Annotated in this window: 39 protein-coding genes, 1 rRNA gene, 1 pseudogene and 1 riboswitch (1 of these 42 cut by a window edge); of the genes and pseudogenes, 34 read left to right on the top strand and 7 right to left on the bottom strand. The window is 46.5% G+C overall.

All coding sequences use genetic code 11. The features are described 5' to 3' along the window. From rrf to rluF, 6 genes and pseudogenes are all read left to right on the top strand, one after another. A 5S ribosomal RNA gene (gene rrf / locus M2387_RS22340) occupies positions 1-88 on the top strand; the annotation flags it as partial. A gap of 975 nt (positions 89-1,063) precedes the next feature. Beyond that, positions 1,064-1,651, top strand: a pseudogene (locus tag M2387_RS25960) (lytic polysaccharide monooxygenase); the annotation flags it as partial. A gap of 825 nt (positions 1,652-2,476) precedes the next feature. Continuing rightward, a complete protein-coding gene (gene metA / locus M2387_RS22330) occupies positions 2,477-3,406 on the top strand; it encodes a homoserine O-acetyltransferase MetA (protein WP_259052750.1) in 930 nt (309 codons plus the stop codon). A 172-nt stretch (positions 3,407-3,578) separates the two neighbouring features. Beyond that, complete coding sequence (gene metH / locus M2387_RS22325; protein ID WP_259052749.1) at positions 3,579-7,262, top strand: methionine synthase; 3,684 nt, start codon at positions 3,579-3,581, stop codon at positions 7,260-7,262. A 230-nt stretch (positions 7,263-7,492) separates the two neighbouring features. Then, positions 7,493-9,124, top strand: a complete 1,632-nt coding sequence (locus M2387_RS22320) for a Na/Pi cotransporter family protein (RefSeq protein WP_259052748.1) — start codon at positions 7,493-7,495, stop codon at positions 9,122-9,124. Between the two features lie 72 nt (positions 9,125-9,196). Further along, entirely contained in the window at positions 9,197-10,087 is an 891-nt protein-coding gene (rluF, locus tag M2387_RS22315; protein WP_259052747.1) for a 23S rRNA pseudouridine(2604) synthase RluF, read from the top strand. 43 nt (positions 10,088-10,130) lie between these two features. On the opposite strand, the gene M2387_RS22310 is transcribed toward rluF, so the two are convergent. Continuing rightward, complete coding sequence (locus M2387_RS22310; RefSeq protein ID WP_259052746.1) at positions 10,131-10,403, bottom strand: YjbD family protein; 273 nt, start codon at positions 10,401-10,403, stop codon at positions 10,131-10,133. A 130-nt stretch (positions 10,404-10,533) separates the two neighbouring features. Then, positions 10,534-11,883 carry a lysine-sensitive aspartokinase 3 gene (lysC, locus tag M2387_RS22305; RefSeq protein WP_259052745.1) on the bottom strand — a complete coding sequence of 450 codons (1,350 nt, stop codon included), beginning with the start codon at positions 11,881-11,883 and terminating at the stop codon, positions 10,534-10,536. A gap of 98 nt (positions 11,884-11,981) precedes the next feature. Beyond that, positions 11,982-12,243, bottom strand: a riboswitch (Lysine riboswitch). Between the two features lie 236 nt (positions 12,244-12,479). Between lysC and pgi the strand changes: the two genes are divergently transcribed. The 4 genes from pgi (at position 12,480) to ubiA (ending at position 16,633) form a co-directional block, all read left to right on the top strand. Then, positions 12,480-14,129, top strand: a complete 1,650-nt coding sequence (gene pgi / locus M2387_RS22300) for a glucose-6-phosphate isomerase (protein ID WP_259052744.1) — start codon at positions 12,480-12,482, stop codon at positions 14,127-14,129. A 564-nt stretch (positions 14,130-14,693) separates the two neighbouring features. Then, positions 14,694-15,101: a phosphate-starvation-inducible protein PsiE gene (psiE, locus tag M2387_RS22295; protein ID WP_259052743.1), complete on the top strand. Its 408-nt coding sequence runs from the start codon at positions 14,694-14,696 to the stop codon at positions 15,099-15,101. A 146-nt stretch (positions 15,102-15,247) separates the two neighbouring features. Then, complete coding sequence (gene ubiC, locus M2387_RS22290; RefSeq protein WP_259052742.1) at positions 15,248-15,757, top strand: chorismate lyase; 510 nt, start codon at positions 15,248-15,250, stop codon at positions 15,755-15,757. A 3-nt stretch (positions 15,758-15,760) separates the two neighbouring features. Beyond that, positions 15,761-16,633, top strand: coding sequence for a 4-hydroxybenzoate octaprenyltransferase (gene ubiA, locus M2387_RS22285; RefSeq protein ID WP_259052741.1), 873 nt, complete (start codon positions 15,761-15,763; stop codon positions 16,631-16,633). A 45-nt stretch (positions 16,634-16,678) separates the two neighbouring features. Here ubiA and M2387_RS22280 read toward each other — a convergent pair whose 3' ends face one another. Beyond that, complete coding sequence (locus tag M2387_RS22280) at positions 16,679-17,875, bottom strand: MFS transporter (RefSeq protein ID WP_259052740.1); 1,197 nt, start codon at positions 17,873-17,875, stop codon at positions 16,679-16,681. Positions 17,876-17,977: 102 nt separating this feature from the next. On the opposite strand from M2387_RS22280, the gene M2387_RS22275 reads away from it, so the two are divergent. Beyond that, positions 17,978-18,421 carry a winged helix-turn-helix transcriptional regulator gene (locus tag M2387_RS22275; RefSeq protein WP_259052739.1) on the top strand — a complete coding sequence of 148 codons (444 nt, stop codon included), beginning with the start codon at positions 17,978-17,980 and terminating at the stop codon, positions 18,419-18,421. Positions 18,422-18,486: 65 nt separating this feature from the next. Here M2387_RS22275 and plsB read toward each other — a convergent pair whose 3' ends face one another. Continuing rightward, positions 18,487-20,934: a glycerol-3-phosphate 1-O-acyltransferase PlsB gene (plsB, locus tag M2387_RS22270; protein ID WP_259052738.1), complete on the bottom strand. Its 2,448-nt coding sequence runs from the start codon at positions 20,932-20,934 to the stop codon at positions 18,487-18,489. 277 nt (positions 20,935-21,211) lie between these two features. Between plsB and M2387_RS22265 the strand changes: the two genes are divergently transcribed. The 3 genes from M2387_RS22265 to dinF all read left to right on the top strand — a co-directional run bounded on the left by M2387_RS22265 (position 21,212) and on the right by dinF (position 23,738). Next, entirely contained in the window at positions 21,212-21,580 is a 369-nt protein-coding gene (locus M2387_RS22265; RefSeq protein ID WP_259052737.1) for a diacylglycerol kinase, read from the top strand. A 108-nt stretch (positions 21,581-21,688) separates the two neighbouring features. Continuing rightward, positions 21,689-22,297, top strand: a complete 609-nt coding sequence (gene lexA / locus M2387_RS22260) for a transcriptional repressor LexA (protein ID WP_259052736.1) — start codon at positions 21,689-21,691, stop codon at positions 22,295-22,297. 106 nt (positions 22,298-22,403) lie between these two features. Beyond that, on the top strand, positions 22,404-23,738 hold the full coding sequence (dinF, locus tag M2387_RS22255; RefSeq protein ID WP_259052735.1) for an MATE family efflux transporter DinF: 1,335 nt from the start codon (positions 22,404-22,406) through the stop codon (positions 23,736-23,738). Positions 23,739-23,806: 68 nt separating this feature from the next. On the opposite strand, the gene zur is transcribed toward dinF, so the two are convergent. After that, positions 23,807-24,319 (bottom strand): zinc uptake transcriptional repressor Zur, encoded by a 513-nt coding sequence (gene zur / locus M2387_RS22250; RefSeq protein ID WP_259052734.1) that lies wholly within the window; start codon positions 24,317-24,319, stop codon positions 23,807-23,809. Positions 24,320-24,896: 577 nt separating this feature from the next. On the opposite strand from zur, the gene M2387_RS22245 reads away from it, so the two are divergent. Both M2387_RS22245 and dusA read left to right on the top strand, forming a co-directional pair. Beyond that, the gene (locus M2387_RS22245; protein ID WP_259052733.1) at positions 24,897-26,288 is read left to right on the top strand and encodes a phosphatidylinositol-specific phospholipase C; all 1,392 of its coding nucleotides are present in this window, start codon (positions 24,897-24,899) and stop codon (positions 26,286-26,288) included. 377 nt (positions 26,289-26,665) lie between these two features. Next, on the top strand, positions 26,666-27,643 hold the full coding sequence (gene dusA, locus M2387_RS22240; protein WP_409040251.1) for a tRNA dihydrouridine(20/20a) synthase DusA: 978 nt from the start codon (positions 26,666-26,668) through the stop codon (positions 27,641-27,643). A gap of 214 nt (positions 27,644-27,857) precedes the next feature. Here dusA and M2387_RS22235 read toward each other — a convergent pair whose 3' ends face one another. Further along, positions 27,858-28,841 (bottom strand): quinone oxidoreductase, encoded by a 984-nt coding sequence (locus M2387_RS22235; protein WP_259052731.1) that lies wholly within the window; start codon positions 28,839-28,841, stop codon positions 27,858-27,860. An 80-nt stretch (positions 28,842-28,921) separates the two neighbouring features. Here M2387_RS22235 and dnaB point away from each other — a divergent pair, with 80 nt between their 5' ends. From dnaB to M2387_RS22210, 5 genes are all read left to right on the top strand, one after another. After that, a complete protein-coding gene (gene dnaB, locus M2387_RS22230; RefSeq protein WP_259052730.1) occupies positions 28,922-30,328 on the top strand; it encodes a replicative DNA helicase in 1,407 nt (468 codons plus the stop codon). A 77-nt stretch (positions 30,329-30,405) separates the two neighbouring features. Then, positions 30,406-31,485 carry an alanine racemase gene (gene alr, locus M2387_RS22225; protein WP_259052729.1) on the top strand — a complete coding sequence of 360 codons (1,080 nt, stop codon included), beginning with the start codon at positions 30,406-30,408 and terminating at the stop codon, positions 31,483-31,485. Positions 31,486-31,544: 59 nt separating this feature from the next. After that, on the top strand, positions 31,545-32,738 hold the full coding sequence (locus tag M2387_RS22220; protein WP_259052728.1) for an amino acid aminotransferase: 1,194 nt from the start codon (positions 31,545-31,547) through the stop codon (positions 32,736-32,738). Between the two features lie 292 nt (positions 32,739-33,030). After that, a complete protein-coding gene (locus tag M2387_RS22215; RefSeq protein WP_259052727.1) occupies positions 33,031-34,629 on the top strand; it encodes a PTS sugar transporter in 1,599 nt (532 codons plus the stop codon). 182 nt (positions 34,630-34,811) lie between these two features. Then, complete coding sequence (locus M2387_RS22210; protein ID WP_259052726.1) at positions 34,812-35,627, top strand: Cof-type HAD-IIB family hydrolase; 816 nt, start codon at positions 34,812-34,814, stop codon at positions 35,625-35,627. Positions 35,628-35,680: 53 nt separating this feature from the next. Here the strand turns inward: M2387_RS22210 and uvrA are convergent, their stop codons facing one another. Then, positions 35,681-38,506: an excinuclease ABC subunit UvrA gene (uvrA, locus tag M2387_RS22205; protein ID WP_259052725.1), complete on the bottom strand. Its 2,826-nt coding sequence runs from the start codon at positions 38,504-38,506 to the stop codon at positions 35,681-35,683. A gap of 227 nt (positions 38,507-38,733) precedes the next feature. Here uvrA and ssb1 point away from each other — a divergent pair, with 227 nt between their 5' ends. The 13 genes from ssb1 to M2387_RS22140 all read left to right on the top strand — a co-directional run. After that, a complete protein-coding gene (ssb1, locus tag M2387_RS22200) occupies positions 38,734-39,267 on the top strand; it encodes a single-stranded DNA-binding protein SSB1 (RefSeq protein WP_259052724.1) in 534 nt (177 codons plus the stop codon). Positions 39,268-40,526: 1,259 nt separating this feature from the next. Further along, positions 40,527-41,069 carry a fimbrial protein gene (locus M2387_RS22195; RefSeq protein WP_259052723.1) on the top strand — a complete coding sequence of 181 codons (543 nt, stop codon included), beginning with the start codon at positions 40,527-40,529 and terminating at the stop codon, positions 41,067-41,069. 30 nt (positions 41,070-41,099) lie between these two features. After that, entirely contained in the window at positions 41,100-41,639 is a 540-nt protein-coding gene (locus M2387_RS22190; RefSeq protein ID WP_259052722.1) for a fimbrial protein, read from the top strand. A gap of 48 nt (positions 41,640-41,687) precedes the next feature. Beyond that, on the top strand, positions 41,688-44,210 hold the full coding sequence (locus tag M2387_RS22185) for an outer membrane usher protein (RefSeq protein ID WP_259052721.1): 2,523 nt from the start codon (positions 41,688-41,690) through the stop codon (positions 44,208-44,210). Between the two features lie 100 nt (positions 44,211-44,310). Further along, entirely contained in the window at positions 44,311-45,072 is a 762-nt protein-coding gene (locus M2387_RS22180) for a fimbria/pilus periplasmic chaperone (protein ID WP_259052760.1), read from the top strand. A 22-nt stretch (positions 45,073-45,094) separates the two neighbouring features. Continuing rightward, complete coding sequence (locus tag M2387_RS22175; protein WP_259052720.1) at positions 45,095-45,721, top strand: fimbrial protein; 627 nt, start codon at positions 45,095-45,097, stop codon at positions 45,719-45,721. Between the two features lie 12 nt (positions 45,722-45,733). Then, a complete protein-coding gene (locus M2387_RS22170) occupies positions 45,734-46,255 on the top strand; it encodes a fimbrial protein (RefSeq protein WP_259052719.1) in 522 nt (173 codons plus the stop codon). Continuing rightward, positions 46,255-46,767 carry a fimbrial protein gene (locus tag M2387_RS22165; RefSeq protein ID WP_259052718.1) on the top strand — a complete coding sequence of 171 codons (513 nt, stop codon included), beginning with the start codon at positions 46,255-46,257 and terminating at the stop codon, positions 46,765-46,767. The genes M2387_RS22170 and M2387_RS22165 overlap by 1 nt, the downstream gene beginning before the upstream one ends. Before the next feature lie 12 nt (positions 46,768-46,779). After that, entirely contained in the window at positions 46,780-47,328 is a 549-nt protein-coding gene (locus M2387_RS22160; protein ID WP_259052717.1) for a fimbrial protein, read from the top strand. A 152-nt stretch (positions 47,329-47,480) separates the two neighbouring features. Beyond that, positions 47,481-48,500: a hypothetical protein gene (locus M2387_RS22155; protein WP_259052716.1), complete on the top strand. Its 1,020-nt coding sequence runs from the start codon at positions 47,481-47,483 to the stop codon at positions 48,498-48,500. 185 nt (positions 48,501-48,685) lie between these two features. Continuing rightward, the gene (locus M2387_RS22150) at positions 48,686-51,247 is read left to right on the top strand and encodes a TonB-dependent receptor (RefSeq protein ID WP_259052715.1); all 2,562 of its coding nucleotides are present in this window, start codon (positions 48,686-48,688) and stop codon (positions 51,245-51,247) included. Positions 51,248-51,438: 191 nt separating this feature from the next. Then, positions 51,439-51,933, top strand: coding sequence for a sigma-70 family RNA polymerase sigma factor (locus M2387_RS22145; RefSeq protein WP_259052714.1), 495 nt, complete (start codon positions 51,439-51,441; stop codon positions 51,931-51,933). Further along, positions 51,933-52,068, top strand: partial view of a FecR domain-containing protein gene (locus tag M2387_RS22140; RefSeq protein WP_259052713.1) — the 5' end (the start) only. 851 nt of this gene lie beyond the right edge of the window; 136 of the gene's 987 nt are visible here — the first part of the coding sequence; its start codon is at positions 51,933-51,935; the stop codon falls past the right edge of the window. The genes M2387_RS22145 and M2387_RS22140 overlap by 1 nt, the downstream gene beginning before the upstream one ends.

Here is a 52,068-nt window from a genome sequence, read left to right as displayed (position 1 = left end):
CTGACCCCATGCCGAACTCAGAAGTGAAACGCCGTAGCGCCGATGGTAGTGTGGGGTCTCCCCATGCGAGAGTAGGGAACTGCCAGGCATCAAATAAGCAAGAACCCCAGTCGAAAGACTGGGGTTTTTTGCGTTCTGAATACTGGAAAATACTCATCGTCTGCAGGATTTTGCGCTGAGACAAGGCGGCAAGGGAGGTTATGAGGGAGCATACTTCAGTATGTGACTGAACTAACCGAGTGCAGCCAGCGCGGTATCAGGGTAAAAGACAAAGGACGGGCGGCTTTAGCGCGGTGGTCCCACCGCCCCATGCCGAACTCAGAAGTGAAACGTGTGGGGTCTCCCCATGCGAGAGAAGGAACTGCCAGGCATCAAATAAGCAGGAACCCCAGTCGAAAGACTGGGGTTTTTTGCGTTACCCGTCATAATTCGCATTTCCTGGGTGTTGCCTGCGTAAATTTCACCGAATCACATACCGATGTATGCTCATCAGTGAAATTCCCCTGGCGCCTGCAGGAAATACGAATTATTCAGGTAACCCGCCGTAGAATTCCAGAAAAATGTCCTCTGAATCGAATCGTAGTCCGCAGGATTTTACGCTGAGACAAGGCGGCAAATGCGGGCGGGGAGTGAACATGCAGCGGTATGCGGCTTAGCTGAATGAGTGCGTCTATTCGATAGTTTTGCGATGGTGCTTGTTTTTTCATCATAAATATATTGCTTTATATATTATGGCATGATAGATAATTGTATTATTAATTTATTCCATTCGATGCGTTACCGATCCTGCCCGTAAATTTATTTTATATCTCAAATGTTCGTCATGTGATTTTTATTTTTTAAAATAAATATAAAAATCCCAGGTTAAATTATTTAATAAATTAGTTTTTACTTTATATGGTGAATAAGTATTAAGTTCTTTCATGATTATATTATGTAGTCATGAATTCTGTTTCTTTCCTGGGTTTTCGAAAAACAAAAAATAAAAATAAGGATATTTATTAGAAAAATACAGTTCATATTTATAATTAAATCTTTCTCTAAGATAAAAGGACAGCTATATATGAACATTAAATATATTATACCTTCATTGTTCCTGATAACCTCAGCTCATGTCTTTGCAGAGAATTTACCCAGACATGGTTTTATAGACTCTCCTCCGAGTAGAGCATTTCTTTGTTCTGGTTCAGGAGGCAATTTAAATAAAAATTGCGGCCCAGTTCAATATGAACCTCAATCAGTTGAGGGACTTAAAGGATTTCCTGAACGCGGCCCAGCAGATGGGAAAATTGCAAGCGGTGGTAATTCGACTTTTAATGCATTAAATGAGCAGACATCTGAACGATGGTATAAATACCCAGTAGAGAGTGGAGTTAATACCTTTTCCTGGACATTAACTGCGGCTCATAGCACGACATCATGGCGTTTTTTTATTACTAAGCAAAATTGGGATCCAAATAAACCTCTGGTTAGGGCTGATTTTGATTTAACGCCATTCTGTGAACAATTTGATAATGGTAGGGTGCCAGCCAGTAATGTGAGAATCGAATGTAATGTTCCGGATCGTACAGGGTATCAGGTTATTCTTGGGGTCTGGGATATAGCCGATACAGGGAATGCCTTTTATCAAGTTATTGATGCGAATATGACAAGTACGGGTACAGAGGGGGGAGGTAATGGAAATAGCAACGATAATAAGGATCAACAATTTATAACTGAAGCGAGTTTATCTAAATCTCAACAAGATAATGGTAATAATGTATCTTATCGTTTAGAGGTTAAATCGAATACCTCTCCTTCTTCAAAACCAGAATATACTTGGTCATTCCCACAAAATGCGCAGCAAATCTCTATTTCAGACAACTATAGTCGTTTTACGATTAACAAAAAAGATAATGCACAAGAAGATAAAGTCAAAGTGAATGTGATAGCAGGTACAGAATCTAAAGTATTAGAACAAGATATTCAGATTCCGGGGTTAACTCAGGTGCAGGGATATGATTATGTATTCCCGGATAATTTTGCATCTTATACCGCTGGTACGATAGTTCTCCAGCCAAAAGACAACAGGCTCTATCAGTGCAGGCCTTTCCCATACAGTAGTTATTGTTATCAATGGTCTCCTACCGCAAACCAATATGAACCCGGTGTTGGTTTTGCCTGGGAGTCAGCCTGGATTTTACTGAATTGAAACAAGTGATTTATTAAATATGGCTTGGCTGGTCACCTGGTTGAGGCGCTTGAGCCTGTACATGATTCGGTGTACAGGTTCTGCGTGGCGGTACCAAACTTTCTGCATCCCCCGTTATATTTCAAACCGCCTGTGGAAATCCTGACGCATTACATAAAAAAATATGTTCTTTAAATGAAACATTTTCACCTTTAGGCGATAAGCTCGACATCATCGGGTAAACTCGATATTGTTAGGCATCTGGATGTCTAAACGTTTAAACGTATGCTTTGAGGATATAAGGTTATGCCGATTCGGGTGCTAGACGAGTTACCTGCCGTCAATTTTCTGCGCGAAGAAAATGTCTTTGTTATGACAACATCGCGTGCGAGCAATCAGGAAATCCGTCCACTGAAGGTACTGATACTGAATCTGATGCCGAAAAAAATTGAGACGGAGAATCAGTTTCTGCGTTTGCTCTCTAACTCGCCATTGCAGGTTGATATACAGCTATTACGTATCGATGCGCGTGAATCACGTAATACGCCGACCGAGCATCTCAATAATTTTTACTGCAACTTTGACGATATCAAAGACGATAACTTCGACGGATTAATTGTGACCGGTGCGCCACTGGGACTCGTTGAATTTAATGATGTGGCTTACTGGCCGCAAATCCAACAGATACTGCTGTGGGCAAAAGATCATGTTACCTCAACACTCTTTGTCTGTTGGGCCGTACAGGCGGCACTCAATATCCTCTACGGTATCCCAAAACAAACGCGTAATGAAAAGCTCTCTGGCATTTATAAACATAATATCAGCCACCCACATGCACTGTTCACCCGCGGATTTGATGACTCGTTTCTTGCTCCCCATTCACGCTATGCAGACTTCCCGGCAGATTTAATTCGTAATCATACCGATCTTGAGATCTTTGCTGAGTCTGAAAGTGGCGACGCCTATCTGTTTGCCAGCAAAGACAAACGTATTGCCTTTGTTACCGGCCATCCGGAATACGATGCGTTGACCTTGTCCGGTGAGTATTTCCGTGACCTGGAAGCCGGGCTTGAGCCAGAAATACCTTATAACTACTTCCCTGATAATAATCCGGCGAATACACCGCGTGGAACCTGGCGCAGCCACGGTAATTTATTGTTTACTAACTGGCTGAATTATTATGTTTACCAGATAACGCCATTCGACTTACGTCATATGAATCCTACGCTCGACTAAGCCCTTCACATAAAGACTAACGAAGCGGTGAAAAGACTTCATCGCTTTTAGCCTGCTGCGATATATGACAGTATGATATGTAGGTCTTTTCATCCCCAGATAATCACTTCAGAGTACAGATACCATGATAGCCGGATCTGTACCTTGCCAGATAAACACCAGGAGTTCTGAGTTGAGTAACAAAGTAGAAGAATTAAAACGTCAGCTAAGCGAGCGTATCCTGGTGCTGGATGGTGGTATGGGTACCATGATCCAGGGCTATCGTTTTGATGAAAGTGATTTCCGGGGAGAGCGTTTTGCGCAATGGCCCTGTGACCTGAAAGGTAACAACGACTTACTGGTACTCAGTAAGCCTGAAACGATAGCCGAAATTCACTCTGCTTACTTTGCTGCCGGGGCAGATATTGTCGAAACCAATACCTTTAACTCGACAACCATTGCGATGGCGGATTACCAGATGGAGTCCCTGTCGGCAGAGATTAACTACGAAGCTGCCAGATTAGCGCGTGCTTGTGCTGATGAATGGACGGCACGTACCCCTGAAAAACCGCGTTATGTCGCGGGAGTACTGGGCCCGACCAACCGTACCGCCTCGATTTCGCCTGATGTTAACGATCCGGCATTCCGTAACGTGACTTTTGATCAACTGGTTGAAGCCTATCGTGAGTCAACGCGTGCCCTGGTCAAAGGCGGCGCTGACTTGATTATGATCGAAACCATCTTTGATACCCTGAATGCCAAAGCGGCTATCTTCGGGGTCAAAGCGGAGTTTGATGCGCTGGGTATTGAGTTACCTATCATGATTTCCGGGACCATCACTGATGCTTCCGGACGTACGCTTTCCGGACAAACCACAGAAGCATTTTATAACTCCCTGCGCCATGCGGATGCCCTGACATTTGGACTTAACTGTGCGCTGGGGCCTGATGAGTTACGTCAGTATGTGGCCGAACTGTCACGTATCTCTGAGAGCTATGTTACCGCACACCCTAATGCCGGGCTCCCTAATGCTTTTGGTGAATATGATCTTGATGCTGCGACCATGGCAGAGCAAGTCGGTGAGTGGGCTAATGCTGGCTTCCTGAATATTATCGGCGGCTGTTGCGGAACCACACCTGAACATATTGCCGCTATGAGTCAGGCAGTTGCAGGGGTTGCGCCACGTCAGTTACCTGATTTACCGGTTGCCTGCCGACTCGCGGGGCTGGAGCCACTGAATATTGGTGCCGACAGTTTGTTTGTGAACGTTGGGGAAAGAACCAACGTGACCGGCTCGGCCAAATTTAAACGTCTGATCAAAGAAGAAAAATATAACGAAGCGCTGGAAGTCGCTCTACAGCAGGTAGAAAGCGGTGCCCAAATCATCGATATCAATATGGATGAGGGGATGCTGGATGCCGAAGCTGCAATGGTTCGTTTCCTGAACCTGATAGCCGGTGAGCCCGATATTGCCCGTGTCCCGATTATGATTGACTCCTCAAAATGGGAAGTTATCGAAAAAGGGCTGAAATGCATCCAGGGTAAAGGCATCGTTAACTCCGTCTCGATGAAAGAAGGGGTTGAAGCATTTACGCATCATGCAAAACTGGTTCGTCGTTATGGTGCTGCCATGGTCGTGATGGCATTTGATGAGACGGGCCAGGCCGATACCCGCGAGCGTAAGATTGAAATTTGCCGTCGCGCCTATAAAATTCTTACTGAAGAGGTTGGTTTTCCGCCAGAAGATATTATCTTCGACCCCAATATCTTTGCCGTTGCCACAGGTATTGAAGAACATAATAACTATGCCCAGGACTTTATTGGTGCCTGTGAAGATATCAAGCGTGAACTCCCCCATGCCATGATTTCCGGTGGTGTCTCGAACGTATCTTTCTCATTCCGTGGTAATGATCCGGTTCGCGAAGCTATTCATGCGGTGTTCCTGTATTACGCGATACGTAATGGCATGGATATGGGAATTGTTAACGCCGGACAGCTGGCGATTTATGACGATCTCCCGACAGAGCTACGGGAAGCGGTGGAAGATGTCGTTCTGAATCGTCGTGATGACGGTACCGAACGCCTGCTGGATTTAGCCGAGCGTTATCGGGGCAGCAAAAGTGATGACAGCGCGAATGCCCAGCAGGCCGAGTGGCGGAGCTGGGAAGTGCAGAAGCGTCTGGAGTATGCTCTGGTTAAAGGGATCACCGAATTTATTGAGTCCGATACGGAAGAAGCGCGCCAGCAAGTCAGTCGCCCGATTGAAGTGATTGAAGGCCCGCTGATGGCAGGTATGAATGTGGTGGGTGACCTGTTTGGTGAAGGAAAAATGTTCCTGCCACAGGTGGTTAAGTCGGCGCGTGTGATGAAGCAAGCGGTCGCCTATCTTGAGCCCTATATCGAAGCCAGCAAAGAGAAAGGGCGTACCAACGGTAAAATGGTTATTGCCACTGTAAAAGGCGATGTACACGATATCGGTAAAAATATTGTTGGTGTGGTCCTGCAATGTAATAACTATGAAATCATCGATCTCGGTGTCATGGTTCCTGCGGAAAAAATCCTCAGAACAGCGCGAGAACTGAATGCCGATTTAATTGGTTTATCCGGTCTGATAACCCCATCACTGGATGAAATGGTCAATGTGGCGAAAGAGATGGAACGCCAGGGCTTTACTATTCCGTTACTGATCGGTGGCGCGACCACCTCAAAAGCCCATACCGCAGTTAAAATCGAACAGAATTACAGTGGCCCGACGGTATATGTGCAGAATGCTTCACGTACTGTGGGTGTAGTATCATCTCTGCTTTCAGATACGCAGCGAGATGACTTTGTTGCCCGGATGCGTAAAGAGTACGAAACTGTCCGTATCCAGCATGCCCGTAAAAAGCCCCGTACGCCTCCGGTCTCATTACCGGCTGCGCGTGCTAATGCTTCAGCATTTGACTGGGCGGCTTATACACCACCTGTCGCACAGCAACTGGGAGTGCAAGAAGTCGTCGCCGATATCGAGACACTACGTCCGTATATCGACTGGACCCCCTTCTTTATGACCTGGTCCCTGGCGGGCAAGTATCCACGTATTCTGGAAGATGAAGTCGTCGGTGAAGAGGCTAAGCGGCTGTTCCATGATGCCAATGAGTTGCTTGATATGCTGCACAACACCAAAACACTGGTTCCTCGTGGTGTTATGGGACTCTTTCCGGCAAACCGGGTTGACGATGATGTTGAAATCTATCGGGATGAAACTCGCGAAGAGGTGCTGGTCGTCGGCCATCATTTACGCCAGCAGACAGAGAAGACAGATTTTGCCAACTACTGCCTGGCCGATTTTGTGGCGCCAAAAGAAAGTGGCAGAGCAGACTATATTGGTGCCTTCGCCGTAACTGGCGGAATGGAGGAAGATGCCCTTGCAGAGGCTTATGATGCTCAGCATGATGATTATAATAAAATCATGATAAAAGCGGTTGCTGACCGTCTGGCAGAAGCTTTTGCTGAATATCTCCATGAGCAGGTACGTAAGGTTTACTGGGGCTATGCTTCGGATGAAAATCTCAGCAATGAAGACCTGATCCGCGAGAATTATCAAGGTATCCGCCCGGCCCCTGGTTATCCGGCTTGCCCGGAACATACTGAAAAAGCGGCTATCTGGGAATTGCTGGGAGTCGAGCAAGTGACGGGTATGCAGTTAACCGAGTCCTATGCCATGTGGCCTGGAGCCTCGGTTGCTGGCTGGTATTTCAGTCACCCGGAAAGTAAATACTTCGCGGTTGCCCAAATTCAGCGTGACCAGGTTGAAGACTATGCCCGGCGCAAGGGGATGAGTATCAGTGAGGTTGAGCGCTGGCTTGCCCCGAATCTCGGTTATGATGCGGATTAATCTATATTGAGTTGAACCTGTTAATTTAGATATAATCACCAAGGGGAAATATTGCTTCCCCTTGGTTTTTAGCGAGTGATACAACCCCAGTTGTACTGTTGTGAATCAAGATATCTTTCCAAAACACCCTTTCCAGAGTCTTGTCTCTTTCTTGTACTAAACCCTTTATACTGAGGGTGTAAAAACAGTTTTATCAGGAATAGCCAGAAATATAAGGAGGATTTGAATCCGTGTTAACTTTGTTGCACCTACTTTCTGCCGTCGCTCTGTTAGTGTGGGGCACTCATATTGTTCGTACCGGGATCATGCGCGTGTACGGGGCAAATCTACGCAGTGTATTGAGCCGTAGCGTAGAAAAGAAACCCGTCGCTTTTTGCGCAGGGATCGGTGTGACTGCACTGGTACAGAGTAGTAATGCCACCACTATGCTGGTGACATCTTTTGTTGCCCAGGACTTGGTTGCGCTGACACCTGCCCTGGTCATTGTTCTTGGCGCAGATGTTGGTACCGCACTGATGGCGCGTGTGCTTACCTTTGATCTCTCCTGGCTTTCGCCATTGCTGATTTTTGTTGGCGTCATTATTTTTCTTAGCCGTAAGCAGAGCCGTATCGGGCAATTGGGACGAGTTGGCATTGGTCTGGGATTAGTATTACTGGCTCTTGAACTGATCGTCACCGCGGTGACGCCTATTACTCAGGCCTCAGGAATCAAAGTCATTTTTGCTTCCCTGACAGGAGACATCATGCTTGATGCCCTGATCGGGGCAATATTTGCCATCATCACCTATTCCAGCCTTGCTGCGGTACTGCTGACCGCCACACTGACGGCAACCGGCATCATCTCTTTTGACGTTGCATTATGTCTGGTGATTGGGGCGAACCTGGGTTCTGGTTTACTGGCAATGATTAATAACAGCGCGGCGAATGCGGCTGCTCGTCGAGTTGCGCTGGGAAGTTTTCTATTTAAGCTGGTGGGGGGCGTGATAGTTCTGCCCTTTGTTCATGTGCTGGCGACACAAATGCAACGTATCCCTCTTGGTCAGGCTGATTTGGTAATTTATTTTCATGTGTTTTATAACCTGATTCGCTGTCTTGCAATGGTGCCTTTTGCCGAGCCGATGGCCCGTTTTTGTCGGCGAGTTATCAGTGAAACACCGGAAACCGACACCCGGATGAAGCTTAAACATCTGGATCCTACAGACCTTGAAATACCGGCTCTGGGGTTGGTTAATGCGACGCGTGAAACCCTGAGAATGGGCGATGTACTGGAGCAAATGCTGGATAGCTGGCGTAAGGTGGTCCATGGTGAACTCCGTGAGGAAAAAGAGCTCCGTAAACTGGCTGATGATGTCAATATTCTCTATACCGGGATTAAACTCTACCTGGCCCAGATGCCAAGGGACGGTTTATCTGAAGAGGAGTCACAGCGCTGGGCTGAGATAATTGAAATTTCGCTTAACCTCGAACAGGCGTCAGATATCATCGAACGTATGGGGAGTGCTGTGGCGGATAAATCACTGGCGGCACGTCGTGCTTTTTCTGCCGAGGGATTGAAGGAGCTGGATAGTCTGTATCAGCAGCTGCTCAGCAATTTACAGCTCAGTATGTCTGTCTTTTTCTCCAGAGATATTAACAGTGCCCGGAGATTACGACGGAATAAACACCGTTTTCGCATCATGAATCGTCGCTATTCTCATGCTCATGTTGACCGCCTGCATCAGCAAAACGTCCAGAGTATTGAAACCAGTTCACTACACTTAGGCTTACTGGGAGATATGAATCGACTGAACTCCCTGTTCTGTACGGTTGCCTACAGCGTAATGAACCAGCCAGATGAAGATGATGAGCGTGACAGTGATTAATTACACAATGTTTGCCAATCCTGTTCGCAAGGCTCAACGGGTAAGGTATAGTCCTGTTTTTGTGGAGGAACCATGCTGACTGATTCATCTATTCGTCTTAATAAATATATTAGCGAGAGCGGGATTTGCTCGCGTCGTGATGCCGATCGTTTTATCGAGCAGGGACTGGTTTTCATTAACGGTAAGCGTGCCAAAATTGGCGATCAGGTACTGGCTGGCGATAGCGTAAAAGTGAATGGTCAGCTCATCGAACCTCGCCAGGCTGACGATTTAGTCCTGATTGCGCTGAATAAACCGGTGGGTATTGTGAGCACCACGGAAGACGGTGAGCGCGATAATATTGTTGATTTTGTGAATCACAGTAAACGTGTCTTCCCGATCGGACGTCTTGATAAAGACTCTCAGGGGCTGATTTTTCTGACCAACCACGGTGACCTGGTCAATAAAATCCTTCGCGCTGGCAATGACCACGAAAAAGAGTACCTGGTGACGGTGAATAAACTGGTCACTGATGAATTTATTCTTGGTATGGGGCGGGGTGTACCTATTCTCGGGACCGTCACCAAGAAATGCAAAGTTAAAAAAGAAGCGCCTTTTGTCTTCCGTATTACGCTGGTACAGGGACTTAACCGTCAAATCCGCCGTATGTGCGAACATTTTGGCTATGAAGTCACCAAACTGGAACGCACACGTATTATGAATGTGGGTATTTCGGGGCTTCCTCTCGGGGAATGGCGTGACTTGAGTGATGATGAGTTAGTTGAGTTATTTAAGCTGATTGAAGATTCCAGCTCGGAAGACAAAGCGGCGAAACCCGCTAAAGCAAAAGCTAAAACTAAAACCACCGCTTCAGTGGTAAAAAAAACGGCTGCCAGTGGTGCGAAAAATATGGCCAAGACCCCGGCTGAGCTAGCATCACGTAAACGTTTTACGGAGCCTGGGCGGAAAAAGAAAGGTCGCTGACAGGCAAGAGAGGGGAGCGAATAGATTCCCCCTCTCTGGTGAATCATCGTTTTCCGCGTGTGTGATTATTGGCTGACCATGAATATGTGGCTGAAGTGTCTGGTTTTAATGCGGTTTTCTTTTTAATCTGACGAGCTTTTTTTGCAACTAACTCACGTTCGGCCATCAGTTTATCAATATATTCTTTTTTTACCTGGTTCGTTTCTGAGTTGGTCAATGGACGACCCTGAGCAATGCGCGCGCGATCCAGCAACGTTTTTAGTTCACGCTGCTCCCTTTCCGTCATATCTTTCTGTGTCAGTCTGACTATGGACATCTGTACGACCTCTTAGAGAACTCTCCATACCAAAATAGCACCAATCGTTAGTTTGTGCTGCTGGTGGAGTGGAAAAATAAAAGGCCGAACTGATGTTCGGCCTTCTGTTATGTATTTCTGTCGCTGATTATTATTCAAACAGATTACGATGCAGCTCTTGCACGACTTTCTCGGCATCATTTCCCGGAACCAGGAAACACAGGTTATAGCTGGATGCGCCATAGCAAATCATACGGATATTGAAGGGCTCAAGTACACCAAACACTTCTTTTCCTACACCACAAGCCTTAGACAGGTTGTTACCGATAATCGCGACCAGAGCCAGGTTCTCTTCCACTTCAACACGGCACAGAGCAGACAGTTCGGTCAGCAGTGCGGAGGTCAGCAGACTGTCACCGGTGGACGTTGAACCGGTAGTATCCAGTGTCAGGGCGACGCTGACTTCTGAAGTGGTAATCAAGTCCACGGAAATATTGTGGCGAGCCAGAACCGTGAATACTTCAACGAGAAAACCACGTGAGTGCAGCATATTCAGGCTATGCAATGTCAGCAGGGTCTGCTTACGACGCAGGGCCAGAGCACGGAAAAGTGGTGGGTTCTCCGTCTTGTTACACACCAGGGTTCCACCTGCGGCCGGGTCTTTACTTGAACCCACGAACACCGGAATATCACTGCGTACGGCAGGCATCAGTGTTGCAGGATGTAAAACCTTGGCGCCAAAAGTGGCCATTTCAGCCGCTTCTTCAAAAGCAATTCTGTCGATACGCTTGGCTGCAGAAACCACACGCGGATCGGTGGTATAAATTCCCGGAACATCTGTCCAGATATCAACCCGTGCAGCATGGAGTGCTTCACCCAGTAAGGCTGCAGTATAGTCGCTGCCACCACGACCCAGAGTCGTAGTACGTCCTTTTTCTTCGCTACCGATAAAGCCCTGGGTAATCACCAGTGATGCGGATAAATGTGGCGCTAAATGTTGAGCAACCAGTTGGCCGAGGGTAGCAACATCGGGTTCAGCGCGGCCAAAGCGATCGCTGGTGCGCATCACTTTACGCACGTCAAACCACTGAGCATTAATATCTCGTTGACGCATAATTTCAACGAACAGCAGGGTGGACATCAGTTCACCGTGGCTGACCAGTTCGTCGGTTAATGCGTTAGAGGTTGCCAGAGAAGCGGCTTCCGCCAGAGTCGAAATATTTTCAAGCAGGCGATCAATCTCTTCACTGATGACCTGTGGCTGATCAAGATGCTCAATAATGTTGTACTGAATCTTACGCAGCGTATCGATGCTGTCCAGACGAGCGTCAGGCTCAAGTCCTTCAGCCAGAGCAACCAGTAAATTGGTCACGCCTGCGGAGGCAGACAGCACGACAACGCGAACGTTATCGTCGGAGAGAACAACATCGGCACTGCGATTCATCGCCTCGAAATTGGCAACGCTGGTACCACCAAATTTGGCGACTACTATTTGAGACATAACTACCTCGTGTCAGGGTGCCAGATTTCTGGCAAAAATTATTCAGCCTTGGCACAAGGAAAGAGCTTTATACGGGGTGGACGCAGACAACTACGGATTCACCCAGAAGTGCTCCACCTTGTAGACCGACTCAGGTCGTGGACTTAATAAGTCGGTTATATACCCGTCATACTTCAAGTTGCTTGGGTATAGAATGCCCGTTAACGAACATTCAGGGTGACAACCCAGAGGATTCAGCCCCTGTGGCCGATGATGGACGTTGCCATGCGTTGCATCATCTCGGCGTTACTCCCCCTCATATATCATCACGGGATTGGCTCCTACGATATATTACCTGGGTAACGCGCCTCTTCTGGCCTGTGCAAGCACAGGTTAGGCCTTAATAAATAAAGGTTAATAGGGGGGATGTCAACGCCGGGATTATACGGATTATTTATCGACAGGGAGGGAATAGGAATATAACTAATAGTACCTATACTTTGACATGTTAATTTGAAATAGATAACACACAAAGTGAATATGAAAAGCGTCACAATTTTTGCCAGTAGACGTTACAATCAAAAGAGTTCCGATTCTTAAATCACACGAGTATTGCTATGAAAAACATCAACCCAACGCATACCAAAGCCTGGCAGTCACTTCAGGATCACTACGAAGAACTTAAAGATGTCACCCTTGCTGAGTTATTTGCGCAAGATAACGATCGTTTCGCAAAATTCTCTGCCACCTTCGATGATTCCATCCTGGTCGACTTCTCTAAAAACCGCATTACCACTGAAACTCTTGAGAAACTTCAGGCTCTGGCGAAAGAAACCGATCTGCAAAGTGCCATCAAATCTATGTATGCTGGCGAAAAAATTAACCGTACTGAAGACCGTGCGGTCCTGCATGTCGCATTACGTAACCGCAGCAACACGCCTATTGTGGTTGACGGCAAAGATGTGATGCCAGAAGTGAATGCGGTACTTGAGAAGATGAAATCCTTCTCAGAAAATATCATCAGCGGCCGCTGGAAAGGCTACACCGGTAAATCTATTACTGATGTAGTGAACATTGGTATCGGTGGTTCTGACTTGGGCCCGTTCATGGTCACCGAAGCGCTGCGTCCGTACAAAAATCACCTGAACATGCACTTTGTTTCTAACGTCGATGGTACTCAGATGGTTGAGGTTCTGAAAAACCTTAATCCAGAAACCACGCTGTTCCTGGTTGCTTCTAAAACCTTTACTACCCAGGAAACCATGACCAATGCGCACAGTGCCCGTGACTGGTTCCTGAAAGCTGCGGTTGATGAGCAGCATGTTGCTAAACACTTTGCCGCCCTGTCGACTAACGGTCAGGCTGTAGGTGAGTTCGGTATTGATACCGCGAATATGTTTGAGTTCTGGGACTGGGTAGGTGGACGTTACTCCCTGTGGTCAGCGATTGGTCTGTCAATTATCCTGTCAGTCGGTTATGACAACTTTGTTGAATTGCTGAGCGGTGCTCATGCTATGGATAAACACTTTGCCGAAACGCCGGCAGAGCAAAATATCCCGGTTTTACTGGCTCTGATTGGTCTGTGGTACAACAATTTCTTCGGTGCTGAAACTGAAGCTATTCTGCCATACGATCAGTATATGCATCGTTTCCCGGCTTACTTCCAGCAGGGTAACATGGAATCAAACGGTAAATATGTTGACCGTACCGGTGCGCCGGTTGATTACCAGACCGGGCCTATCATTTGGGGCGAGCCAGGTACCAATGGTCAGCATGCGTTCTATCAGCTGATCCATCAGGGTACTAAACTGATCCCTTGCGATTTTATCGCTCCTGCTATCAGCCATAACCCGCTGTCAGATCATCACCCTAAATTACTGTCTAACTTCTTTGCTCAGACCGAAGCGCTGGCGTTTGGTAAGTCACGTGAAGTGGTTGAGGAAGAATTTACCGCTCAGGGTAAAGATCCTAAGACTCTGGAAAATGTGGTGCCGTTTAAAGTGTTCGAAGGTAACCGTCCGACCAACTCTATTTTGCTGCGTGAAATCACGCCATTTAGCCTGGGCGCACTGATTGCGATGTATGAGCACAAAATCTTCACTCAGGGTGCGATTCTGAACATCTTCACCTTCGATCAGTGGGGAGTTGAATTGGGTAAACAGCTGGCGAGCCGTATTCTGCCAGAACTGAATAACGACCAGCAGGTGACAGGCCATGATAGCTCTACCAATAGCCTGATTAACCGTTACAAAGCATGGCGCGCATAAGACAGTGATACCGATCGCTTAAGGTTTACAGCGGTCGGTTGAACGATTTGCCGTATTGCAATGATCCGTAATCTCTCAGGGGTTACGGATTTTTTCCATAAAAAAACCGCAATCTCTATAGATTGCGGTTTCTTAGATTTCTTGCTGACAAGTATTACGCCAGATGGCCTCTTGTCTGCATATTGCTTGCCCGCGCCACTTATTTTGTGGTTTGGACAACAACAGCAATTTCTTACAGGTTAAAAGTACCGAAAGAAACGTTGATGTTGTTGAAGGAGTTGATGATTTTATTAATCAGTTTCATGATGGCATCCTAAACAAGTGAATTTATTTTTGTGACCTGATGCACAAAATATACACATAATTTTATCTGGAATCAACCATTTTTGTGACGCGCATCACAAATAAACCCTTTCCCTTCCATTCCGGCCGTAATCCCACCTCTGATCTGTCGATGACTTTCTCTGGTAAGAATAAAAATCCCATATTAGCTAAAAAATTAGATGTGGATCACACTTTAAGCTTGTAATATCACCTTAACACTTATAGTTAGAGGGGTTTTATATGCCAGCTACGCCGCGCGGTGAATGGATAGCGAAGGGATTACAGGTGGTACTTAATCTGGGATTAATCATGCTTGCGGTGATCCTGATTATCTTTCTCGGAAAAGAGACTATTCATATGGCGGAAGTCTTGTTTGCCCCGACGGAACAAGCCAGTAAATATATGTTTATTGAGGCGCTGGTAGTCTACTTTTTATACTTTGAGTTTCTTGCTCTGATCGTCAAATACTTTCAGTCAGGCTACCACTTTCCACTGCGTTACTTTGTCTATATCGGCATTACCGCCATTGTTCGTCTGATAATCATTGATCATAAATCCCCTTCGGACGTCCTTATCTACTCTGGCGCGATTCTGATACTGGTTATCACTCTGTGGTTGTGTAATAGCGGTAGATTAAAACGCGAATAGCAGTAACAGCCCCCCTCTTGCTTCAGAGGCTATCCATAGCGGATAGCCTCGCTTGTTGACTGACAATGCGTTTTTTCTGCTTGTCTGCCCTGTAAAGGCTATTCTGCGTTACAATACCGCCAGATATCGTAGCGGAGTATATTTTCATGACCGACGCGCTGTCGCCTTTGCGCGCCTTACATTTTTTCGATTCTCTTCCGCAGGAGCTAAGTGCCTCCTGGCTTGACTGGTTATTGCTGGAAGACTCGATGACTAAGCGCTTTGAGCAATATTGCACCCGGGTTACCGTTCGTATTGTGCGGGAAGGTTTTATCTCTCAGGATGACTCTTTACCAGAGGGTAGCCTTCTTCCGCCAGATGCGCGTTACTGGCTTCGTGAAATTGTCCTTTGTGGAGACGAAGAACCCTGGCTGCTGGCACGTACAGTCGTCCCGGAAAGCACCCTTGAGGGGCCTGAACTGGCGTTACAGAAATTAGGCAGTACTCCGCTGGGGCGTTACCTGTTTAGTTCGTCTTCATTAACGCGCGACTATATTCAGGTGGGACGCAGCGAAGCGCTATGGGGGCGCCGTTCTCGTTTGAGGCTGTCAGGTAAACCGTTATTGCTTACCGAGCTCTTCTTGCCAAACTCTCCGTTATATAAAGAGGAAAGATAGTTAATGGAGTGGAGTCTGAACCAGAAAAAATTACGGGCCTATCACCAGTTGATGCGTACCGATAAGCCGATTGGGACCTTGTTGCTATTGTGGCCTACTTTATGGGCATTGTGGCTGGCAACACCTGGTATTCCACCGCTGAGTATTCTGGCTATCTTTATGGCAGGCGTCTGGCTGATGCGTGCCGCCGGATGTGTCGTCAATGACTATGCTGACCGTAAACTTGACGGTCATGTTAAACGTACCGCCCAGCGACCGATGCCCAGTGGTGCCGTTAGTGAGAAAGAGGCAAAAATTCTCTTTGTCGGCCTGGTATTACTCGCTTTTCTGCTGGTGCTTTTGCTGAATACCATGACTATCCTGTTATCGATAGCGGCGCTAGCCCTGGCCTGGATGTATCCGTTTATGAAACGATACACCCATCTACCGCAAGTGGTATTAGGTGCAGCTTTTGGGTGGTCGATACCCATGGCTTTTTCTGCTATCGGTGAGTCTGTTCCGCTGACATGCTGGTTACTGTTTCTTGCCAATATTTGCTGGACGGTAGCTTACGATACTCAGTACGCCATGGTTGATCGCGATGATGATCTTAAAATTGGTATTAAATCCACCGCTATCCTGTTTGGCAAAAGAGACAAGTTAATTATTGGTCTGTTGCAAATTGCGGTAATCGCTTTGATGGCAATTATTGGTGTACTGAATGGGTTGAATGGCGCGTTTTACTGGTCTCTGTTACTGGCCGGCGCTTTATTTATTCATCAGCAAAAACTGATTGCTGGCCGGGGACGAAGTGAATGTTTCCGGGCTTTTATGAATAACAACTATGTCGGATTAGTACTATTTATTGGTATTGCTTTAAATTTCCTGCATTTTTGATGCTGAGCAAGCCGTCTTTATTACAGACGGCTTGCTGTCTTATCGCTACGCGTTATCCGGCGTTAACTCCCGCGTAAACCACCAGAATAATCCCGCCAGCAGACTGACCGCTGCACCGAGTACACAGACGCCCTCCCAGCCAGCATAAGCATACATAGAGGTAGTGCTAATCGCGCCCAGACCGCTGCCTGCTGCATAGAACAGCATATAGAGAGCCACCATCCGGCTGTGTGCCTCAGGCGCTGTGCGAAAGATTAAGCTCTGATTAGTGACATGCAGCGCCTGTCCTCCCAAATCGAGCAAGACAATACCGATAACCAATGCCCAGAGTGATGTCTCCATTAAGGATAATGGCCACCATGCCAGCAGCAGAAGTGCTAGTGCTGCGGCACTCGTACGCTGACTATAACCTTTGTCAGCCCAGCGCCCGGCACGGGTTGCGGCCAGAGCGCCCACTGCGCCGACTAAGCCAAAAGCGCCAATCAGCGTATGGGAAAAATCATAAGGTGGAGCGCTGAGCGGCAGTACCAGCGCGCTCCAGAAGATATTAAAGGCGGCGAACATCAGTAATGCCAGAATACCACGCACCTGGAGTACGGGCTGCTGGCGTAGCAATGTCAGCATTGAAGCCAGTAAGCGTGGGTAGCTTAAGCGATGTGTGGCAGGTGCCAGAACGGGTAAATAACGCCATAAGGGTATCGCGAGTGCCAGCATCAAGGCGGCAGCGGTAAAATAGACTCCGCGCCAGCCCGCAATATCACTTACGCCACCGGCAAATACTCTGGCCAGTAGCAGGCCAATAAAGACGCCACCTTGAGCAGTACCCACCACATGCCCTCGCTCCTCAGGAGCCGCAGCGCTGGCTGCATAGGCAATCAGACCCTGTGTCATAGCTGTTCCCAGCAGGCCAACAGCGAACATGCCGACCAGCAATATCAGGGTCGATTGAGCCATTGCCACAGTAACCAGAGCCACTATCAGGGCGAAGAGCTGCCCTGCCATCAGGTGACGTCTGTCAATACGATCGCCGAGCGGAACCAGGAATAGCAGTGCCACGGCGCAGCCTGCTTGTGTTGCACTGATAACGCCGCCAATAGTGGCCTGACTGATAGCAAAATCATGCGCCAGAATATCCAGTAAAGGCTGGGCATAGTAAACGCTGGCGACACTTAAACCGCTGGCGACGGCAAACAGGCATAGCAGGCTTGCAGGTAAAGGCGCAGACCGGGAGGGTTTTGTCATTATCGGGTTCTCACTCAATCAAGTTTCAAAATGAAACTGGTTGAATGCTAGGTCAGGTGGTTTTAAAATGCAACTTGTTATTCATCTAATCGGGGCGTTGCTATGTCTGCAGATCAATCGTTACCTTATGAACCTTGCCCTGTGGCGCGCTCTGTTAGCCTGGTAGGCGATCGCTGGTCGCTATTGATAGTGCGTGATGCCTTCGACGGTATTCGCCGTTTCGGAGACTTCCAGCGTAACCTGGGTATGGCACGTAACATTCTGTCTGACCGATTGCATAAACTGGTTACCGCCGGGGTGCTGGAAATGCAGGCCGCTTCAGATGGTACCTCCTATCAGGAATATGTACTCACAGCCAGAGGGAAAAGTCTGTTTCCGGTAATCGTGGCGATGCGCCAGTGGGGAGAGCTGCACTTATTCATGCCTGATGAGCGCCATTCACAGCTTATCGATAAACAAACCGGTAAACCGGTGAGCTATATGGCACCCGTTACAGAAGAGGGCATTGTACTGAGCGCTGAGATGACTCAGGTACAAAAAATATAAGCGGTGGTGTTATTGCAGGATAAAAGAAAAAAGCGGGTTTCCCCGCTTTTTTCTCTGCTCAGAAATTAGACCGTGGCAACGGTTGCCGGAGCATTATCCTGAGTGGTTGCGCTTTCAATGGTTAACCGGACTTCGGCAGTCACAAGATCTGCCAGCATCTGATAAACCTTAATCGTCTCAACCGGTTCAGCGTCACCTGTATCGCTGATATAGCCTTCATCGCGCAAGGTTAATACCAGAGAGGTAAATACCGCTTTGTCGAAGAATTCCGGAGCGTTGATACCGTGGAGCACTGATAACCGTTGCGCCAGAGTACGACTTTCACGTTCCAGCGTACCGCGGTTAATCGACGGATTAGTACTGAGTAGCCAGAAAGTGATGGCGTAGCGCTGCAAGGTTTCACGAACCCCGGCTGCCAGCAGTTCCAGCACCAGTGCCTGGGCGGTATTCACCTCGATGTTATCACCGTCGATAAAGATCAGTTGCTGGCGTGCCAGCTCAGCCAGTAAAGCCTCAACCTCTGTTGCCAGCTGTTGCTCATCCCAGCGCAGGAACAGTTCGGCTTTTAACATCGGGTAAATAACGGCTATCTGCGCTATTAATGCCTGACGCGTCATCTGGTTATGCTGAGTAATAATCGCGGCGATAAGCGATGGTAATACCAGCATATGCATAATGTTATTGCGGTAGTAGGTCATCAGTATCGCCTGCTCACGCGGCAGAATAATGATGTCACCGATAGTATCTTTTTCTACCTCAAACTTATTCATCTGCAGGGCATGATCAATCAGCGCATCCGCTTTCATCGTCGGAGCCGTGGCATCCGGTGAGTAAGGAACGTTATGCAGCAAGTCCAGATAACAATTCAGCTGGTCGGTTAACTGTTCCCGAGTCAGTGAACGCTGACGTGAGGCCAGTAAAGCGGTGCAACATAAGTTCATTGCGTTCGCTGCCCCGGCATTATTAATTCTCACCATCAGATCGGCGGCAATATGATTAACCGTTGGCGTCAGCCATGCCGGGCGAATAGATTCAATAGGGTCAATTGAGTCACGCCATTCCGGAACATGCTGGTTGAGATAGGCCATCAGTGGCAGTGGCTCACCAAAGTTAACATAGCCCTGACCCAGATTACGTAGCTTACTCAGCCCGCGGACCATCTGGAGAAAGCTTTCTTTTTCTTTGGTTGCGCCACGCAATTCGTTGGCATAGGTGCCCACTTCCATCACGTGCTCATAGCCGATATAAATCGGTACCAGCGTGATAGGGCGAGTACCACCCCGCAACATTGCCTGGATAGTCATCGATAGCGTTCCGGTTTTCGGATCCAGCAAACGGCCGGTACGAGAACGCCCACCTTCGACAAAATATTCAACTGAATAACCGCGGCTGAAAAGCTCACCCAGATATTCACGGAATACGGTGGAGTAGAGTTTGTTGCCTTTAAAGGTGCGGCGAATAAAGAAGGCACCCAGACGGCGGAAAATCGGGCCAGCCGGCCAGAAATTCAAATTGATACCGGCGGCAATATGCGGCGGCACCAAACCCTGGTGATAGAGCACATAAGACAGCAGTAAATAGTCCATATGGCTGCGATGGCAGGGAACATAGACAATCTCATGCCCGTCATGTGCCAGCTGACGTACTCGCTCTGCGTTATGAACATTGATCCCTTTATACAAGCGGTTCCATGTCAGCCCGAGGATTCGGTCAGAAAGGCGTACGGCTTCATAAGAGAAGTTAGCGGCAATCTCTTCCATCAGCGCAATAGCATTCTGCTGCGCTTTTTCATGGGAGATTTTTTTACTACGGGCTTCATCTTCGACAGCGCGGGCTATCGCCTTAGAGGCCAGAAGTTTATTAAACAGAGCCTGGCGAGCCGGCAGACGCGGACCGACAGCAGCTAAACGCTGACGAGCAAAATGGGTGCGTGCGACACGCGCCAGTTTTTGTGCAATTGATTTATCTGTACCGTGTTCAGTTGCCATACGGCGCAGTGATACGGGCGGTGAAAAGCGGACAAAGCTATCGCGACCCAGCCAGGAAACGGCAAAAAACTTCTGCAGGCCGTTCAGTGTCCGCAAGGGAGGGTTAACTTCCCCTTTTTCACGGCCCGGTGAGCGACCAAACATGACCGAAACCGGAACCATCTGGACATCAAGCTCGAGGTTGCGATTATGCAGATCCAGATAGTCGTGAAATAGCTTAATTGACTCCTCTTTTGGCGTGTAATAAGTGAAAACACGCGGCCCGCCGTGGATAAAGACGTAACGGGGTAAAGAGACGCCGTCAATTTCCAGAGGAACCAAAGGGTCCGGAAGATTGTGAGCCAGACATTGTGCGCGTAACGTGAGTATATCGGCCTTAGAATTATAAGGCAGAACATACATTATTGGGCGCGTAGCATCCAACCCCAGCTCGCTGATAGGATCAGCAGGGATAGACTTACTTTTTACCAGAATGCGTAATGGTAAACTCAGTAATTTATAGTAAATTCGTGACCAGCCTGACATAGACGATGTACAGCCTCAGGTTAATGATACAAAAACAGCGCAAGGATACCAGAAACTCCGGGGAATTTCTGTGGCCGGATCATTTAGAGCCTACTCTGCGCGGACAAGTAACTCGAATTATTTTCGTTACCAACGTAGAGCCTATCCCATCAGGCTATTCTATTTGCCATTTTGGCCCCGGGCAGTACTCTAAACGGGCTGCCACAATGTACGCCTGATGGGATAGGCTCTTAATCTATGAGCATTGACGCTCGGAATTTAAAAAGGTTCTCTTTTCATGGCGAGTAAGGCTACTGGTATCACACGTATCATTAAAGCAGCAGGTTATTCATGGCAAGGATTAAAAGCCGCGTGGCGCAATGAAGCTGCGTTCCGACAAGAAGGCGTGATGACGGTTATCGCTATCGCACTGGCTTGCTGGCTGGATGTCTCTCCTGTCACCCGAATTTTACTGATAGGCTCAGTTCTTTTGGTCATGATAGTTGAGATCCTTAACAGTGCTATCGAGGCCCTGGTTGACCGGGTTGGCACTGATTATCATGAACTTTCCGGGCGTGCTAAAGATATGGGTTCTGCTGCTGTATTGATAGCGCTTATTTTGGCTGCTGTCACTTGGGGAACGTTACTGTGGGCACATTTCCGATAGAGCTCTCAAAACTGCCTGAGTTGCTTGTTTTAGCTTAATTTCTGGTTTCATATTCGCCATTTGCTGTATATACTCACAGCATAACTGTATAAACACCCAGGGGGCGGAATGAAAGCACTAACTACCAGGCAGCAAGAGGTGTTTGATCTGATTCGGGATCATATAACCCAGACTGGCATGCCACCAACGCGTGCTGAAATTGCCCAGCGTCTTGGGTTTCGTTCTCCGAACGCGGCTGAAGAACACCTTAAGGCATTGGCGCGTAAAGGGGTTATCGAGATTATCTCCGGAGCATCTCGCGGTATCAGGTTATTAATTGAAGAAGAGCGGGGGCTGCCTCTGATTGGGCGCGTTGCCGCCGGAGAACCGCTGCTGGCCGAACAGCATATCGAAGGCCATTATCAGGTTGATCCTGGTCTGTTCAAACCTGGCGCTGACTTCCTGTTACGAGTAAGCGGTATGTCAATGAAAGACATCGGTATTCTGGATGGCGACTTGCTTGCCGTACATAAAACTCAGGATGTGCGTAACGGACAGGTTGTCGTCGCTCGTATCGATGACGAGGTCACAGTGAAGCGTCTGAAGAAGCAGGGCAATACTGTTCAATTATTGTCAGAAAATAGCGAGTTCCAGCCAATCGTAGTTGACTTGCGTCAGCAAAGTTTCACCATCGAAGGCCTGGCTGTTGGCGTTATTCGTAATGGTGAATGGCTGTAGTATTAATTAAGAGCATCGATTAGTAGTATCAGTTAAAGTGGTGCAGTTATGTTAACTTGCATCACTTTAATGCAATTCCCTCTCCTCATTCGACTCAGGTCCAGCTATGCGATTCTTCTCCTCTGCGGACAGTGCTTTATGGCGGCTGGCGCTGCCGATGATTTTCTCTAATATCTCTGTTCCTCTGCTTGGATTGGTAAGCATTGCCGTTATTGGTCATCTCGAAAGCCCGGTTTATCTGGGTGGGGTGGCTGTCGGTACCATGGCGACCAGTTTTCTGTTTATGCTGCTGTTATTTTTACGTATGAGTACCACCGGTATGACGGCGCAGGCCTTTGGCGCTAAAGACACCCCACGTCTCGCCCGGGCATTAGTACAGCCACTGTTGCTGGCCCTGATTGCGGGTATCGCGATAGTTATTTTCCGCACGACATTGATTGACCTGGCTCTACGTATTGTTGGCGGGAGCGAAGAGGTATTAGCTCAGGCTCGTGCTTTTCTGGAAATACGCTGGTTAAGTGCGCCTGCTTCACTGGCTAACCTGGTATTACTTGGCTGGTTGCTAGGAGTGCAGTATGCCCGTGCGCCTGTGATACTGCTGGTGGTCGGTAACGTATTAAATATTGTGCTCGATCTCTGGCTTATCATCGGTTTGCAGATGAAAGTCGAGGGTGCTGCTTTGGCAACGGTTGCGGCAGAATATGCCACTTTTATCATCGGTTTACTGATGGTGAAAAAAGTCATGGCACTGCGAGGAATAACCCTGCGGATGTTTAAAAATAGCTGGCGTGGCGATATGCGTCGCCTGCTGGCGCTCAACCGCGATATCATGCTGCGCTCATTGCTGCTGCAAATCTGTTTTGCTGGTATTACTATTTTTGGTGCCCGCCTGGGCGGCGAAATTGTTGCCGTGAATGCGGTTCTGATGACCCTGCTGACCTTCACCGCCTATGCTCTGGATGGCTTCGCTTATTCCGTTGAGGCTTACTCCGGGCAAGCTTATGGTGCACGTGATAGCAGCCATTTACGTGAGGTCTGGTATGCCTCCTGCCGACAAGCGGGATTAGTCGCTCTGGCGTTCGCGATTATCTATGCGCTGGCAGGCCAGCATATCATTGCTCTGCTGACCTCATTACCGGAAATCAGACAGCTAGCAGACCAGTATCTGCCATGGCAGATTATTTTGCCGTTGGTTGGGGTATGGTGTTATTTGCTGGACGGCATGTTTATTGGCGCAACTCGTGGTGCCGATATGCGCAACAGTATGGCTATCGCGGCATTGGGTTTCGGCCTGACGTTACTGACCTTACCCTGGCTGGGTAATCACGGTTTATGGTTGGCACTGGCCGTATTTTTATCTCTGCGTGGCCTTGCGCTGGCCTTTATCTGGCGTCGCCACTGGAAAAATAATACCTGGTTTGATGGGCTGAATCAGCACTGAGCTTAAACGGGTACATCAGTATGCCTGTGAGCCACTCACCCGGGGCAAGGATGTACCTTTATTTTCGTTTAACGCTTCTTTTTCATCAGAATCGAGTGATCGTGACCACACTGTTCGCGGTGATGGCAGGCTTCCACTTCAGCACAGTCCGCGCACAAGCCGTGGACTTCCATAATAGAGTGGTGCAGCGCAAAACCAATGCCTGACGCGAGTTTGTGCATAATATCCTCGACACCCTGCGCTGACTGTTCTTTCACGGCGCCGCATCTGTCGCAAATAAACATGGCTGAAGAGTGTGTCGGGTGGTCTATCAGGTGGCACAGCACATAGCTATTAGTTGACTCTACGCGATGAATAAAACCCTGCTCCAGCAAGAAATCCAGCGCACGATAAACGGTCGGTGGCTTGGCTTGCGGCTCGCTCACACGCAGTAAATCCAGCAGATCGTAAGCACTAATGGCTCCGCTTTGCTCTGCCAGTAAACGCAGTACTTCCAGACGTTGCGGGGTCAGGCGTACATTGCGTTGCAAACACAGCTTTTCTGCCTGCGCTAACATATTTTGAGCGGTTGTCGTATCCATCAGTCTCTCCCGATATTTGACTCAATATAGTACCATAAGGGAAAGAAAATGAAGAATTAAGCGGTATCAAGCCTGATTCGTATCTCTGGCATGTTAGCGGGGCAGCGAGTAGAAGCATCAATGCTAAGGGATATTTCTGATGAGAGGTATCAGGTGCATAACTAAAATCCTGTTAACCATGACAGAAATATTAACGCAGCTAACAATATAAAAGTAGTGGATCTTGCGGTGTTAGCCACGGAGTCAAACACGCTTGTGCATTGCAGCAGTGGAGTTGGATAAATCACAGAGTTCATCTATATTCATCAGTGGCTGAACTTTATGTCTACAAGTACTCGTATTATTTAGAGTATATTCTATAAAATTCTTTATGTCGTGAAAAGTGACATCTCTAAATTAGGAATAGTCGCAATATTATATTGATATAATACTTCTGATGTGGTTAATATAAATTTAATCGTCACCAGATTTATTATTTTATGAATGACACTATCAACATTTCCATTGAATTCTCATGGAGTCGTTGAATTTTATTTTCTACATTAAATATATTTTCCCTTAAACGAGGTGTACATATATGGCTACTATTAGAGACAACGATGTCAAATTTGTTCTACATAATGGATATACATTAATAGGAGGGTCATATGTAGTGACTGATGGGCGTGTAACAAATGGACAACCATCAGAGGTTACCAGGGGAAAAATATTAACCTGTAACTCCTCGGGTGTTTTTAGGTTCAGAGTAGGAAGAAAACACTCAGAGAGTGTAGCAAAGTGGTTTAATAATATACTGAATACTGAAAAGAATACGACTTTTGGACATGCCGCTGGATCCTTAAACTTTGCATTTATAGGTAATCTTTCATTAACGATAAAAAATAATAAAACTGGGAGTCAATATTCTGTTTTATTTGATGATGTTGTGATGGCTCAAGGGCACTCAGGCAGTTCTAATAATTGGTGGTTTGGTGGTAAGTATGCTTATTGTCTTGGTTCGAATAAGATAAGTGTAGTCGGTGTATATGGCGAGAAAGAGAAAAAAACGTTAATATGCCGACGAGGTGGCAATGGTGTGAATGTGATTGACGTCGAACATGTCTATGATCCCTCCTGGATGATGAAATTAGACAATGGTTTATATATAAGTGAAATAAACATACCTGGCACTCATGATTCTGGAACCGGTAGTTATACAGGAGCGGCCGCTCCTTGGGCAAAAACACAAAGTGTATCAATAAAACAACAGTTAGATTCTGGCATTAGATATCTGGATATCCGGTGTCGGCATATTAATAACGTGTTTACTATTCATCATGGGAATGTATACCTCGGTATTAATTTTGATAATGTTCTTGAAGACTGTACTCAATTTTTGAAGGAAAACCCTTCAGAATGTATATTTATGCAAATAAAAGAAGAACATAATCCCAAAAATAATAATCGTGGATTTCCTGAGACATTTGAAAGTTATGTCGTTCGAACGAAAAATTTCTGGGTATTAAATGAAACAGGTAAAGTTAAAAATACAATTCCATTATTGAGTGAAGTGAGAGGACGGATCTTCCTTGTGCGCAGATTTAAAACCGGGGTAAAAGAATCCATTACCCGGAGTGTTGATGTTACTCACTGGCCAGACAATAGTAAAAGATTTGAGGTCGCTTTGAATGATGATGGCAAAATTGTCATTCAGGATGAATATAAAAACTCCATATCAAATAAAATTTCTGTTTTTGGTCAATTAGCTAACGAGTCAAAGAATAAACCTAAAAAAACGTGGTTCATTAATTACTCCAGTACAACACATGGTGCCGTTTCCTTGCGTGACTTAGCGAATGGTGTAAATAAAGGCGTAATGAAAGAAGTTAATAGTGGGAAATTTTCAGGTACAGTGGTTATGGACTACCCTGAGAACCATGATGGTTTATCTGATGAAATCATTTCCCATAACCCCTTTTTGAAAGATTAATATCTGTTAATAAATAGAGAATAAGTTTGTAATCTAAACCCTGTAATTGCCTGTTTCTGTTATGTTCAAGCCCACAGCGAAGACAGGCAAGTTATAGTCGAAAAACACAAAATCCTGCCAGTCGTTTGCCCGATTCATCATATACCGGGCAAACGCGTTTGGTGTTGTTAATCAACCCCATCAACTTGGGGTAATTGAATATGTTATAGTAGGTCATGATTTGAATGCTCGCGTTCCAGTATATCATTGTGTACATCGTGTTAGTGGTGTCCTTGATGGTGTCCTGTGAAAGCGAAAAAAGTACAGAACGAGCCAAAATGCACCAAAATAAAGAAATCATCAATATCAGCAACAATGCTGATATAGCTGTAAATTCAATGCAAAACAGAGCAGGAAGGTTTTCTGTAGCCCCCATGCTCGACTGGACTGACCGCCACTGCCGTTATTTTTTACGCAAGCTGTCACGTCATACCTTGCTGTATACCGAAATGGTCACTACAGGGGCGATTATTCACGGGAAGGGCGATTATCTTGCCTACAGTGAAGAAGAGCATCCGGTAGCTTTACAGCTAGGTGGTAGCGATCCTCAGGCCCTGGCGGAATGTGCAAGGCTTGCTGAGGCTCGGGGCTATGATGAAATTAACCTCAATGTAGGTTGTCCTTCCGATCGCGTCCAGAATGGCCGTTTTGGTGCTTGCCTGATGGGTGATGCCCAACTGGTGGCTGATTGTATCAAAGCAATGCGTGATGTGGTTTCTATTCCGGTAACGGTGAAAACCCGTATTGGTATTGATGACCAGGACAGTTATGCCTTCCTGTGTGATTTTATTGAAACCGTGTCCGGAAAAGGGGAGTGTAACGAGTTTATTATTCACGCCCGAAAAGCTTGGTTATCCGGACTCAGCCCAAAAGAAAACCGTGAAATCCCGCCGCTGGACTATCCACGTGTTTATCAGTTAAAGCGTGATTTCCCGCAACTGACTTTATCTATTAACGGCGGCATTAAAACCCTCGAAGAAGCTCAAACACATTTGCAGCATCTTGATGGTGTAATGGTTGGTCGCGAAGCTTACCAGAACCCGGGTTTACTGACTAAAGTGGATCGTGAAATCTTCGGTTCGACGGAGCCAGAACCTTGTCCGTTTGCGGTGGTACGTGCGATGTATCCTTATATCGAACACGAACTGACAAAAGGGACTTACCTGGGCCATGTTACTCGTCATATGCTGGGACTGTTTCAGGGGATCCCTGGGGCGCGTCAATGGCGTCGCTATTTAAGCGAAAATGCGCATAAGGCTGGAGCAGGGGTGAGTGTTGTCGAACAGGCTCTGTCATTAGTTGAGAACAGACGATAATTTTTAAGCAAAAATGGTCAGAATGACTGCGGGACTGAGGGGCAGATCACAAGCTTGTGTTTATTCCTAATGACCGCATTTTAATTAGATTCAAAATCTGACACTATCCGTAGCGCTTAACCCATTTATCGCGCTGTACCCTACATACAGTACGAAATAAAAAAAGAAAGGGCTTCCTATGGGAAGCCCTAATTCTTTGTATTTAAAAATTAATCTACGGAATTAACAGACTGGAACCTTGCGTTGAACGGCTTTCCAGAGTCTGATGAGCCAGAACCGCATCATCTAAAGCAAACATCTGGTTTCTGGCAACATCGACATTAATTTTGCCGCTGATAATCAAAGAAAATAGCTCATTACTCGCTTCGCTAAGCTCTTCCTGAGTGGTGATATACCCATTCAGGGAAGGGCGTGTGGCATACAGCGAACCCTTCTGATTCAAAATGCCTAAATTAACCCCAGAGACCGGGCCGGATGAGTTACCAAAACTGACCATTAATCCGCGGGGTTGTAAGCAGTCCAGCGATGCCTCCCAGGTATCTTTACCCACTGAGTCATACACTACTGCGACCTTCTTACCATCATTTAACTGCTGAAGGCGCTCGGCAATATTTTCATCACGGTAATTAATGGTCTGCCATGCTCCGGCGAGTTTTGCGCGTTCCGCTTTTTCAGCAGAACCGACAGTACCAATCAGTTTTGCACCCAGCGCCTTCGCCCACTGACAGGCTATCAGCCCCACACCACCCGCCGCGGCATGGAACAGAAAAGTTTCATTAGCCTTAATGTTGTAAGTTTTACGCAGCAAATAGTAAACGGTTAACCCTTTCAGGAAAGAGGCCGCGGCTTGTTCGAAAGAAATAGCATCTGGCAGCTTTGCCGCTTTAGCAGCAGGCACATTATGTACTGTGCTATAAGCGCCTAAACCAGACTGAGCGTAGACAACCCGATCGCCGACGGCTAAATGCGTAACATTGCGGCCGATTTTGCTGACGATACCGGCAGCCTCGGTACCAAGGCCACTGGGGAGTGACGGAGGTGGATACAATCCGCTGCGAATATAAGTATCAATGTAATTGATACCAATAGCTTTATTCTCTACCTGAATCTCATTATCAGCAGGGGGATTAGGTGTAAACTCGACCGTCTGTAGTACCTCTGGCCCGCCATGCTGAGTAAACTGAATACGCTTTGCCATGGAAACTCCTTGTGTCTTCGAGGATGGAGACTGGGTTATACTTTCAACCCTTATACTATGAACCTGGTAACCCCCTCACTATGGCAGTAAAAAAACCCTTCAACAAACCTTCTGCTCCTCGCGACCATCAGGTCGAAGGCCTGAAAATGCCGCCACACTCGCTTGAGGCAGAGCAATCGGTGTTGGGTGGTTTAATGCTGGATAACGAACGCTGGGATAATGTCGCTGAGCGCGTTGTCAGCAACGATTTCTTCAGTCGACCGCACCGCACCATCTTCACCGAAATGCAGCGTTTGCTGGAAATGAGCAAACCTATCGATCTGATTACCCTGTCTGAGTCACTTGAACTCCAGGGGCATCTTGAGAGTGTCGGTGGCTTTGCCTATCTCGCAGAACTATCAAAAAATACACCCAGTGCGGCGAATATTGGTGCCTACGCCGATATTGTGCGTGAACGTGCCGTTGTCCGTGAAATGATAGCCGTAGCGAATGAAATAGCGGATGCCGGTTATGATCCTCAAGGGCGTACCAGTGAGGATCTGTTAGATCTGGCTGAATCACGCGTTTTCCAGATAGCTGAAAATCGAGCCAATAAAGATGAAGGCCCGAAAAGTATTGATCAGATCCTCGAGGCGACCGTTTCGCGGATCGAATCCCTTTATCAGACGCCACATGACGGGGTCACTGGCGTGGATACGGGTTATAACGATCTGAATAAGAAAACCGCAGGTCTGCAACGATCCGACTTAATTATCGTTGCCGCGCGTCCTTCAATGGGTAAAACCACCTTTGCGATGAACCTGTGTGAAAACGCGGCAATGTTGCAGGAAAAGCCGGTATTAATTTTCAGTCTTGAAATGCCCGGTGAGCAGTTGATGATGCGTATGCTGGCCTCGTTATCTCGCGTCGATCAGACACGTATTCGTACCGGCCAGCTGGACGACGAGGACTGGGCACGAATCTCCAGTACCATGGGAATTTTGCTTGAAAAGCGCAATATGTATATCGATGACTCTTCGGGTCTGACCCCGACGGAAGTCCGTTCGCGTGCTCGTCGTGTTTATCGTGAACACGAAGGGCTGAGCCTTATCATGATCGATTACTTGCAATTAATGCGTGTTCCATCGCTGTCTGATAACCGTACCTTAGAAATTGCCGAAATCTCTCGCTCTCTTAAAGCGCTGGCCAAAGAACTACAGGTTCCGGTAGTTGCTCTTTCCCAGCTTAACCGCTCTCTGGAACAACGTGCTGATAAACGCCCGGTAAACTCAGATTTGCGTGAATCTGGCTCGATTGAGCAGGATGCTGACCTTATCATGTTTATTTATCGTGATGAGGTGTATCACGAAAACAGCGATCTGAAAGGTATCGCGGAAATCATTATCGGTAAGCAACGTAACGGCCCTATCGGCTCGGTACGTCTGACCTTTAACGGTCAGTGGTCGCGATTTGATAACTATGCCGGGCCACAATACGACGAAGAATAGTTTTCTGACCCTTTGCACAGGTTATCGCCTGACCTGTGCCGGGGAGGTGTTTAACCTATTTTAAGCAAGGAAGGGATATGAAATCGGCCACTGTTGTGGTTAATCGCCGCGCTTTGCGACACAATTTACAGCGTTTACGTGAACTGGCACCCACGAGCAATATCGTTGCCGTCGTAAAAGCCAATGCTTATGGGCATGGTTTACTGGAAAGTGCTCTGACGCTTACTGGCGCCGATGCTTTCGGTGTGGCACGTTTTGAAGAGGCATTGCGTCTGCGAGCTGGGGGAATCACTAAACCCATCCTGTTGCTGGAAGGATTTTTTAAGCCTGATGATTTACCCACTATTGCCTCTCAAAATTTTCATACTGCGATTCACAGTATTCAGCAGCTCGAAGCCCTGGAACAGGCAACGCTGAAACAGCCCGTTACGGTCTGGATGAAGCTTGATACGGGTATGCATCGCCTGGGTGTCAGGCCTGAAGAGGCTGAGGCTTTTTATCAGCGCCTCACGCAGTGTAAAAATGTCTGCCAGCCGGTGAATATCATGAGCCATTTTGCCCGGGCTGATGAACTGGAATCCGATGCTACCTCAGGCCAGATGTCTGTTTTTAACCATTTCACTGCGAATAAGCCTGGAAAGCTATCGATTGCTGCTTCCAATGGCATTCTCTTCTGGCCTGAATCTCATTTCGACTGGATACGTCCGGGCATTATTCTCTATGGCATCTCGCCGCTGGAAAATAAGCCCTGGGCTGATGAGCTCGGGTTCCAGCCGGTGATGACTCTGCGTTCTAACCTGATTGCTGTTCGTGAGCATAAAAAAGGTGAACCTGTGGGCTACGGCGGTACCTGGACTGCAGAACGCGATACCTGTCTTGGCGTGGTGGCCATGGGATACGGTGATGGCTATCCTCGTTGTGCACCTTCGGGTACCCCTGTGCTGGTGAACGGGCGTGAAGTCCCTATTGTCGGTCGTGTCTCAATGGATATGATTTCCGTTGATTTAGGGCCAGAATCTTCGGATAAGCCCGGTGATAGCGTGGTGATGTGGGGAGATAACTTACCCGTCGAACGTATTGCTGAAATCACCAAGGTGAGTGCTTACGAACTTGTCACAAGACTGACATCACGAGCGGTGATGGAGTATCTGGACTGATTGTCCCCGCCTGGTTTACAGTGGTGATGCACACGACTGTAAACCAGGAGAACCCCAAAGTGTTTCAAAAAGTTGACGCCTATGCAGGCGACCCCATCCTGTCGTTGATGGAACGTTTCAAAGTGGACCCGCGTTCGGACAAGGTAAACCTGAGCATTGGTCTCTATTACGACGCCCAGGGGACTATTCCTCAGCTTCAGGCTGTTGCGAGCGCTGAAGAAAAACTCAATGCCGCACCTCACGGGGCTTCTCTTTATCTGCCGATGGAAGGTTTAAGCGGCTATCGTTCAGCCATTGCTCCGTTATTATTTGGCACCGATAGCCAGGCTTTACGTGAAGGTCGTATCGCGACCATTCAGACTCTGGGCGGTTCGGGTGCCTTGAAAGTGGGCGCTGACTTTCTGAAAACCTATTTCCCTGATTCACAAGTCTGGGTTAGCGACCCGACCTGGGAAAACCATATCGCGATTTTCTCCGGAGCCGGTTTTACCGTAAATACTTATCCGTGGTTTGATGATGAGAGCCGTGGCGTTCGTTTCGATGCCCTGCTGGAAACGCTGAGTAGCTTACCAGAGCAAAGTATTGTCTTGCTGCACCCTTGCTGCCATAACCCGACCGGTGCTGACCTGACTAACAGTCAGTGGGATGCGGTGATTGAGGTTCTGAAAGCGCGCAATGTGATTCCTTTCCTTGATATTGCCTATCAGGGATTCGGTGCGGGTATGGAACAAGATGCCTATGCGATACGGGCTATCGCAGATGCTGGCTTGCCGGCCTTGGTCAGCAACTCATTTTCTAAAATATTCTCTTTGTACGGTGAGCGTGTTGGCGGTTTATCTGTGGTCTGTGATGATACCGATGCAGCAGCGCGTGTTCTCGGGCAACTGAAAGCGGCGGTACGTCGTAATTACTCAAGTCCACCAAACTTTGGTGCACAAGTTGTGGCAACCGTACTCAATGACGAGCAACTGACTACCAGCTGGCTGGCTGAAGTCGAGCAGATGCGTGTGCGTATTCTGGAAATGCGTCAGGTACTGGTTGAAGTACTGAAAGCAGAAATCCCCGATCGTAACTTCGATTACCTGCTGCAACAGCGCGGTATGTTCAGCTATACCGGATTAAGCGCCGCACAGGTAGACAGACTACGTGAAGAGTTTGGCGTCTATCTGATTGCCAGCGGTCGTATGTGCGTTGCGGGACTTAATCACAATAATGTACAGCGCGTGGCACAGGCATTTGCTGCGGTAATGTAAGCGTGACGGATAAGCTCTTATTACTGTAGTAACAAGGGCTTATTATCTCTGACTAACATCTGCAATTATTTACCTTTATTTATCAGCCAGCATTAGTGTTAATGATGTTGTCCTGGCATTGTTAATGATTATTAATAACTGATTCCCTTATTTAATCATCGTGTTATATCCTCGTTACTCATTTTAATTTATCCATACAATTAATGTCTTTTTGTCGGTTTTTTTTGTCTGATTTTCATGCCTTTACAAAATAAAGACCTGCTCAAAAGAACATCTTATCTAAGAGAACGATATGAAAAAAATTGCCATTATCGGGAGCAGTGGAGGGAATCTTTATAATCTCGGCGGATCCTTTCCAGAAAAATTACTGGCAGAAATTTATGTTCAGTGTGATGCCGCAGGTTTTGAGGTAGCGGCGGTACAATTTATTGCTGCGAGAGCCTCCATGGACGGCGTAAAACTGACGACGCCTGCCAGCCTTTATAGTCTGCCGGACGGTAATGGAACAGCACCAAAACGTACCTTTGAGGGGGCGCTGTCGGCTGTCAATGACGCGGCTAAAGAGATCGATGCTCGTATTGCTAAAGAAATCCGTGATGGCAATATTGATGGTTTAATCGTGATGAGTGCCGACCCCGTCAATGCTAACCAGCAAGTCTTTAAAGCAGCAGCCGAAACCCAGTTACCCGTAGTCGGTACCGGCGGGACATCAATGGCGCTGATAGCCGCTTCTGGCGCAAAAGTGATTGCAACCTCAGGAACAACAGGCACCACGAACCGAACCCGTGCTGTTTCTTTTGTTGCCTCACTGGCGAAGCACTGGGGCATTAAATATCGGCCTAATCTGTCCGGAGATATGTCGGGTAGCCAGCGCTCAAATAAGAGCCTGATGCAGCGCTGTAATATCCGCGGCATTATGATCCCTGCTTTACCGGGTTTTATTGCCATGGCGATAGTACTGGCTGCCAGCCATATTCCCGGGTTTGAAAAACTCAAAGATGTCTTTGAAATTATGCTTAAAGCACTACCGGTACTGGTCGCTGTGCTGGCTGCAAAACAGGTTTCTGAGTTAGATGAAGTCTCGATAGTCTCCGGAATTATTGCTGGGGTGCTCTCCGTTGAAGGCGGCGTTATTGGCGGGATTGTCGGTGGTTTACTGGCGGGTATCTTTGTCCGTTATTTGTTTGAACTCTGTCTGAGCTGGCGCTTTCCGACCACCACAGTCAATATTGTTGCCGGAGGAATATCGGGTCTGGCCGCGGGTTTAATTATGTTTTATCTGCTCAGCCCGCTGGCGTTAATCGTCGGGGATTATATCAAAGACGCTCTGGCTGCTACCCTGGCGTATAGCCCGATTCTTGCAGGTCTGCTGGCAGGACTGGTTATCTGGCCAGCTATTCTGGCGGGTGTCTATCATGCCGTTATTCTGCCACTGGTACTGCTGGAGATGGAAAAAACCGGCGTCAGCTTCCTGGGGGCGGTCGATATGGTCGGACTGGTGATGGTTGCCGCAGGTATTAACCTCGCCAATGTCATTGCTCCGCGTGATAAAAGTGAAGCTGCCGTTGCGACGCCAGGGCTGCTGATTAACCTCGGTTTTGGTACCTTTGTTGAGTCTGCTTATCCGTTTATGTTTGCCAATAAAGTGGTATTTATGGCGGCCATTCTGTTCTCAGGGCTGGGAGGCATGATGCTGGGCTATTTTAACGTCATGGGTATTGCTTACGTTCCGGCTTTTGTCTCACCCTTTATGTCCAATGAAACGATGTATATGGCGATTATCATGACTGTCGTGATGGTACTGACCTGTATTACCACCCTGGTGGCCAACAGATTTAAAGCTATCGTGAAGCAAGAACAGCCTGCGGCAGTTGCTGAATCTGTAAAATAATAAGTTATGTTATTAAAATACGAAGCTGACAATAGTCAGCTTCGCTATCTCTGCAATCTGCGTTAATATTATTCTGATTACGAATAATACTCCCGATATTTGAATTTCAGTTACAGTCATAAAATTTGTACGGTTATTTTACTCTCTTAGTGGGGATATTCCCCCGATTGGAAATCAATACCATGAAATTATTAGCTATAGATATGGACGGGACACTGCTCAATTCAGCAGGGCAGATCAGCGAGGAAAATCGCCAGTCACTGGCTGATTTTATTAACCATAGCGGCGGTCAGATTATTGTGTGTTCTGCCCGCCCGCTGGTGTCATTATTGAAACTACTGGAACAGCAGCAAGTGCTCTCTCTGGTGCGTTATGTGGCTGGCTTTAATGGTAGTCAGGTATTTGACACTGTAGAGAATACCATTTTGTTTGAAGGGCTTATGAACAGTATGGATATGCGAGATATTAATAGCGCTGTCGGTCTGTATAAGTACCCTCACCACTTTTTTACTGCCACTGAGCTTATCTACCCGGCTCATAAACCGCTTTCCTCTTTTACTGAATATGAAGCAGAAGTATTTGGTTTACCTTTACAGCAATCGACCCAGGCGGAAATCTATCAAGCCTCTGATATTTGTAAAATTACTGTCTGTGGCGATAAAGAGAGTATCTTACAATATCAACAGAGTCTGTCTGAAGATATGCCAGCCGGTTTTAGTAGCATGGCTACCGGCGAAAACTATATTGATATTCAGCCAGTAGGAATTGATAAAGGCCATGCGGTAGCCTTTATTAAGAAACGTCTCAATCTTTCCGAGCAGGATATTATTGCGATTGGCGACCAGCATAATGATTTGCCAATGTTTAATATTGCAGGTATTAAAATTGCCATGGGAAATGCTGTGGAACGCCTGAAAAAAGCGGCGACTTTTGTCTCCAGCGATAATAATCAACATGGTGTTGCTGTTGCCGTTAACTGGGCTCTCTCACGAGCGTAGAAGGGCGGTTAATGGTCCCTTACTGCCGGAATCGACAGTAAGGGACAGATGAATCAGGTAAGTAATGGTTTCAGGAAACGTGCTGTATGCGAGGCTTCGCACTCGGCAACGGTTTCTGGGGTACCAGAGACGAGGATTTCACCGCCGCCACTTCCGCCTTCAGGGCCGAGGTCGACAATCCAGTCTGCGGTTTTAATCACATCCAGATTATGCTCAATCACCACGATGGTATTACCCTGATCGCGCAGCTGATGCAGCACTTCCAGAAGTTGCTGGATATCGGCAAAGTGCAGACCCGTCGTTGGCTCATCAAGGATATACAGCGTCTGTCCGGTACCGCGCTTAGAAAGCTCACGCGCCAGTTTCACCCGCTGGGCTTCACCGCCTGACAGAGTTGTGGCTGATTGCCCCAGACGAATATAAGACAGGCCGACATCAATCAGAGTCTGTAGCTTACGCGCCAGTGCCGGAACGGCATCAAAAAATGCTCTCGCATCTTCAATGGTCATATCCAGTACTTCGTGGATACTCTTGCCTTTATATTTAATTTCCAGCGTTTCACGGTTATAGCGCTTACCTCGACACTGGTCGCAAGGGACATAGATATCGGGCAAGAAGTGCATTTCGACTTTGATAACGCCATCACCCTGGCAAGCTTCGCAGCGTCCGCCACGGACGTTAAAACTAAAGCGGCCTGGGGTGTAACCGCGGGCACGTGATTCCGGAACGCCAGCAAACAGTTCACGTACTGGCGTAAAGACGCCGGTATAGGTTGCCGGGTTAGAACGCGGCGTACGACCTATCGGGCTCTGATCAATATCAATGACTTTATCGAAGTGTTCCAGCCCCTGGATATCCCGATAAGGAGCAGGCTCGATAATCGTTGCTCCGTTTAACTGACGCTGGGCAAGCGGGAACAGCGTGTCGTTAATAAGCGTCGACTTCCCTGAACCAGACACACCTGTCACACAGGTAAACAGCCCCACGGGTAGAGTCAGGGTAACGTCTTTAAGGTTATTACCTTTAGCGCCAATCAGTTTCAGGACCTTCTGCGGATCGGCACTGACACGTTGTTTCGGTACCTCAATCTGGCGTTTACCACTCAGATACTGACCGGTCAGTGACTCAGGTACCGCCATAATATCGGTCATGGTCCCTTCAGCAACCACCTGGCCACCATGAACCCCGGCTCCCGGGCCGATATCAATAATATGGTCTGCGGCACGAATCGCATCTTCGTCATGCTCAACCACAATCACCGTATTACCGAGATTACGCAGATGGATCAGCGTTTCCAGCAAACGTTCATTATCACGCTGATGCAGCCCGATAGAAGGTTCATCCAGAACATACATCACGCCGACTAACCCGGCACCAATCTGGCTGGCCAGACGGATACGCTGAGCTTCTCCCCCGGAAAGGGTTTCTGCCGAACGGGAAAGCGACAGATAATTCAGGCCGACATTGACTAAGAACCGCAGGCGATCGCCAATCTCTTTCATGACTTTTTCAGCAATCTGAGCACGCTGACCGCTGAGTTTCATGTTCTGGAAGAATTCCATCGCATGGCCGATGCTCATATCGGAAATGGTCGGCAGCGCCGTATTCTCGATAAATACATGGCGAGCTTCGCGACGCAGTCGTGTACCACCGCAGCTGTTACAAGGGCGGCTGCTGATGTATTTCGCCAGTTCCTCACGTACCGCCGAAGATTCTGTCTCTTTATAGCGGCGTTCCATATTATTTAAAACGCCTTCAAACGGATGGCGGCGTACAGAAGTATCGCCGCGATCGTTCATATAGTTAAATTCTATGGTCTCTTTACCTGACCCATGCAACACCACCTGCTTCACGGAGTTGCTCAGTTCATTCCATGGCGTTTCAACATCAAACTTATAGTGGTCTGCCAGGGAACGTAACATGGTGAAGTAGTAGAAGTTGCGACGATCCCAACCACGGATCGCTCCTCCGGCCAGTGACAGCTCGGTATTCTGCACCACTCTGTCAGGGTCGAAATACTGTTGCACGCCCAGGCCATCACAGGTCGGGCAGGCTCCGGCCGGGTTATTAAAGGAAAACAGACGCGGTTCTAACTCACGCATGCTGTAGCCGCAAACCGGGCAGGCAAAATTCGCAGAAAACAGCATTTCTTCCGCCTGAGCATCATCCATATCGGCGACAATTGCCGAGCCGCCAGACAATTCCAGCGCGGTTTCAAATGACTCAGCCAGACGCTGGCTAATATCTTCCCGGACTTTAAAGCGGTCCACTACCACTTCTATCGTGTGCTTTTTCTGTAATTCCAGTTTAGGGGGATCGGACAGATCGCAGACTTCACCATCAATACGTGCCCGGATATAGCCCTGGCCCGCCAGGTTTTCCAGGGTCTTGGTATGCTCGCCTTTACGATCTTTAATAATCGGCGCGAGTAACATTAAACGACGACCTTCAGGCTGTGCCAGGACGTTATCAACCATCTGACTGACGGTTTGTGCTGCCAGCGGAATATCGTGATCCGGGCAACGTGGCTCGCCAACACGGGCATACAGCAGACGCAGATAATCGTGCACTTCTGTAATAGTGCCCACGGTAGAACGCGGGTTATGGGACGTCGATTTTTGTTCAATCGAAATGGCCGGTGACAGACCTTCTATATGGTCGACATCCGGCTTTTCCATCAGCGACAGAAACTGACGCGCATAAGCAGAAAGAGACTCAACGTAACGACGCTGGCCTTCAGCATAAAGCGTATCGAATGCCAGTGATGATTTACCCGAACCCGAAAGCCCCGTGATAACGATAAGTTTGTCACGCGGGATGACGAGGTTGATATTTTTGAGATTATGGGTGCGGGCGCCCCGAACTTCTATCTTATCCATTCACTTTTCCCGAACGACAATGATGTGTGGCTGGTGCCGATTGCACCACCGAAGGCCTTAATAATTCATTATGGCATAATAAAAGCTGAATGAATATCCAGTGGTTTGATGAAATAATGTATCGTCAGGACAATTGCTGGAATGCTGCTCTCAGCTATAAACATCGGCGGTAGCATGATAGAATTGATCGTTTAGACTATTTATTACATGTTCCAGGAGATACGAATATGGCCAGCAGAGGCGTAAACAAAGTGATTCTCGTCGGGAATCTTGGTCAGGATCCAGAAGTACGCTATATGCCAAATGGTGGTGCTGTTGCTAACATCACTCTGGCCACTTCAGAGTCCTGGCGTGACAAGCAAACCGGCGAAACCAAAGAAAAAACAGAATGGCACCGCGTTGTACTGTTCGGCAAGCTTGCCGAAGTCGCGGGTGAGTATCTGCGTAAGGGTTCCCAGGTCTATATAGAAGGTGCTCTGCAAACCCGTAAATGGACCGATCAGGCCGGTGTAGAAAAATACACTACCGAAGTCGTGGTTAACGTTGGTGGTACCATGCAAATGCTGGGTGGCCGTCAGGGCGGTGGAGCTCCTGCTGGTGGCGGTAACGCAGGCCAGCAACAAGGTAGCTGGGGTCAGCCACAGCAGCCACAGGCAAGCAATCAGTTCAGCGGCGGTGCGCAATCTCGCCCACAGCAGAATGCAGCGCCTGCACCGTCTAATGAACCGCCAATGGATTTTGACGACGATATTCCGTTCTAAAAACTACCATAGACTTTTTTATAAAGTTTTAACTGCAAGCCCCGGTGCGTAAGCATCGGGGCTTTTTCTTTGTGTGCGCCTTGATGACCGCTATTTATTAGGACGGAATGTCAGAAGTCAGCTGGCGTCGTAGTAGTGATCGCTCATCTGGATCATGAGGGGCTGAATATATTAACCATATTTATATTGTGGTTAATTGATATTGATTAATGAGGTATAAGGGCAAACTATTGTCGCCACCTTGAGGCCGAAAGCATCAACAGCAATAAAGAGAGGACTCGATTGCATACGCGTTGGTAAAAGCTACCTGTACTGGTTAACTGGTGAGAACAAACCCATATAAAGAGATAAATCCCACCGCGAAAGGATAAATCCTAATATAAAAAGATAAATCCCAATACAAAGAGAATCATCCTAATTATGAAGAGATAAATCCCCCTAATTTTTATCGTTTACCTCAAATGCTAAATAATTTAGTAAGTTATCTATATGGAGTGGTATTCATATAGCCACGTAGTCTATTTGGAGGAAAGTGCAAGTAACATTGTGGAATAATTTTGATAAGAAACATATTTAATCTAATCTCTTTATTGTTGTAGGTCTTTAATAAAAATGAATAAGAAACGTCCTAATGGATATTAAATAATTAATCATTGATTCAACAGGTTTTTTTGTTTTTATTGGGTGATTTTTAGTCGGTTTTTAGATAAAAGTATAGAAATGTTTTTTGACAAAAAAAAATCATCGTCTAATCTTACCTTCATAGAGTTAATAAATAATCACAAGGTTAAATAAATTAATTAAATTGGATCTTTTTTATTACAATCACGTAATTTATGTGAATAGTAACTGTGGTTATTGGTTATTAAGATCACTTATTATTATATTTACGTGACGTTACTAATAATATTCCTATGTTAATTAACGAATAGTGTATGGAAGTGTCAAATTGTTTTGAATAATTAGAAAATTGTTGCTCTCAGCGGAAATGATGTTTAACCTATTAATCATTCGCTGAGTTGCTAAATATAATTAATTTGAAATTGTACTGCCTCAAAATATCCTTTGGGGGATTTATGATGCAATTAATTCGTGCGTATTAATTTTCTTGTTTATTAAATGAGAATAAATATCAGTACGTAAAGCAGTAACTGAGTATGAAGATATAGTCAATCAACATGTCTTATAGCAACTGAAGTGAAGTAAGACTAGCAGCATAAACTTTTAACAAACAAATTTATTCTATATAGAGGCGGATCATGAAAAAGATTATATTAGCAGTATTAGTTTCTGGCGTTATGAGTGCATCAGTATTTGCTGCAGATAGCCAGGGTGATGGTACTGTAACATTTGAAGGTTCAATTATTTCAGCCGCTTGTGGTATTGCGCCTGAATCTGTTGATCAGACCGTTAATCTTGGCCAGGTTACTACCAAACAATTAGCAAGTGGTGGTACATCTCGTCCAGTTCCTTTCACTATTGAATTAGTGGATTGTGAAATGACTGATACCACTGTAGATCCTACCGCTAAAAACCTCGCTAAAGTTACATTCACTGGCGGTATCAGCAATGAAGTTCCTAATACTCTGGCAATTCAAGGTGCAGCAGCTGGTGCTGGTGTTGTGATTATTGGTCTGAATGGCCAGCCAGTTACCCTTGATGGCTCATCATCTACAGATATCAATTTCCAGAATGGTGATAACTCCCTGCTGTTCTCTGCCTACTTACAAGGTGCTGCAGCGGGTACTGCAACTCCGGGTGCATTTACCGCACTGGCTAACTTCACCATGGATTACGAATAAGAATTCGTAAATAATAAGAGGGATAATAAAGTGGGAATTAATACCTTAAGTAAAGGGATGCTTTTTCTTTCCTTATTTATTGTCCTTCCTATTGCTAAAGCAGCAGCACCGGCTGGTTCGGGCACCGTAACGATGAACGGTGAAATCACCGATGCTGCTTGCAATATTGCGATGGAATCGCAAGATCAGGTTATTAACATGGGTGCGATCCCTTTAGCTGTAATTAATCAGCTGGGTGGGGGACCTACTCGCGATGTTGATATTTTTTTGGTTGATTGTGAATTAGTTAAAGACAGCGATCCATCAAAAACGTGGAAAACATTACAAATGACTTTCGATGGCCCATCTAAAGATGGGTTATTTGAGGTTATGGGCGAGGCAAGGGGTGTTGCGTTGTATATGCAGGATGAAAATCAGAAACAGGTTGTACCTGGTGAAGCATTACCGGAACAAGAGATTACGCCTCCTACCATGCGTTTGAGCTATAAACTTCGATTAGTCTCAGATAATAGTCCATTACGAGCCGGGGCTTATCAAAGTATTATTCGCTTTAAAGTAGATTATTACTGATATGTTATTAACCCTTGTTATTCTTAAACATTATTAGGGATATTTTTTATGTCTTTACATATCAAGTCGAATTTTTTATTGAGGAGGAGTGCATTTTCAGTAATGCTGGCTTTATTGTCCCTTAATAGTGCTTGGGCATATAATCCATCCGATACAATTGAATTTAATACTGATGTGTTAGATGTTAAAGACAAGGAAAATATTAACCTCGATCATTTTTCTCGTGCTGGCTATATCATGCCTGGCACCTATCTATTAGAATTAAAAGTTAATAGCGATAATTTAAAAGAAGAATCAATAACTTATTATACTCCGCCGGATGATCCTAAGGGCAGTATGGCCTGTTTATCACCGGAACTTGTTGATCTGTTTGGTTTAACCAGCACTGCGCTGAAGTCTCTTACGTGGTGGCATGATGGCCAGTGTCTTGATCCTGCCAGCCTCAATGGATTACAAATACGGGGCGATCTGGCAACATCTTCCTTATATATCAGTATTCCTCAGGCATACTTAGAATACACGGCGCCTAACTGGGATCCCCCTTCTCGCTGGGATGAGGGTGTGCCTGCCTTTATTACTGATTATAGCATTAACGCTAATGCTAACCGTTCTCATAGAACGGGTGGCAGCAATAGTTATTCATTGAATGGCAACGGTATTACCGGTGCCAATATAGGCGCATGGCGTATTCGTGCCGACTGGCAAAGTCGTTTAAACCACATGACGGGTTCCGATGAGCCGACCAATAAAGATTTCCAGTGGAGTCGATTTTATGCCTACAGAGCATTATCGAGCCTCTCTGCGAAATTAGTCATGGGTGAAGATTATCTGGTATCTAATCTTTTTGACTCATTTCGTTTTATTGGGGCAAGTCTTCGTTCTGATATTAATATGCTTCCGCCCAATATCCGTGGCTATGCGCCTGAGATAACCGGTATAGCACAGTCGAATGCGACAGTGACCATCAGTCAGCAGGGCCGTGTTATCTATACTGAACAGGTTGCTCCTGGGCCGTTCCGTATTCAAAACTTAAGTGATGCGGTAAGCGGTAAGTTAGATGTCAAAATTGAAGAACAAAATGGATCTGTACAAGAATATCAGGTTGATACCGCAAACCTCCCGTATCTGACACGACCAGGACAAATCCAGTACAAGTTATCACTGGGTAAACCGTCAGATATTGATCGTCATAGTGAAGGTGATAATTTTGCCTCAGGTGAATTTTCCTGGGGGATCAGCAATGGCTGGTCAATGTTTGGCGGTAGCTTAAACAGTAAAAATTATAACGCTTTCTCGATTGGTATTGGCCGTGATTTATTAATGTTTGGTGCTATCTCTGTCGATGTCACGCAGTCATTCGCTCGTTTGGCAGGACAGGAGATGCTCAAAGGTGGATCTTACCGCTTAAGCTACGCCAAACGATTTGATTCTATTGACAGTCAAATTCAGTTCGCTGGTTATCGTTTCTCTGAACGTGACTTTATGAGCATGTCAGATTTTCTGTTGGCTAGAAATACCGGTGCACGTTATGGCAGTAACAAAGAACTTTATACGATTTCACTGACCAAGAATTTCCGTGATCTTGGTGTATCGGCATCCCTTAACTATAACCATCAAACATATTGGGATATGCCAGATAATAACTATTACAGCTTGTCCCTGTCTCGTTATATGGACATTGGGCCAATCAAAAATGTTAGCGTCAATTTGTCCGCAAACCGCAGTATGTACAATGGCGTGAAAGACGATAGTTTATATCTTTCTACTTCACTTCCATTAAGTAATGGTGCCAACTTAGGTTATTCACTGAACAGCACTCGTTACGATACGACAAATCGTGTCACCTATCATGACCGGGTGAATGATCGTACCAGCTATCAGTTAGGTGCTGGAACCGGCCGACAAGGTGGATCGGGGACGGCATTTATTACCTACCAGGGTGATATTGCGCGTTTAACGGCGAATGGCAGTTATCAGCATAACCAATACAGTGCCTATGGACTGTCAGCCTCAGGTGGGTTAACCGTTACTCCGGAAGGTGGTGGATTCCATAGAATGAACAGCATGGGGGGAACCCGTATGCTGGTTGATACTGAAGGTGTGGCGAACGTACCGATTAAAGGATTCGGGGCTGCTGTTGAATCCAATAGATTTGGTAAAGCGGTTGTGGGTGATGTCAGTAGCTATTATAGAAGTAAGGCGCAAATTGATCTGAATGCCTTACCTGATGATGTTGATGCCCAGCAGTCTGTTGTTCAGGCAACTCTAACAGAGGGGGCTGTGGGCTATCGTCAATTCAAGGTTCTTGCAGGTCAAAAAGCTATGGCTGTTCTGCGTCTTGTAGACGGTAAAAAACCGCCATTTGGCGCTCAGATAGTAAATAGCAAAGGTCAGGGAACTGGCTTGGTCGGAGATGACGGCAGCGCTTATATTTCCGGCATTCGTGCAGGTGAGGTTATGTTGGTTAAGTGGGGTGAAGATAACGCCTGCCAGATTAATTTCCCGGAAAAACTGATGGATTTGAACGATACATTACTGCTCCCTTGCGAATCTGTGACTAAGCCTTTGTAGGCAAATTAAATACTCTTTCTGGAGAAAGGAACTATATTTTATGAGGCAGATAAAACTCCAGAAATCGAACCGCTCCTTGCAGAGTGATAAAGGTTAAATGATGAAAAAACATAAGCATAACTATTTAATAATGAGTTTGTTAACCGGTGGGATGTTATTAAGCCAGGTCGCGCAGGGTGCAATCGCACTTGACAGAACTCGCGTTATATTTGATGGCGATCAGAAATCTATCACCTTAAATATTTCTAATAATAATAAACAGTTACCTTATCTGGCCCAAGGCTGGCTTGAAAATTCGAAGGGTGACAAAATCAACTCGCCACTGGTCGTACTGCCGCCGATGCAGCGTGTAGAGCCGGGCGCTGCCAGCCAGATAAAAATAGAGGCATTACCGGCTATCAGCCAGTTACCACAAGATAAAGAAAGTCTGTTCTATTTTAACTTGCGTGAAGTACCACCGAAAAGTGATAAGCCAAACACCTTACAAATCGCGTTACAGACACGTGTGAAACTGTTCTATCGCCCTAAAGCAATTAAGCTCGATAGAATGGCAACACCTATTCAGGACAAATTAACCCTGAATAAAAGTGGCGACAAAATGATGGTTAAAAACCCTACGCCATACTATGTGACAATTATAAATGCGACCGAAAACGATAAACCTGCAACCCTAAAAGCGAAAGATTTTACACCGGTGATGATTGCGCCTTTTGGTGAAGCATCTTTAGGTGTTAAGCCGTCAGAGCTGGGTAATCGTCCTGTTTTAACTTACATCAATGATTACGGTGGCCGACCAATGCTGACATTCCAGTGTCAGAGTAATGAATGTAAGGTCGTTGAAAATAGCGCAACTAAGAAATAATAATTATCAGGAGGAAGGGCAAATGCTCAATAAAAAAATGCTGTGTTATTGGCAGGCCCTTTTACTGGGCAGTACATTGGTATGCAGCTTGAATGTTACTGCGACAGATGAGAATAGCCGTCTCTACCGTCCTGTTGATAACTGGAATGTCGATGGTGCCAATGGCGTACTCTACGTTTCAGGTTCTCTGACTGAGAGCCCTTGCCGGTTATCGATGACTTCAGCCTATCAGGCGGTTGATTTAGGTAATACCGAGACGGCGAATCTTCCTCGTGTTGGTTCCAAGGGACAGCCGATCCCTTTCCAGATAGAACTGCAAGATTGTATGCAAATGCAAAGCAATTTAAAAAACCTGCAGACAGGACAAGTGGCATGGAGCCCAACTCAGCCCGCAGTTAAAATACGTTTTGTTGCTCCTTCAGTACCCTTTATGCCGCAGTTTGCCAGGGTTATGGGGGTTCAAGGTTTGGGGCTGGAACTCAGTACTGGTCAGGGGCAGCCACTGACATTAGATAAAGAAAGTAATCCACTGCTGATTGATTCCGGGCAGAATGTATTAACTTATTATGTCACCCCTGTACGTACCGCAGAAATTATGCAGCCAGGCGCTTATTCTGCCCTCATTTCATTTGAAATGTTGTACGAATAAGAGGATTAATTGATGAAACAGCAGAAATTGCATATTAAGTCAAAATCAGTAGTGGTGTTAGCATTGATAGTGCTAGGCCTGTCAACGTGGAGCTCGCTGAGTTATGCCGTTTCTGATAGCGTCAATTTTGATGTGAAAGTTACTATTGTAACCAAAACTTGCGAAGTAAATAATAATAACCCTATCACGGTAGAATTTAATGACATGATCATTAATAAAATTAAAGATGGGATATATGAGCAACCTATTCCTTATACATTAGACTGTGGTGAGGCACCCGCCGGGCAATTACTTCGATTACAATTCATAGGAGCGGGGGCATTTTTTGATAACACTTTATTGCAAACCTCAGAAAGAGATTTAGGTTTGCAGTTTAAAAAGGATGGCAAGGATTTTGATTTAAATACCTGGCAGAATTTTACCTACACGAATACGCTACCTTCTTTATCTGTATTAGCAGTAGCGAGTTTGGTTGGGGGAATTGACGATGGTGAGTTTACTGCCACAGCAACTTTTAATGTGGAGTATCAATAATGTTCAAAAATAAAGTTAACATTGACTTAGTTGTATTGACGTTATTGATATTATCATCATTATTTTTCTCTCTGCAAGTCAGAGCGGTACCCGCAACATTTCATGGTACATTAATTGATTATCCGCCTTGTGATATTAATTCAGTTGATGTCGAATTCAATGAAATTGGTATTTCGCAAATTGATGGTACAAGATATAAACAGCCATTTAAGATAACCATTGAATGCCAGAATACGTTAGGTACCAGCGTGCCGCTTTATTTAGGCTATGAAGGAATGGTCGCATCCTTTAACTCCAATGCATTACAAACCAGTAAGGCGAATTTAGGTATTATTATGTATCATGCCGGGACCAATGATGCTATTCCCCCCAACAATCAGGATATTCCTGTGACGATGTCAAGTGGTGGGAAATATGATATCAATCTGGAAGCTGTGCCAGTGAAGGATAGTACCCCACCCTCTGAAGGTTCATTTACTGCTACCGGTCGCGTTGAAATACGTTATCCATAAGGAGAGATAGGGATGAAACAAAAACTCACTATCCTGTGGGGATTTTTAGTAATGGCGGCATCAGCATTGTTGCTGACGATGACCCCTGCCCATGCAGCAAACAATGCTACAATTAACTATTCAGGTACCTTGGTTGCTCTGCCTTGTACGGTACCGCCAGGCACCGAAGATATTTATGTCGATATGGGCGTTATTCCCACCAAGTCGCTGTATAGATTTAAAAGGACAGCACCAAAGCTGGTTTCATTTGAGCTGAAAGACTGTGATACCGATCTGGGAAATACTATTGCGATATATTTCAGTGGTCCAATGACATCCGATGGGTTACTGGCATTTAGTGCGAGTAGTTCAGCAAAAGGAGCCGGTATTGGCCTGGAAAGTATGAGTGGCACACCGATTAATATCAACAATATTGCCCCCTATAAAGTTAATATTGTCGATGGCGATATGACGGTTCAGATGAAGGCTTTTGTCCAAGGGACTCAAGAGGCTCTGGCTGATAAGGCTATCGAGCCTGGTTTTTTTAATGCAGTGTTGACCTATATTATGAGTTATGAGTAGTCGGCAAGATGAGCAAAATGCCCATCCATTTAGCGCTATTGACTGAGTGAAATCACTGATTAGGCTGATAAATAAAATGTCATTTTATTTATGATGATGAATAGAATAAGGCCAGACGTCGGTGAGTTTATCTTAAAATAAGATGAGATTTTATGAAAAAACTACTTTTACTATTATTAATAGCCAATGGTTCTGCAAATGCGGGCGTGGAATTTCTCTATTCCGGAATGTTTTCTTTTGGTGGCAGCGCAGCAGTTAATTCGGGGATAACAATCGATCACAGCGGCGAAATGGAGATCGAACCAACAGGAAGTTCCTGGAGAGGGGTCAGTGAGAATGATGGACAAACCCGGACTATTTCGACGATGCGGTATCGTTTTCCGGGTACTATAACGGCGACATTTCCTCGTGCTTGTTATAAATCATCAGGTGCGAGCTGGGCGATGGCGGGATGGGGGGTCTATCAACCATCGGTGGTCACATCATTCACTCAGTCCATGGGGGCATTATATTCCAGCCCTGGCAGTCCTCAAAGCGCCGGTTCATATTATAAAATTGAATGGGCTAGTGGTGGTGCTGTTCCTGAAGGCTATCAATTTACCTTCAGGGGGCAGAGTTTAGCAGGATACGTATATGTAACTACTGGTCCATCAGGAATATATTTTCCTGATGGAAATCGTAGTAAACCCACATATGTCCACAGCTCTCAGGATATTCCTAATGCCAGGCCTTACCTGCAGGTTGACTATTCCGGGTGTGACACGATATTCCGTTTAGGAGATCCACCACTTCCTACGCCGCCAATTATCGATCCTAGTGAAACGATAGCTTGTAATTTTTCGATAGATGGCAATATTAATTTAGGTACCGTTGATACAACTACCGCATTGGGAACTCAAGGCTCGACTAAACTCTATACACAGTGTAATGGTAATACGTCAGTAACCGCGACGATTGGAAAATCTAACGATAGAAATACGAATATTATCACGACAGGAGGATTAACCATTCCGGTGTATTTTAGTTCCTCTGGCACGGAATCAAAAACAGTGACGTATGCTGCAGATGAAACCTTACGTTCGCAGAATGTGACTGCTAAAATTACAGCGTCGGATACGTTAATTCCTGGGGAATATACTCAGTCAATGATTATTACGCTCAACTATGAGTAAGTATATATAATTAATATTGATGATTGAAAAGGTTCAATTTTTACTGAAAATTGAACCTTTTTTATTCTAACGATAACCTCATCTTTTTTATTTTTTTTAATTTAAAAATTTTCTTCTGCCCGATCTGCTGTTTCGCGTGACCTCTCTGATGAAGATTTATGATAGCTAACATTCAGAGACATCAAATGAACAACAAATATAACGGAAAAGCCCAGGCTATTTCCGATAAAAATCAACATCCTGCCTTGCTTCCGAGTCGGCTTGCCATCACTGTTCGCGCGTCTTTGGCGGGGCTGCTAGTACTCTCTTCTGGTTTACCCACTTTCTCGCTGGCCGCCGAACAACCGGCAAGTCTGAACACATCAACGGCATTTTCTATTCCTGCGGGTTCACTCAGCAGTGCTCTTCAGACGCTTGCCAATGAAGCCAATGTGATGCTGATTTTTACCCCGGAACAAACGCGTAATAAAACCAGTGCCGGGTTAAAAGGGCAGTATTCCGTACCGGCGGCTTTTAATCAGCTGTTGGCGGGTAGCGGGCTACAGGCTGTCAGCGAGGGAGGCACTTACCGTCTGATTAATAGCGGCGAATCATCGACAGAGGACACATTTATTGTTCCGGAACTCTCTGTAGTGAGCGGTCTTGATGATAGCGTTGTGGCAGGACGCTCTACCCTGAAAAAAGAAAATATTGAACGTATTCAGGCTGATAATGTGGCGGCTCTACTCGATAAGCTGCCCGGTGTCTCCTCCGCGGGATCGCCGCGTCCCGGCGGGCAAAGCCTGAATATCTGGGGTATGGGGGGCATGGAAGATATCAAGATAACCCTTGATGGTGCGCCAAAAGGTTTTGAAAAATATCGCCAGGGTTCGGTCTTTATTGAGCCGGAATTGATCAAGCAGATTGATGTGGATAAAGGGCCATTTAACCTGGCAAATGGTAATGGTGGCTTTGGCGGTAGTATTAAAATTGTCACGAAAGATGCTAGTGACTTGCTGCAAGCTGGAGAGAATTTTGGTGGTATGGCGAAGTACAGTTTCCATACCAATGATAACCAGAATATTTACAGCGGTGCGCTATATGGCAGAACCGAGGAAGGTTTTGCTGACGGATTACTCTATATGAGCAAGCGAGATGGTGGCGATATTATGCGTCCTACGGGAACGCGTTTTGCCTATTCTGCGAATAAGCAGGGCACTTACCTGGCAAAAACGAATCTCTATCTCACCGATGCACAAACACTGACGCTCTCCGCAATGTATTCTGAGGCTAACGGCTGGCAACCTTTTGCCGCAAAACGTGATGAAATGGCAGCCCCCTCTCAGGCAGATATCGACAGATATGGTTATGAAGGTGCCTGGCGACGGAAGCTGGTTTATCGGAAGCAACAGGATGAAAACTATTCTGTTAAATGGAATCTTGCGCCAGCAGATAACCCCTGGATTGACCTGACGCTGAACTATGCCTATTCGAAAACCAAGCAGAATGATGCGAGACCAGATAACGCTGCCACCGGAAGTTATCTTGGGTCCTTGGGAAATGAAAGCTGGGTTGACTATACCGATAATTTACTTGAGGGGAGCAACAAGAGTCTGTTCAGTACCGGGCCCGTGGATCACCAGCTAGAGGTTGGTATCAGCTGGCATCATAATAAACGTAATACCATGATGTATTATCCAAGTTATAAAAACAGACCTGATTATAATTATGGTTTCTTCCAGCCAGCCTATATGCCCGCCGGTGAAGAGCAAACCACAAGTCTTTATATTCAGGACAGTATGACGCTCGGTAGTGTGACGGTAACGCCGGGCATACGCTACGATAACGTGCTCAATGAAGGGTACCAAAACGTGGCTGATATGTATAACAGCAAGGATCCCTCCGTTGGTCACGATTACAGCAGTAAACGTTACACCGGCCTGACACCCGCTCTCGGTCTGGTCTGGAAAGCGACCCCCAATATCTCTCTGTTTGCGGATGTTACCCGTACCTGGCGTGCTCCGACGATTGATGAGCAGTACACCATGCAGTATGCGCTTTCGAATGTTTCAGGAACCAGTCGCAATCTTAAGGTTGAAAAAATCAACAGTGTGCGTGGTGGCGTGATCCTGAATTATGACAATGTGCTGGCGGATGATGACCGTGTTCAGGTGCGGACAACGGTATTCCGCAATAGAGGTAAGGGGGAGATTTTCTTACGCCGCGGGGTCTTGTGTGAAGAACGAAGCAGCAATGCACAGGCTGATTGTGGTACGCCGTTATCCAACTATCGCAACCTGCCAGGTTATACCATTCAGGGGCTGGAGATCGAATCCTTCTATGACAGCAACCGTATGTTCGGGAGCCTGTCATTTTCGACCATCAGCGGCGAACGGGATGCTTCTCCCCGCGACCCATGGGGTAATAAAACCTGGATCCCTGAAATTCCACCTACCACCGTACACACGACACTGGGTGTGAAAATTCCCGAACTGGATATGGCGCTTGGCTGGACGACTGACTTAGTGCGTAAGCAAGACCGCTCGCCGATAGAAGGGGATCCGTTAGCAGGCGTCTGGGCATTACCAGCCACCAAAGGTTACGCCCTACAAGGGCTGTTTGCGACCTGGCAACCAAAACAGATCAAAGGGTTAGAGGCTCGTGTTGCTGTCGATAACTTATTCAACACGAATTACTATCCGTACCTGGGTGAGTCCGTATCCGGTGTAGGACGTAATATTAAGATGAGTATTTCCCAGAAATTCTGATTCGGCTCGCTGGCAACCGCGGTATTTCAGCTGTTGCCAGCATCTTGTCTTAGCCACTTTCCTGCCCTGATATACAGCCGACGAATTAATAGCGTGTAACGTCTTGACACTAGAAGACGAAAATGCAAATAATAATTATTATCATTCCACACGCGATCGCTCCTTGATATAGATCAATGATGAGTAAAACAATGCCCAGCTCCCAACAGGTGGCGCAGCAACTGTATTGCGAGCATCAGAGCTGGCTATATCAGTGGCTACGTAACAAAGTCGGCTGTCCCCAGCAAGCAAAGGATTTAACTCAGGATACTTTTTTGAATATCCTGATGAGTCCGGATTTGTTCACTATCCGTCAGCCACGACCCTTTCTTGCGACTATTGCGCGGCGTCTGGTTGCAAACCATTACCGGCGTAAAACGCTGGAAGATGCTTATCTTGATGCGCTGACTCTTCAGCCTGAATACCTTCACCCTTCACCTGAAGATCGCTGGGTTATTCTGGAAACGCTGGAAAAAATTGACAGTGCGCTTGATGGTCTGCCTGCACCGGTCAGAGAAGCCTTCCTGCTCGCGCATCTTCAAGGTATGCGTTATAGCGATATTGCTGAGCGACTTCGTATTTCAACCAGTTCGGTGAAGCAGTACCTGCAACGCGCTAACCTCCAATGCTTTTTTGCCCTTAACTGATGAGGCAGCAATCACTTGTTGATGGTCATGGTCAACCCATTAATGCTGACAGCGCTTATGCCGCTGCTTCCTGGTTGACGCTGCTGATGTCTGATGAGGTGAGCGAGAAGGATAAGTCTGACTGGCAGCAATGGC

Source organism: Klebsiella sp. BIGb0407, assembly GCF_024807845.1.
GTDB lineage: Bacteria > Pseudomonadota > Gammaproteobacteria > Enterobacterales > Enterobacteriaceae > JGM124.
The sequence above is the reverse complement of the archived record's forward strand: the minus strand, read 5'-3'. Positions and strand labels throughout refer to the sequence as shown.

Bases quoted from the DNA above. Each gene is read 5' to 3' on its own strand.
- M2387_RS22235 (WP_259052731.1), bottom strand. From the start codon at position 28,841: ATGGCAAAGCGTATTCAGTTTACTCAGCATGGCGGGCCAGAGGTACTA.
- zur (WP_259052734.1), bottom strand. From the start codon at position 24,319: ATGGATACGACAACCGCTCAAAATATGTTAGCGCAGGCAGAAAAGCTG.
- ssb1 (WP_259052724.1), top strand. From the start codon at position 38,734: ATGGCCAGCAGAGGCGTAAACAAAGTGATTCTCGTCGGGAATCTTGGT.
- M2387_RS22175 (WP_259052720.1), top strand. From the start codon at position 45,095: ATGCTCAATAAAAAAATGCTGTGTTATTGGCAGGCCCTTTTACTGGGC.
- dinF (WP_259052735.1), top strand. From the start codon at position 22,404: ATGCGATTCTTCTCCTCTGCGGACAGTGCTTTATGGCGGCTGGCGCTG.
- M2387_RS22180 (WP_259052760.1), top strand. From the start codon at position 44,311: ATGAAAAAACATAAGCATAACTATTTAATAATGAGTTTGTTAACCGGT.
- M2387_RS22160 (WP_259052717.1), top strand. From the start codon at position 46,780: ATGAAACAAAAACTCACTATCCTGTGGGGATTTTTAGTAATGGCGGCA.
- M2387_RS22265 (WP_259052737.1), top strand. From the start codon at position 21,212: ATGGCGAGTAAGGCTACTGGTATCACACGTATCATTAAAGCAGCAGGT.
- M2387_RS22310 (WP_259052746.1), bottom strand. From the start codon at position 10,403: ATGTCCATAGTCAGACTGACACAGAAAGATATGACGGAAAGGGAGCAG.
- M2387_RS22195 (WP_259052723.1), top strand. From the start codon at position 40,527: ATGAAAAAGATTATATTAGCAGTATTAGTTTCTGGCGTTATGAGTGCA.
- ubiA (WP_259052741.1), top strand. From the start codon at position 15,761: ATGGAGTGGAGTCTGAACCAGAAAAAATTACGGGCCTATCACCAGTTG.
- psiE (WP_259052743.1), top strand. From the start codon at position 14,694: ATGCCAGCTACGCCGCGCGGTGAATGGATAGCGAAGGGATTACAGGTG.
- dnaB (WP_259052730.1), top strand. From the start codon at position 28,922: ATGGCAGTAAAAAAACCCTTCAACAAACCTTCTGCTCCTCGCGACCAT.
- M2387_RS22185 (WP_259052721.1), top strand. From the start codon at position 41,688: ATGTCTTTACATATCAAGTCGAATTTTTTATTGAGGAGGAGTGCATTT.
- M2387_RS22145 (WP_259052714.1), top strand. From the start codon at position 51,439: ATGCCCAGCTCCCAACAGGTGGCGCAGCAACTGTATTGCGAGCATCAG.
- dusA (WP_409040251.1), top strand. From the start codon at position 26,666: ATGCAAAACAGAGCAGGAAGGTTTTCTGTAGCCCCCATGCTCGACTGG.
- plsB (WP_259052738.1), bottom strand. From the start codon at position 20,934: ATGTCAGGCTGGTCACGAATTTACTATAAATTACTGAGTTTACCATTA.
- M2387_RS22155 (WP_259052716.1), top strand. From the start codon at position 47,481: ATGAAAAAACTACTTTTACTATTATTAATAGCCAATGGTTCTGCAAAT.
- pgi (WP_259052744.1), top strand. From the start codon at position 12,480: ATGAAAAACATCAACCCAACGCATACCAAAGCCTGGCAGTCACTTCAG.
- alr (WP_259052729.1), top strand. From the start codon at position 30,406: ATGAAATCGGCCACTGTTGTGGTTAATCGCCGCGCTTTGCGACACAAT.
- M2387_RS22275 (WP_259052739.1), top strand. From the start codon at position 17,978: ATGTCTGCAGATCAATCGTTACCTTATGAACCTTGCCCTGTGGCGCGC.
- lysC (WP_259052745.1), bottom strand. From the start codon at position 11,883: ATGTCTCAAATAGTAGTCGCCAAATTTGGTGGTACCAGCGTTGCCAAT.
- ubiC (WP_259052742.1), top strand. From the start codon at position 15,248: ATGACCGACGCGCTGTCGCCTTTGCGCGCCTTACATTTTTTCGATTCT.
- rluF (WP_259052747.1), top strand. From the start codon at position 9,197: ATGCTGACTGATTCATCTATTCGTCTTAATAAATATATTAGCGAGAGC.
- M2387_RS22280 (WP_259052740.1), bottom strand. From the start codon at position 17,875: ATGACAAAACCCTCCCGGTCTGCGCCTTTACCTGCAAGCCTGCTATGC.
- metA (WP_259052750.1), top strand. From the start codon at position 2,477: ATGCCGATTCGGGTGCTAGACGAGTTACCTGCCGTCAATTTTCTGCGC.
- M2387_RS22170 (WP_259052719.1), top strand. From the start codon at position 45,734: ATGAAACAGCAGAAATTGCATATTAAGTCAAAATCAGTAGTGGTGTTA.
- M2387_RS22210 (WP_259052726.1), top strand. From the start codon at position 34,812: ATGAAATTATTAGCTATAGATATGGACGGGACACTGCTCAATTCAGCA.
- lexA (WP_259052736.1), top strand. From the start codon at position 21,689: ATGAAAGCACTAACTACCAGGCAGCAAGAGGTGTTTGATCTGATTCGG.
- M2387_RS22245 (WP_259052733.1), top strand. From the start codon at position 24,897: ATGGCTACTATTAGAGACAACGATGTCAAATTTGTTCTACATAATGGA.
- uvrA (WP_259052725.1), bottom strand. From the start codon at position 38,506: ATGGATAAGATAGAAGTTCGGGGCGCCCGCACCCATAATCTCAAAAAT.
- M2387_RS22215 (WP_259052727.1), top strand. From the start codon at position 33,031: ATGAAAAAAATTGCCATTATCGGGAGCAGTGGAGGGAATCTTTATAAT.
- M2387_RS22165 (WP_259052718.1), top strand. From the start codon at position 46,255: ATGTTCAAAAATAAAGTTAACATTGACTTAGTTGTATTGACGTTATTG.
- M2387_RS22150 (WP_259052715.1), top strand. From the start codon at position 48,686: ATGAACAACAAATATAACGGAAAAGCCCAGGCTATTTCCGATAAAAAT.